The 54104-nt window shown below is 58.7% G+C and carries 59 protein-coding genes and 8 pseudogenes; 41 read left to right on the plus strand and 26 right to left on the minus strand.

Annotation, left to right across the window (positions count from 1 at the left end; all coding sequences use genetic code 11):
• Positions 1-134 precede the first annotated feature (134 nt).
• From AF71_RS21580 to AF71_RS31830, 5 genes are all read left to right on the plus strand, one after another.
• Entirely contained in the window at positions 135-1166 is a 1032-nt protein-coding gene (locus AF71_RS21580; protein WP_169681168.1) for an IS110 family transposase, read from the plus strand.
• 962 nt (positions 1167-2128) lie between these two features.
• Entirely contained in the window at positions 2129-2470 is a 342-nt protein-coding gene (locus tag AF71_RS21585; protein WP_169682972.1) for a DUF3302 domain-containing protein, read from the plus strand.
• Positions 2470-3627 (plus strand): HlyD family secretion protein, encoded by a 1158-nt coding sequence (locus AF71_RS21590; RefSeq protein ID WP_169682974.1) that lies wholly within the window; start codon positions 2470-2472, stop codon positions 3625-3627. The genes AF71_RS21585 and AF71_RS21590 overlap by 1 nt, the downstream gene beginning before the upstream one ends.
• A 460-nt stretch (positions 3628-4087) precedes the next feature.
• Positions 4088-4882: a DUF2092 domain-containing protein gene (locus tag AF71_RS21595; protein WP_192241084.1), complete on the plus strand. Its 795-nt coding sequence runs from the start codon at positions 4088-4090 to the stop codon at positions 4880-4882.
• A gap of 22 nt (positions 4883-4904) precedes the next feature.
• Positions 4905-5105 (plus strand): hypothetical protein, encoded by a 201-nt coding sequence (locus tag AF71_RS31830; protein WP_246733760.1) that lies wholly within the window; start codon positions 4905-4907, stop codon positions 5103-5105.
• A 95-nt stretch (positions 5106-5200) separates the two neighbouring features.
• Here AF71_RS31830 and AF71_RS21600 read toward each other — a convergent pair whose 3' ends face one another.
• The 4 genes and pseudogenes from AF71_RS21600 to AF71_RS21615 form a co-directional block, all read right to left on the minus strand.
• Positions 5201-5863 carry a hypothetical protein gene (locus AF71_RS21600; protein WP_169682976.1) on the minus strand — a complete coding sequence of 221 codons (663 nt, stop codon included), beginning with the start codon at positions 5861-5863 and terminating at the stop codon, positions 5201-5203.
• Positions 5864-6100: 237 nt separating this feature from the next.
• On the minus strand, positions 6101-6550 hold the full coding sequence (locus AF71_RS21605; protein ID WP_169682978.1) for an EF-hand domain-containing protein: 450 nt from the start codon (positions 6548-6550) through the stop codon (positions 6101-6103).
• Between the two features lie 115 nt (positions 6551-6665).
• Positions 6666-6846, minus strand: a pseudogene (locus AF71_RS32160) (hypothetical protein); the annotation flags it as partial.
• Between the two features lie 183 nt (positions 6847-7029).
• Entirely contained in the window at positions 7030-8013 is a 984-nt protein-coding gene (locus AF71_RS21615; protein ID WP_169682980.1) for a zinc-dependent alcohol dehydrogenase family protein, read from the minus strand.
• A gap of 155 nt (positions 8014-8168) precedes the next feature.
• On the opposite strand from AF71_RS21615, the gene AF71_RS21620 reads away from it, so the two are divergent.
• A complete protein-coding gene (locus AF71_RS21620; RefSeq protein ID WP_169682982.1) occupies positions 8169-8480 on the plus strand; it encodes a hypothetical protein in 312 nt (103 codons plus the stop codon).
• Positions 8481-8542: 62 nt separating this feature from the next.
• Here the strand turns inward: AF71_RS21620 and AF71_RS21625 are convergent, their stop codons facing one another.
• Complete coding sequence (locus AF71_RS21625) at positions 8543-8800, minus strand: hypothetical protein (protein WP_169682984.1); 258 nt, start codon at positions 8798-8800, stop codon at positions 8543-8545.
• Positions 8801-8949: 149 nt separating this feature from the next.
• Between AF71_RS21625 and AF71_RS21630 the strand changes: the two genes are divergently transcribed.
• Positions 8950-9783 carry a universal stress protein gene (locus AF71_RS21630; RefSeq protein ID WP_169682986.1) on the plus strand — a complete coding sequence of 278 codons (834 nt, stop codon included), beginning with the start codon at positions 8950-8952 and terminating at the stop codon, positions 9781-9783.
• Positions 9784-9859: 76 nt separating this feature from the next.
• Positions 9860-10672: a universal stress protein gene (locus AF71_RS21635; RefSeq protein ID WP_169682988.1), complete on the plus strand. Its 813-nt coding sequence runs from the start codon at positions 9860-9862 to the stop codon at positions 10670-10672.
• Here AF71_RS21635 and AF71_RS21640 read toward each other — a convergent pair.
• Positions 10669-10995: a hypothetical protein gene (locus tag AF71_RS21640; RefSeq protein ID WP_246733761.1), complete on the minus strand. Its 327-nt coding sequence runs from the start codon at positions 10993-10995 to the stop codon at positions 10669-10671. The two genes, AF71_RS21635 and AF71_RS21640, sit on opposite strands and share 4 nt — an antisense overlap.
• Before the next feature lie 242 nt (positions 10996-11237).
• On the opposite strand from AF71_RS21640, the gene AF71_RS31365 reads away from it, so the two are divergent.
• A complete protein-coding gene (locus AF71_RS31365) occupies positions 11238-11594 on the plus strand; it encodes a hypothetical protein (RefSeq protein WP_312867251.1) in 357 nt (118 codons plus the stop codon).
• A 104-nt stretch (positions 11595-11698) separates the two neighbouring features.
• Positions 11699-12637: an ABC transporter ATP-binding protein gene (locus AF71_RS21650; protein WP_113164021.1), complete on the plus strand. Its 939-nt coding sequence runs from the start codon at positions 11699-11701 to the stop codon at positions 12635-12637.
• Between the two features lie 59 nt (positions 12638-12696).
• Here the strand turns inward: AF71_RS21650 and AF71_RS21655 are convergent, their stop codons facing one another.
• Both AF71_RS21655 and AF71_RS21660 read right to left on the minus strand, forming a co-directional pair.
• A complete protein-coding gene (locus AF71_RS21655) occupies positions 12697-13080 on the minus strand; it encodes a phasin family protein (protein ID WP_113164022.1) in 384 nt (127 codons plus the stop codon).
• Positions 13081-13118: 38 nt separating this feature from the next.
• A complete protein-coding gene (locus AF71_RS21660; RefSeq protein WP_169682992.1) occupies positions 13119-13556 on the minus strand; it encodes a universal stress protein in 438 nt (145 codons plus the stop codon).
• Between the two features lie 350 nt (positions 13557-13906).
• Here AF71_RS21660 and AF71_RS21665 point away from each other — a divergent pair.
• Positions 13907-14293: pseudogene (locus AF71_RS21665) on the plus strand (DUF2254 family protein); the annotation flags it as partial.
• Positions 14294-14773: 480 nt separating this feature from the next.
• On the opposite strand, the gene AF71_RS21670 reads toward AF71_RS21665, so the two are convergent.
• Together AF71_RS21670 and AF71_RS21675 are read right to left on the minus strand one after the other, a co-directional pair.
• Entirely contained in the window at positions 14774-16138 is a 1365-nt protein-coding gene (locus tag AF71_RS21670; RefSeq protein ID WP_169682994.1) for an ATP-binding protein, read from the minus strand.
• Positions 16135-16794: a response regulator transcription factor gene (locus AF71_RS21675; protein WP_169682996.1), complete on the minus strand. Its 660-nt coding sequence runs from the start codon at positions 16792-16794 to the stop codon at positions 16135-16137. Before AF71_RS21675 ends, AF71_RS21670 begins: the two co-directional genes overlap by 4 nt.
• Positions 16795-16950: 156 nt before the next feature.
• On the opposite strand from AF71_RS21675, the gene AF71_RS21680 reads away from it, so the two are divergent.
• From AF71_RS21680 to AF71_RS21700, 5 genes are all read left to right on the plus strand, one after another.
• Entirely contained in the window at positions 16951-17265 is a 315-nt protein-coding gene (locus tag AF71_RS21680) for a hypothetical protein (protein WP_169682998.1), read from the plus strand.
• A gap of 35 nt (positions 17266-17300) precedes the next feature.
• Entirely contained in the window at positions 17301-17771 is a 471-nt protein-coding gene (locus AF71_RS21685) for a DUF2271 domain-containing protein (RefSeq protein WP_025662080.1), read from the plus strand.
• Between the two features lie 18 nt (positions 17772-17789).
• Positions 17790-19988, plus strand: coding sequence for a PepSY domain-containing protein (locus tag AF71_RS21690; RefSeq protein WP_169683000.1), 2199 nt, complete (start codon positions 17790-17792; stop codon positions 19986-19988).
• 1 nt (position 19989) lies between these two features.
• Positions 19990-20910 (plus strand): FAD:protein FMN transferase, encoded by a 921-nt coding sequence (locus AF71_RS21695; RefSeq protein WP_169683002.1) that lies wholly within the window; start codon positions 19990-19992, stop codon positions 20908-20910.
• Positions 20911-21179: 269 nt separating this feature from the next.
• Positions 21180-21569, plus strand: a complete 390-nt coding sequence (locus tag AF71_RS21700) for a DUF302 domain-containing protein (protein WP_169683004.1) — start codon at positions 21180-21182, stop codon at positions 21567-21569.
• Positions 21570-21753: 184 nt separating this feature from the next.
• On the opposite strand, the gene AF71_RS21705 is transcribed toward AF71_RS21700, so the two are convergent.
• Positions 21754-22449, minus strand: coding sequence for a VIT family protein (locus tag AF71_RS21705; RefSeq protein ID WP_113164025.1), 696 nt, complete (start codon positions 22447-22449; stop codon positions 21754-21756).
• Positions 22450-22823: 374 nt separating this feature from the next.
• On the opposite strand from AF71_RS21705, the gene AF71_RS21710 reads away from it, so the two are divergent.
• Complete coding sequence (locus tag AF71_RS21710) at positions 22824-23657, plus strand: universal stress protein (protein WP_169683006.1); 834 nt, start codon at positions 22824-22826, stop codon at positions 23655-23657.
• Positions 23658-24058: 401 nt separating this feature from the next.
• On the opposite strand, the gene AF71_RS21715 is transcribed toward AF71_RS21710, so the two are convergent.
• Both AF71_RS21715 and AF71_RS21720 read right to left on the minus strand, forming a co-directional pair.
• A complete protein-coding gene (locus AF71_RS21715) occupies positions 24059-24340 on the minus strand; it encodes a hypothetical protein (protein WP_169683008.1) in 282 nt (93 codons plus the stop codon).
• 131 nt (positions 24341-24471) lie between these two features.
• Positions 24472-24690, minus strand: a complete 219-nt coding sequence (locus tag AF71_RS21720; RefSeq protein WP_169683010.1) for a hypothetical protein — start codon at positions 24688-24690, stop codon at positions 24472-24474.
• Positions 24691-24713: 23 nt separating this feature from the next.
• On the opposite strand from AF71_RS21720, the pseudogene AF71_RS21725 reads away from it, so the two are divergent.
• Positions 24714-25853 (plus strand): annotated as a pseudogene (locus AF71_RS21725) (AarF/ABC1/UbiB kinase family protein).
• On the opposite strand, the gene AF71_RS21730 reads toward AF71_RS21725, so the two are convergent.
• From AF71_RS21730 to AF71_RS21740, 3 genes are all read right to left on the minus strand, one after another.
• A complete protein-coding gene (locus AF71_RS21730) occupies positions 25805-26716 on the minus strand; it encodes a phosphatase PAP2 family protein (protein WP_246733763.1) in 912 nt (303 codons plus the stop codon). The pseudogene AF71_RS21725 and the gene AF71_RS21730 overlap by 49 nt on opposite strands.
• 661 nt (positions 26717-27377) lie before the next feature.
• On the minus strand, positions 27378-27803 hold the full coding sequence (locus tag AF71_RS21735; RefSeq protein WP_169683012.1) for a metalloregulator ArsR/SmtB family transcription factor: 426 nt from the start codon (positions 27801-27803) through the stop codon (positions 27378-27380).
• A complete protein-coding gene (locus AF71_RS21740; protein ID WP_169683014.1) occupies positions 27800-28447 on the minus strand; it encodes a peroxiredoxin in 648 nt (215 codons plus the stop codon). Before AF71_RS21740 ends, AF71_RS21735 begins: the two co-directional genes overlap by 4 nt.
• Positions 28448-28554: 107 nt before the next feature.
• Here AF71_RS21740 and AF71_RS21745 point away from each other — a divergent pair, with 107 nt between their 5' ends.
• From AF71_RS21745 to AF71_RS21780, 8 genes and pseudogenes are all read left to right on the plus strand, one after another.
• Positions 28555-29493 (plus strand): MBL fold metallo-hydrolase, encoded by a 939-nt coding sequence (locus AF71_RS21745; RefSeq protein WP_169683017.1) that lies wholly within the window; start codon positions 28555-28557, stop codon positions 29491-29493.
• Between the two features lie 6 nt (positions 29494-29499).
• On the plus strand, positions 29500-29928 hold the full coding sequence (locus AF71_RS21750) for a YeeE/YedE thiosulfate transporter family protein (RefSeq protein ID WP_025662572.1): 429 nt from the start codon (positions 29500-29502) through the stop codon (positions 29926-29928).
• Positions 29928-30368 (plus strand): YeeE/YedE family protein, encoded by a 441-nt coding sequence (locus tag AF71_RS21755; protein WP_169683019.1) that lies wholly within the window; start codon positions 29928-29930, stop codon positions 30366-30368. The genes AF71_RS21750 and AF71_RS21755 overlap by 1 nt, the downstream gene beginning before the upstream one ends.
• A 38-nt stretch (positions 30369-30406) precedes the next feature.
• A complete protein-coding gene (locus AF71_RS21760) occupies positions 30407-31198 on the plus strand; it encodes a sulfite exporter TauE/SafE family protein (protein WP_169683021.1) in 792 nt (263 codons plus the stop codon).
• 217 nt (positions 31199-31415) lie between these two features.
• Positions 31416-31682 (plus strand): PepSY domain-containing protein, encoded by a 267-nt coding sequence (locus AF71_RS21765; protein ID WP_169683023.1) that lies wholly within the window; start codon positions 31416-31418, stop codon positions 31680-31682.
• A 1-nt stretch (position 31683) separates the two neighbouring features.
• A pseudogene (locus AF71_RS21770) lies at positions 31684-32251 on the plus strand (cytochrome b/b6 domain-containing protein).
• Positions 32248-32925: a response regulator transcription factor gene (locus AF71_RS21775; protein WP_169683025.1), complete on the plus strand. Its 678-nt coding sequence runs from the start codon at positions 32248-32250 to the stop codon at positions 32923-32925. The pseudogene AF71_RS21770 and the gene AF71_RS21775 overlap by 4 nt, the downstream one beginning before the upstream one ends.
• The gene (locus AF71_RS21780; protein ID WP_169683027.1) at positions 32922-34259 is read left to right on the plus strand and encodes an ATP-binding protein; all 1338 of its coding nucleotides are present in this window, start codon (positions 32922-32924) and stop codon (positions 34257-34259) included. Before AF71_RS21775 ends, AF71_RS21780 begins: the two co-directional genes overlap by 4 nt.
• A gap of 431 nt (positions 34260-34690) precedes the next feature.
• On the opposite strand, the gene AF71_RS21785 is transcribed toward AF71_RS21780, so the two are convergent.
• From AF71_RS21785 to AF71_RS21800, 5 genes are all read right to left on the minus strand, one after another.
• Positions 34691-34924 carry a transposase gene (locus AF71_RS21785; RefSeq protein ID WP_169683029.1) on the minus strand — a complete coding sequence of 78 codons (234 nt, stop codon included), beginning with the start codon at positions 34922-34924 and terminating at the stop codon, positions 34691-34693.
• A gap of 350 nt (positions 34925-35274) precedes the next feature.
• Entirely contained in the window at positions 35275-35556 is a 282-nt protein-coding gene (locus tag AF71_RS31835; protein ID WP_246733765.1) for a hypothetical protein, read from the minus strand.
• Between the two features lie 9 nt (positions 35557-35565).
• Positions 35566-35865, minus strand: a complete 300-nt coding sequence (locus tag AF71_RS21790; protein WP_169683031.1) for a DUF982 domain-containing protein — start codon at positions 35863-35865, stop codon at positions 35566-35568.
• Between the two features lie 70 nt (positions 35866-35935).
• Positions 35936-36412 carry an Hsp20 family protein gene (locus AF71_RS21795; protein ID WP_169683033.1) on the minus strand — a complete coding sequence of 159 codons (477 nt, stop codon included), beginning with the start codon at positions 36410-36412 and terminating at the stop codon, positions 35936-35938.
• Between the two features lie 641 nt (positions 36413-37053).
• Complete coding sequence (locus AF71_RS21800; protein WP_169683123.1) at positions 37054-37278, minus strand: hypothetical protein; 225 nt, start codon at positions 37276-37278, stop codon at positions 37054-37056.
• A gap of 233 nt (positions 37279-37511) precedes the next feature.
• On the opposite strand from AF71_RS21800, the pseudogene gatC reads away from it, so the two are divergent.
• The 4 genes and pseudogenes from gatC to AF71_RS21820 form a co-directional block, all read left to right on the plus strand.
• Positions 37512-37667: pseudogene (gene gatC / locus AF71_RS21805) on the plus strand (Asp-tRNA(Asn)/Glu-tRNA(Gln) amidotransferase subunit GatC); the annotation flags it as partial.
• A 243-nt stretch (positions 37668-37910) separates the two neighbouring features.
• Positions 37911-38213, plus strand: coding sequence for a DUF982 domain-containing protein (locus tag AF71_RS21810; protein WP_246733767.1), 303 nt, complete (start codon positions 37911-37913; stop codon positions 38211-38213).
• A gap of 98 nt (positions 38214-38311) precedes the next feature.
• A pseudogene (locus tag AF71_RS32285) lies at positions 38312-38494 on the plus strand (Tn3 family transposase); the annotation flags it as partial.
• A 1158-nt stretch (positions 38495-39652) separates the two neighbouring features.
• Positions 39653-39958, plus strand: coding sequence for a DUF982 domain-containing protein (locus AF71_RS21820; RefSeq protein ID WP_169683040.1), 306 nt, complete (start codon positions 39653-39655; stop codon positions 39956-39958).
• Between the two features lie 389 nt (positions 39959-40347).
• Here AF71_RS21820 and AF71_RS21825 read toward each other — a convergent pair.
• Positions 40348-40554 (minus strand): annotated as a pseudogene (locus tag AF71_RS21825) (aspartate-semialdehyde dehydrogenase).
• Positions 40555-40834: 280 nt separating this feature from the next.
• On the opposite strand from AF71_RS21825, the gene groES reads away from it, so the two are divergent.
• From groES to AF71_RS31840, 3 genes and pseudogenes are all read left to right on the plus strand, one after another.
• Positions 40835-41149, plus strand: a complete 315-nt coding sequence (gene groES / locus AF71_RS21830) for a co-chaperone GroES (RefSeq protein WP_169683042.1) — start codon at positions 40835-40837, stop codon at positions 41147-41149.
• A 47-nt stretch (positions 41150-41196) separates the two neighbouring features.
• Positions 41197-42825, plus strand: coding sequence for a chaperonin GroEL (gene groL / locus AF71_RS21835; protein ID WP_169683044.1), 1629 nt, complete (start codon positions 41197-41199; stop codon positions 42823-42825).
• Positions 42826-43527: 702 nt separating this feature from the next.
• Positions 43528-43707: pseudogene (locus AF71_RS31840) on the plus strand (arginine deiminase family protein); the annotation flags it as partial.
• A 42-nt stretch (positions 43708-43749) separates the two neighbouring features.
• Here AF71_RS31840 and AF71_RS21845 read toward each other — a convergent pair.
• From AF71_RS21845 to AF71_RS21855, 3 genes are all read right to left on the minus strand, one after another.
• On the minus strand, positions 43750-45231 hold the full coding sequence (locus tag AF71_RS21845; protein ID WP_246733769.1) for a deoxyribodipyrimidine photo-lyase: 1482 nt from the start codon (positions 45229-45231) through the stop codon (positions 43750-43752).
• Positions 45224-45706: a TspO/MBR family protein gene (locus AF71_RS21850; protein ID WP_169683046.1), complete on the minus strand. Its 483-nt coding sequence runs from the start codon at positions 45704-45706 to the stop codon at positions 45224-45226. The genes AF71_RS21845 and AF71_RS21850 overlap by 8 nt, the downstream gene beginning before the upstream one ends.
• Positions 45707-45793: 87 nt before the next feature.
• Positions 45794-47128, minus strand: coding sequence for an FAD-dependent oxidoreductase (locus AF71_RS21855; RefSeq protein WP_192241092.1), 1335 nt, complete (start codon positions 47126-47128; stop codon positions 45794-45796).
• Positions 47129-47287: 159 nt separating this feature from the next.
• Between AF71_RS21855 and AF71_RS21860 the strand changes: the two genes are divergently transcribed.
• Genes AF71_RS21860 through AF71_RS21880 form a run of 5 tightly spaced genes read left to right on the plus strand, consistent with a single transcriptional unit; the run spans position 47288 to position 50985 of the window.
• Complete coding sequence (locus AF71_RS21860) at positions 47288-47899, plus strand: sigma-70 family RNA polymerase sigma factor (RefSeq protein ID WP_246733770.1); 612 nt, start codon at positions 47288-47290, stop codon at positions 47897-47899.
• Positions 47896-48549: a ChrR family anti-sigma-E factor gene (locus tag AF71_RS21865; RefSeq protein ID WP_169683049.1), complete on the plus strand. Its 654-nt coding sequence runs from the start codon at positions 47896-47898 to the stop codon at positions 48547-48549. The genes AF71_RS21860 and AF71_RS21865 overlap by 4 nt, the downstream gene beginning before the upstream one ends.
• A gap of 3 nt (positions 48550-48552) precedes the next feature.
• Positions 48553-49362, plus strand: coding sequence for a DUF1295 domain-containing protein (locus AF71_RS21870; protein WP_169683051.1), 810 nt, complete (start codon positions 48553-48555; stop codon positions 49360-49362).
• A gap of 1 nt (position 49363) precedes the next feature.
• Complete coding sequence (locus AF71_RS21875; RefSeq protein WP_169683053.1) at positions 49364-50389, plus strand: cyclopropane-fatty-acyl-phospholipid synthase family protein; 1026 nt, start codon at positions 49364-49366, stop codon at positions 50387-50389.
• Positions 50386-50985 carry a hypothetical protein gene (locus AF71_RS21880; RefSeq protein WP_169683055.1) on the plus strand — a complete coding sequence of 200 codons (600 nt, stop codon included), beginning with the start codon at positions 50386-50388 and terminating at the stop codon, positions 50983-50985. The genes AF71_RS21875 and AF71_RS21880 overlap by 4 nt, the downstream gene beginning before the upstream one ends.
• Here AF71_RS21880 and AF71_RS21885 read toward each other — a convergent pair.
• Positions 50950-51351, minus strand: a complete 402-nt coding sequence (locus AF71_RS21885) for a DUF2177 family protein (protein WP_169683057.1) — start codon at positions 51349-51351, stop codon at positions 50950-50952. The two genes, AF71_RS21880 and AF71_RS21885, sit on opposite strands and share 36 nt — an antisense overlap.
• A 117-nt stretch (positions 51352-51468) precedes the next feature.
• On the opposite strand from AF71_RS21885, the gene AF71_RS21890 reads away from it, so the two are divergent.
• The 3 genes from AF71_RS21890 (at position 51469) to AF71_RS21900 (ending at position 54008) form a co-directional block, all read left to right on the plus strand.
• Complete coding sequence (locus AF71_RS21890; protein WP_018116541.1) at positions 51469-51846, plus strand: DUF2147 domain-containing protein; 378 nt, start codon at positions 51469-51471, stop codon at positions 51844-51846.
• Positions 51847-51868: 22 nt separating this feature from the next.
• Positions 51869-52693, plus strand: a complete 825-nt coding sequence (locus AF71_RS21895; RefSeq protein WP_169683059.1) for a DUF1365 domain-containing protein — start codon at positions 51869-51871, stop codon at positions 52691-52693.
• Positions 52694-52772: 79 nt separating this feature from the next.
• Entirely contained in the window at positions 52773-54008 is a 1236-nt protein-coding gene (locus AF71_RS21900; RefSeq protein ID WP_169683061.1) for a cyclopropane-fatty-acyl-phospholipid synthase family protein, read from the plus strand.
• Positions 54009-54104 lie beyond the last annotated feature (96 nt).

Raw genomic sequence — 54104 nt, forward strand, 5'->3', positions numbered from 1 at the left:
AACATGGGGTAATCGCGGCGCGATCGTCCCAGGCTATTTCTATAGATGATGGCTGGCTGGGGTGGTTGCCCCCGATAAGATGGAAAAACGGGCTCTCGATTCGAACCGGGCCCAACATCAAACGGAGAGCAACCATGAATCAATATATCGGGCTTGATGTTTCATTGAAAGATACCGCGATTTCGATCCGAGAGGACGGAAAGCGGATCTGGCGGGGAAAGTGTCCTTCGGACCCGAAGCTCCTGGCAGAGACGATCCGTAAGCATGCGCCGCATGCCAGGCGTGTCGTCTTCGAAACAGGGCCGTTGTCGACTTGGTTCTATCATGCGCTAACGAACGAGGGGATTCCGGCGATCTGCATAGAAGCGCGGCACGCGCAAAAGGTATTGAACGAGACGCTCAACAAGACTGACGCCAATGATGCGGATGGCTTGGCCCAGTTGGCCGAAGCCGGCTTCTACAAAGCGGTTCGCGTCAAGTCGTTCGACGCCATGACGACCCGCGCCTTGGTGGCGGCCCGCGATAAGCTCGTGCACATCTCAACGCAACTCGGCAATCAGATCCGGGGTGTCATGAAGACGTTCGGTTTCATTGTCCCCGAAGGAAAAGGTCGGATATTCGATGGCAATGTGAGAGAGCTTGTCGCTGGGAATGACAACCTTGCACGGATCATTTTGCCGCTGCTCGATGCGTGGCGCGACATCCGCAAGCGTGCTGCAATTCTTGATCGCCAACTGCTCGCAGCGGCGCGGCAGAGCCAGTCGGCGAAGCTGTTGACGACAATTCCCGGCATAGGTGCCATCACGGCGATCTCTTACGTCGCTGCCATCGAGCATCCGCAAAACTTCCGGACTTCGCGTTCAGTCGGCGCCTGGCTCGGGCTGACCACACGCCGCTATCAGTCGGGCGAGGTCGATTATGATGGTCATATCTCACGGAGAGGCGACAACCATTTGCGCGCGCTGCTTTACGAAGCCGCGACCGTGATGCTGACACGAACCGGCGCCAGGACTGAAAGCCGCCTCAAAGACTGGGGGCTCAAGTTGCGCGAACGGCTTGGCTTCAAGCGCGCCGCAGTGGCTGTCGCCAGGAAACTCGCGGTCATCATGCATACCATGCTCAAGACAGGGGAAATCTTCAACCCATCGGCCAGCGCCATCGTATAATGAAGCTCTGACAGCCGATGACTCTCTCAGCGCGTCATCCTTCTGACGCGACGAGGCGTCCCTGTCGTGGACGTAGGTCGGGTCATTCCGTTCACGTGGCGGCAGCTCCTAGAGACTGCGCATAAAACATAGGAAGACCTTGCCTGCGAGGACCATGATGCGGCGGGCTTGTACCGACCGCGGAGACAACCATGTTCCCGACATACGATTGCCTCACGTCAAAATGAAGCACTGAGCGAACACCGAGAACGCGCCATATGACCGCCCGCTACGCCGCCCGCTCCCTACGGCGCTTTTGGGGGCGCGCTCGCGAGCGGCTTCGCTACCACCGAGCTACACACCACCTGGCGGACACGATCGGACGATGTCGCTTGCCCAGGCCACCTTGACTAACGGGATGCGATTAGACAACCATGTGAAATATCACGCTTTCATGGAAGTGCAGTTTGCCATTGCTTTTCGCAACGGGTCCGGCAGGACATACCGTTGCGTGACTTCGCATCATAGCTAGCGCAACCAATCCGCTGATACCGGATCAGACTCGCCATTGGCTCCGTTCGGAACTGACTTGAGGGGCCGCAGCAGAAGACGACAAGCGACAACGTATCCGCTACCAAAGTCGCGCCAATCACGACGACGACCGGTTCAAATCCGAGAACTCCAAGACGCGCAACAATTGGTAGCGCGAGCAAAGTGTGCGATGACAACAGCGAGCCGATGACTGAACGATCGAGGTACTCGCTGGTCGTTGCGGAACGGTCAGCAACCTCTCCGTGCCGCGGACGAACACCCGCCGCTCCTAATGCAGCTACTCATCATACTACATCAACCGGTCTGGAGGCTACGTTCGAGATCCGTAACACCCTCTGGTGAGGTTGAGCTATAATGCCATTCCGACGGTATCCTTGAGGGCGCCGTCTAGGCCCCCAGGTGTGGCGTCTGAAGCCAAGGAGGGCAAGCTCATGTTTCTCGATTATTTCGCCCTGGGCGTCCTGATCTTCGTGGTGATAACCATTTTCTATGGGATCATCGCCATTCACGACATACCCCATCTCATCGCCAAGTCGCGCAATCACCCGCATCAGGATGCAATCCACATCGCAGGCTGGGTAAGCCTGTTCACACTCCACGCCATCTGGCCGTTCCTCTTTATATGGGCAACGCTCTATCGTGAGGATCGCGGCTGGGGCATCCGCCAAGATGGGAAGCTCCCATCTCAATTCGAAGCCAGTGCCCAGATCGCCCGTCTGCATGCTCGCATCGCCGAGCTTGAAGGACAAGGGACAGCGAGGGAGATAGTCTGATGGAACTCCTGCTTATGATGATCTACGCAGCGATCTGCATTGTAATCTTCAAGCTGTTCAGAATTCCGGTCAATCAATGGTCCCTCTCCACAGCGGTGCTTGGCGGCATCTTCATCATTTCCGCTCTGATCCTGGGGATGAGTTACAACCACCCGTTCTCAAGCGACGGCCGCATCTATTTCACCTCATCGCCGGTAATCCCGGCGGTCGGAGGGTTGGTGGTTGACGTGCCGGTCCAAGCGAACATGCCGTTGAAGAAGGGCGACGTACTGTTCCAGATTGATCGACGCCCCTACGAGTTCGCTGTCGATCAGAAGAAGGCGCAACTCGCCGAGGCCAAGCAGACGGTGCTGCAATTGAAGGCCGCGCTGGATGCAGCCCAGTCGGGGGTGGAGGGCGCCATCGCCACGCGCGACCGGACGCAGCAGAGCTACGATCGCATAGTACAGTCGAACGAGAAGGCCAAGGAGGTGGGGCGTGCCGCTGTCTATTCGGAACTCGAAGTCGACAACCGGCGCGGCCAGTATCTGACGGCCGAGGCTGCTGTAGCCACGGCACAAGCGCAGGCCACACAAGCGCGCCTTGCCTATGAATCTGAAGTCAACGGGGTAAACCCGACCGTTGCCCGTGTCACTGCCGAATTGAACAATGCTCAGTTCGAGCTCGACCAGACGACCGTTCGGGCGCCGAGCGATGGCTATGTGGCCCAGCTCTTTCTGCGTCCGGGCATGATGGCCAACCCGCTTCCCTTGAGGCCGGTCATGGTCTTCATCAACAGCGAAGACAGGCAACTTGCCGCGGCATTTATCCAGAATTCCCTCCAGCGCGTGCGGACGGATGATGAAGCGGAAGTCGCCTTCAAGGCAGTTCCCGGCAAGATCTTCAAGGCAAAGGTGGGGCAGATCATCGATGTCATGGCGCAGGGTCAACTTCAGCCAACTGGCGCCCTCATCGACCCGCAGTCGCCCGAGCGCCTTCAACCCGGCCTGACCTTGGCCCAGATCAACATCACCGAGGATTTGACCCCGTACCAACTCCCGGGTGGTGTCGTTGCCGAAGTCGCCATCTACACCGAGCACCTGCATCACCTTGCTCTGCTCCGCAAGGTTCTCCTGCGGATGAGCAGTTGGATGAACTACGTGTTCCTCGAGCACTGATGCGGGCGGGCGGCACGCCCGCTGGCTGGAAGGGCGATTCTCGCCGGTGTAGATGAGTGAGAGAGAACGAGGTTTTCCGATCTCGTGGGTCGTCTACAATTGCTCCTTCGCTCTCCCATCATGGGAGCAATCGAAGGCAAAGCAAGCCGCCTTGCCCTATTTGGTGGCGGCTTCCTTGCGCCGCTAGGTTGCTGTATATTAGGGAGAGCACCTGTGACATTGCGCGCACAACCAATCAATAGGCAAAGCCGGAGGTCTGCCGAACTTGGCCGCGCCGCTTGCGACAATCGCAATTCTTATGCAAGCCGTCATTTTGAAGGGTTAAGGTTGAGCCGAGAGTCGCAACCGGACCGTCCAAGCGAGAGCGGACCCAAGTGAGCGCTGTAGGGGCTATTCCATCCCGCGCCGTTGCTTAAGCCACGCGGAGTGTATTCTTACTGTGTCAGCGGAGGAAACACCCATGCGATATCGATCGGAATCCCCGTTTCAAAATGCCAGACTGCTTACCGTTACCTTGGCCCTCGCGGCGCTGGCCGGCGCGACGCCCGGCCACGCCGATGAAAAGCAGGCGAAGGACCTGCTGAAGACCATGTCGGACTATATGGCGGCGCAAGAGGCAATCTCGTTCGAGTATGACACGAGCCTGGAAGTCGTTACCAAGAAGCACCAAAAGCTGGCACTTGCGAGCTCCGGCGCCGTGACGCTCAAAAGGCCCGACAAGATACGCGTTACTCGTCAGGGCGGCTTCGCCAATGTCGAAATGGTATTTGACGGAAAAACGCTGTCGGTGCTCGGCAAGGACGCCAACCTCTTTGCTCAGACCGAAGTGCCGGGAACAATTGATCACCTCATCGACGCATTGCGGGACAAATTCCACAGGCCGTTGCCGGCCGGGGACATCTTGATGTCTCATCCCTACGACGAGCTCATGCCCCATGTCGTCGATGTGAAGGATCTCGGGAGCGGCGTCATTCGGGGTGAGGAATGCGACCACCTCGCCTTTCGCACCGATGATGGGGTGGATTGGCAAATCTGGATCGCCCAGGGTCAGAGCCCGTATCCTTGCCGTTATGTCGTCACCAGCACGAAAGTGGCGGGGTTTCCGCAATACACGATCGACATAAGGTCCTGGAAGGCGGGAGCGGACGGGGCAGCAGGCGACTTCAGCTTCAAAGTTCCCGATGGGGCCAAGGAGCGGAAGTTGAACGACCTTCCCGACACCGACGAACTGCCAGAAATATTCTCCGTAAAATGATCAAACTCGAAGGAGGAACGACATGCTCAGGCGAATCGCAATCATATTGCTGGCTTTGGCCGCCGGCGCTTCATGCATCGAAATTGGCGGCGGCCTACCGGTCGAATTCAACTTCGTGTCAAACGCCGAGGCCAGGGTCGGGCGTCCGCTGACACCTGTCAGCGTCGCCGGCGTTGCTCGCAGGAGCGCGCGCCGATGCGCGGCTGGGGTCTATAATTGTTAGCTAAGGTGGCGGCCGAAAGCGAACAGCATCCATCTCCTCCTCTTCGGGGAGCAACGACGGCAAGTTCGCCAGGAAAGCGTGCGTTGGTGAACCCCTCAAACTGCCTGCATGTAATCCGCCACACTGTAGCAATGGCTCGCCTGATAGGCGTTCCGCCCCCGGTTCATGTGCGTCAGGTTGAACGTGCGAATGGCGCTCAGTACGCGGCGGCTTCTGAGAAATTTGCGGATCGAGACAGAGCCGCGCACATTGATGCCGAGAATATCAGCACCACGCGGGAAGAAGTAACTGACGTGCTCTGGCATCGCGACACTTTGCTCGAGAAAGTGTTCGTCCACCCGGCTCGGTGTTGCTGAACCATCTGTAGTGAAATCCGACAGATGGACGATGAATCGGGCGCGGATATCGTCTCCGTGGGCATAAAGCGTGAAGAGCTCCATCCAGCTCGCATTGACGCGTATGAGCGGCTTGTCCGAGGTGGATGGCAGACAGGAAACCGACCAGTAGTAGCGCTCGGTCTTGCGCATGATCGGAATGCAGTTTGGACCGTATAGCCCGAGAATCTCCAGCAGTTCCCTCGCTTGCGGGCGACTGAGGAGCTTCTCAAATCGAGCGACATATTTGAAGCGCTGTTCAAGGGACTCCGGGCGCTCGCCCGCGTCCCACAAGTCGATCTTCCCCGCTATCCAATCGCGCTGCTGCTGAAGATCGAGGAATTGCCCCACACCGGTTGTTCTCGGGCGTGATGTCGCGCCCATGTCAGACGTCCTGCGAATTTCGTATGCTTGTCATCGTCCAGCTCCTGTCCCCGCTAGAATGTCAGCGTGTCTAAGCATCAATGCGCCTTCGAATGATACCTCGCCAATGGGAAATCTGGAAAGTCTGGACAACCAGGATCAGAAAGTCATATGAACCGTTCGTCGGATTGGCAACGGATCGCGGTCGCGCCAGCCGAATGGCGCGATCGTCGATCATCCCGGTCATCGTTCCGAAGCCTATTGCTGCCAGAACGTCTGCATCTCTTCGGGCGTGACCTTGCCGTCCTTGTTGGCGTCCACGCTGTCGAAGATTCGCCTGTGGATCGTCATCACCTCCTCGAAGGACAGCGCGCCATCCCCGTTCGTGTCGGCGATCGCAAACATAATCTTCATCATGGGTCCTCGGATACCCACCATAGGCATGCCGCCCACCATGCCGGACTGCATCATGTTCCCGGCCATCATACCACCAGCCATCATGCCTGGTCCGCCTGGCATAGCGCCGTGGCCCTGTCCCATCATGCCACCCCCCATCATGTCCGGCATTCCAGACTGTGGGGCGGCCTGCGCCAAATTCACAGGATGATGGAGATCCGCTCCGCTCGTCTGGCCGAAGACGGCACCGGCTCCGCCTATAGCAATCAGCGCGGTCAGCAGGACAGCATTTGCAGTTCGTATGGTTCTCATGTCGTTTCTCCTTTTGCTGGTCTGTATCCGCAGCTTCTTGCTGAACGAATTCGATTGTGGTTCCCGACGACCGCGCCGCCGGACATCTAGGCGATCGACGCGCGCCGCAGCCGCAGCCGATGACGCTGACCGAGGACAACGCCATTGCGGCCGCCGCAATGATCGGCGAGTGCAGCAGCCCGAAGATTGGATAGAGCACGCCTGCCCCTCCTGGCACACCCGCCGCATTGTAGTATGCGAGCGAAGAACAGGTTCTGGCGGATGTTGCTCATCATCGCCTGGCTAAGCTGTCGCGCACCGCAATGCCCTGCGGTTCGCCCTCCACCGGGCTGCATATGCAGCCACTTGGACATGCGCACAATGAACCTGCCGGCTGCGTGCTTCTTTGATATGAATCAACAAGGTGGAAACATCACCCTTCCGCTTCGGAACCCGGCATCAACCAAGCAAATGCCGCGGTGCATCGTCGAGCGGCCGGGTCACGGCACGAGCACCGCTGCCCCATTGATCCGCCCTGCCCGCAAGTCGGCCAGCGCGTCATTGGCACGCTCCAGCGGATAGGAGGTGGTGACTGTTCGGATGCTCGCCTGTCCCATGAGCCCGAAGAATTCTCGAGCATCGTCGCGTGTGAGATTGGCTACCGATACGATGCGACGCTCTCCCCACAGGAGCCGATAGGGCATGGCCGGAATGTCGCTCATGTGGATGCCCCCGCAAACGACGGTGCCGCCTTTGCGGACCGCCGCCAGAGCTTTGGGAACCAACTCTCCTGCTGGCGCAAATATGATAGCCGCGTCCAGTTGCACAGGTGGCATCTCGTCCGAGAAGCCCGCCCAGCTGGCGCCCAGCTCGAGCGCGAAGCGCCTTCCCGCCTCATCCCCCGGACGAACAAAAGCGTAGACCTCCTGCTTTCGCCACTGGCACACTTGCGCGAGAATGTGCGCCGCTGCACCGAAGCCATAGAGGCCGATCGCCTTGCCTTGTCCAGCCATTTTCAATGATCGCCATCCGATCAGACCCGCGCAAAGGAGAGGCGCGGTTGCGACAGGGTCTAAGCCCTCTGGTAAAGTGAACGCATAGTTCGCGTCGGCCACGACATGCGTCGCAAATCCGCCGTCGAGCGTATAGCCGGTAAAGCCGGGTGCGTCGCAAAGGTTTTCGGTTCCAGAGAGACAGAATGAGCAACATCCGCACGTGTGTCCGAGCCATGGCACGCCCACCCTCCATCCCTCAAGGTTTTTCGAGACACCGGGGCCAACGGCGACCACGCGACCAACGATCTCGTGTCCAAGCACCAAAGGCAGCTTCGGATTTGGAAGATCGCCATCGAAGACGTGAAGGTCCGTGCGGCAAACCCCGCAGGCTTCCACCGCTATCACAGCCTGACCCGCGGAAGGACACGGATCCGGCGTCTCCATAAGACGCAGCGGAACGCCGACTCTTTCCAGGACCATCGCCCTCATCTCTTTCTCCTTGTCGACACCCGATGGATCATTTCGATCAATCCGAAAGCCAAAGCTTGCCGCCTTGACCTGGATCAACAACCCTGACCCCGTCTCCGGATAAGCTTAAGTCGGTTCCCACGTCGTGGTGGCCGCAGCAACAGGAGGATAGCAGGATGAACCAGATGGTGACCGCCGCCAAGGACAAGGACGCATCGGCTTTCGCCGCGTGCACATCCGCCCCTCCTGCCAGAAAGAACGAAGGCGACATCCTGCTCGAGCGGGCGGACGACGACCATTGGGTCGTCACGATGATCTCACCGCGGGCTCTCGACTGGGCGACAAGGGAGCTCTGCTGTCCTCTTCGTTCCTGCTTCTCCGGAAGCATGCTGCTAGACATGATGAGCGCCGACCGTCTGTTGAAGCAAGCTCGCACCCAGGGATTCAGGACGGAGTTCGTCGGGCTTGGCGGAATGGACGTCTTTTAGCGCCCGACCGGCGCACGCCCACCAAATCGAGAGTCGACCGGGGTTAACCCGCGGCTTGCCGGCTATCCCGTACCCGCCTCGGGATGCGCATCGTAGAATCCGAGAAACCAATATACGTCCTGCTCGAGGTCGGCACATAGCTGACCGTACTCGCCGAGCAGCTTTTTATCTCCCGACGTCCGCAACCATTCGAGATAAAGAACCACCTCGCTGTAGGATTCGCATAGGTCCTTTACGCGATGCCGCTTGCCGCGAAAGGCCCGATACCGCATCTGCAGAAGCAGCCAGCCGTGAGCGAAAGGACCGAATGTTTGTCGCATTGCAGGCTGCCGGTACTGCGTTTCGATTGGACGTTTGAACGCAGAAGTCGTCCAGCGGTTCCCTGAGCTCAGCAATCGATTTTGACGAGCATCAAAGAAGCCTTCCAGGAAAGCGATATGATTGCAGCTATCAAGAAGGAGGCAGTGCAATGAGTATCAAAACCGTCATGTGCGTCTTCGACGTCGACCGCTGGGACCAGGACCTCAAGTCGGCAATGGAATTTTGCGAAACACAGGGCGCCCATATGACCGCCCTTGTGATCTGCATGGGGGCCGTTCCGGCGATCGCCACCTACGAAGCAATCTCAACAGCGTGGCTCGAAGGCCAACAGCAGGAAATAGACCGGCTCGCCGCGGAAACGAAAGCGGTACAGGAGATCCTGGAAAGGACGGAGCTGTCCTTCGACGTCCAGGAGGTCTACACAGAGTTTGCGTGGGCGGAAGGAGACATCGCTCAGCATGCGCTGTACGCCGATCTCGTTCTCGTGGGAGCCCAAGCTGCCGGCAACGAGGATCTTCAGAGACGTATCGTCGACGGTGCCCTGTTCGAGTCTCCGACGCCGATCCTGATCAACCCACGTACGCAGGCTGTCAGCTCGTTTCCAAAGTCGATCCTGCTCGCTTGGGATTCGAGCGACGAGGCAGCGCGTGCCACCCGCCAGTCGCTGGAATTCCTGAAGGGCTGTGGTGCCGTTCACATCACGATCGTAGACCCGGTCGCGAGAAGCTGGGAGAATGGCGAAGAGCCCGGATCCGACATCGCCATGTTCCTCACCCGTCACGGCGTGAAGGTCGAGGTCGATCGAGTTGCCAGCGGTGGACGCCGCGTGGACGAAACCTTGCGCCAACATGCCACGGACGTGGCAGCCGACATGGTGGTCATGGGTGCCTACAATCACCCGCGGATACAGCAACGCCTGTTTGGAGGCGTCACCCGTTCGATGCTGAAGGACAGCCGGGTTCCGCTTTTCCTGTCGCGGTAGTGGAAACGTCTAGCGGCCCTGCCGGTCGGCCCGGACGCTAGAAGCAATGGACCATGTAATGTCTTGGGAGGACGCCATGAAGCCACAGTTTCATCTGCCATTGACCACGCGTCCGGAAGCGAGTTCGTTTGCGATCATCGAGAACGCTATTCAGTTTTCGTTGCATCAGGGTGCCCATCTTGTCGCCAGCCTTGCTGCCGCGCGGCGCCATGGCGACGAAGCCGCCGAAGCATATTCAGACGATGACGAGTTCCAGGCAGACCGCTTTGATAGGGATGTCGCAGCTCAGCTCGTCAGGCATTTGCGGGAGGGGGCCGAACGGGTTGGCCTCGACGTGAGGCTTGTTCCCACTGAGGCCGAGGCGATGTCGGCGACAATCCGGCTGGCCGAACTTGCTCGCGCCTACGACGTTACGATCCTGGAAAACACCGAGCTGGCGAGGCCGATTGTAGAAAGCCTCGTCTTTGACAGCGGTCGCCCGCTGCTTCTCCTGCCGTCGGCCGATTTCTATGGCCGCATCGACAATATTGCGATCGCATGGGATGGGAGTGCAACGGCGGCCCGCGCCGTCGCCAACGCGTTCCCTATGATCCAATCGGCGACGAAAGCGACAGTAATATGTGTGGGCGCCGCGGCTCGGCGGAGTGAGGGTTTTCTTGATCGCTATACCGAAGCACTGAAGCATTCAGGGCTCGAAGTCGCGTTAGCTGTCGTGCACAGCGACGCAGAAGACGTCACCACCATCATCCAGGACAACGCCATAGAGGGCCATGCCGACCTTCTTATCGCTGGTGCCTATGGGCACACCAAGCTGCGCGAGGCCCTGGTCGGCGGTGTGACGCGCACCTTACTCGACAATCTCCGCATTCCGGCCCTGCTATCCCACTAAGCTAGCGCTCGAAGGGCGTTCACGACGACCGCGACATCGATCGCCTCCCGGATCAGAGCGCCCTGGACCGGCGGGAGAAGTCCGACTCCGGCGAATGCCATCGCGACCGCAGACAGACCAATACCAACTGCCACGCTTTGGAGTGCAATTCGCCACGACCGACGGGCGACCCCCAACGCGGCCACTATGCCGCTCAACCCGCTCTTGAGCAGCACGAGGTCCGCAGCCTCAGCCGCGGCGGCCAGCTTGCCGCGGGCGACCGATAGTCCGACGTCCGCTGCGGCCAGTGCCGGAGCGTCATTGACGCCGTCGCCCACCATCATCACGTTGCCCAGCGTCTTCGTCCTTAAAAGGACTTCTACCTTGTCTGCCGCACTGAGATCTGCCTAGACGGTGTCCATTCCAAGACGGTCAGCGATTACCTTAGCGACCTCGAGCCGATCGCCGCTTGCGAGCGAAATATGCTTTATGCCGAGCATGCGGAGATCTTCGATTGCCCGAACGGCATCCCCGCTTAGTGTTCAAGGCGTGGACGAACCCTGCCCTATTCCAAACGGGATGGTTCGTGGAGTCGCTGCTGACGCAGACTCTGGTCATACATATCATACGGACTTCCCGCATTCCGTTCGTCGAAAGCTCCGCCAACCCGGCCCTGGTGACAACGAGCCTCCTCATCGCGGGCGTCCGCGTTTTCCTACCCTTTACTGGCGTCGGAAGCGCGCTGGGCTTCGTGTCCCTGCCTCTTCTGTACTGGCCAATGCTGGCGGCAATCCTCTTTCTCTATGCAATCCTCGCACACTGGCGAAGGACTGGTTTGTCCGATGATGGGGCTTGTAGGAATAGGTGCTCGATCTCCGCGTGCCCTACCGACCGCCAGCGAAATTGCGGTGAGTCAATGAAGCGAGGGCCCGGATCTGGCTGAATGTCCCCTCAGGAGGACGCTCGATTGGATTTGAGGGGAGACGACACGAGGCGCCCGCACAGGCAGACACGGAGGCGAATATGCTATCTCGCAAGGAAGACGCCATGCCGCGGAGGCTTTCCGGGTTCATCTCGATGATGGGACGGGGCCATCAGGCAATGTTGGTTTTGCTGTCGGTTCTCTTGTTCGCCGTGGGAATTCTGCCGCTCGAGGTTCAACGACGCATCGTAAACGGCGCGACACAGGGAGCGACTCTGAACACGATCCTCGTACTCGTGCTCGCCTACCTGGCGCTCGTCCTGAGCGAAGGTGGGATCAAGCTTGTTTTGAACGTCTACCGCGGCTGGATCGGAGAAGTTTCCATTCGTTGGCTTCGCATGGCGGTCATCGATACGAGAGAACGCCATCCCGATGATCTTACCACCTTGGCCGAAGGCGTCGAAATGTCGATCGTGCTCGCGGAGGCGGAACCTGTGGGTGGGTTTGTCGGCACCAGCATCTCGGAGCCAATCCTACAGGCGGGCATCCTTTTGGCAGTCGGTAGCTACATGATCTACCTTCAGCCGCTCCTTGCTCTAGCCGTCATCGCCGTATTCGTCCCGCAGTCCGTCCTGGTTCCTGTTCTCCAAGGGCTAATCAATCAGCGGGTCAAGACGAAGATCACCGTCATGCGACACCTCAGTGAGGAGATGGTCGACCATACTTCGCCGAACTCGCCGAAGCACCAGGCAGCCCGCGTCCAACGACTATTTTCGACCAACATGAGCATCTACAAGCTCAAGTACGCGCTCAACTTCCTGATGAACCTGATGTTTCAGCTCGGTTTTGCCGGAATATTCGCGCTTGGGGGCTATTATGTCATAACTGGCAAGATCGAGATTGGGACTGTCGTCGCCTTCATTGCGGGCCTCAACAAAGTGTCGGACCCTTGGGGAGCGCTCGTCGACTGGTATCGCGACTTGAAGGTAACCCAGGTGAAATACGAGCTTATCCGTGACGCGAGCACGGCCAATGCCAGTCAGGCAAACATGCAGGCGAATTAGGTCTGCGATATCGTTGCATGGGCCTCCTGACATTGTCGCCAGGAAGGAGGAAAGGAAGGCTAGGCGACAGTTCGAGCGGCCATGTCTTCCAATCCCGAAGCGGCTTCCTCCTCTATGCGATGTGCTGCCTCCGAGGCCAGCTTCGAACCAATCATGAGCATATTGCTGATTTCGCTAGCGTAATCGGTTTTAGCAACTCGAACGAAATCGCCGATGACATCGAGCGCGTCGTTTCTTCCTGCACTGCCGACAAGATCACCAACGAGCCTCACATGCTGCTGGTAACGGCGCATCAGAAAACTAAAGGACTCGATCTGGAGGCGCGAGGCAGTGCTCAAGGCCTGGATCTGAAAGCCTACACCTGCTTCCAGAAACTTCTCCGCCGCTGCAACAGCCGGGAGATTCGAGGGAATGGGATAGATCTTGTCGGTGTTTTGGATCATTTCGGTTCTCCCGTTAGCGGATAAAATCCCCGATCCCTTCATCGATATACAAGCACGGGGATACGCGAATGACTGAGGACTTTGTTCGTAACGCTGCCAAGGATCAACGCAGCGACACCTCCGCGGCCATGCGATGCCATTGCGATCAGATCGCATCCATGAAGATCGGCTGTCTCGATGATGGCTTGGTGCACCTCATCGCTCCGGAGCTTGACAGTATAGCAGGTAACTCCCTGATGACGAGCGCGCAACTCGACCTCGTCTAGGAATTGAACGGCTTGTTCATCCGACAACCGATCGTAGTCTTCCCGGCTGGCCGCCAGCTTATCGCTGTCCGTTGTGAAGATGCGAAATGGTTCGATGACGCAGACGAATACGACCGATGCGTTCGCGTCTCTGGCAAACGCCACCGCGTTCTCCGCGGCCGTGACCGCAAGTCTGGATCCATCCGTTGGAACGAGAATCTTTGCAAACATGACACACTTCCTCCTCGCATAAATACTACGGCCGGTCGCTCGCCCGTCTTTGATCCGTGTCAATATTCGGCGAGGAAACTGCGGTCGTCACCTATCGCCAATTGCTCGCAAGGCGGCCCTACCTTGACCAAGATCAAGGAATTCATGGAGCGGATATGCAAAGAGGCCGTGAGGAATCAGCTAGGCGGAATCGCGATGAAACGCGAGAGGGTCATACGGATCGGACATCTGGTCACAGCTCTGGCGATCGGGGGGATCGGTCGCATTCTGGCTGGCGGCCTCGCGCGACATCGCACATATCCCTTACAGCGATGTGATGCGGATGGTCGCCGAAGGCAACGACAGCCGTCCTTGCGATCGACCAGCTTCAACGTCTCCTATGCTTCGTCAGTGGAAGGCACCTGCTCGGCGATGAGATGAGGAGCAAGTCCGGCAAGTTGCGGCTGATCTGCAGAACGACGAACTGGGAGGATTTCGTGCAGTTAACCTTCAGCGAGATCGGCCTCTACGGCGCTGAAAACTTCCAGATCGCCCGTCGATTTCGCGCGGTGATCGAATTTGCATCACAGGTTCTGCCTGACGATCGTCGCCCAGCCCTCCTCAGCGAACTGGATCTGCGCGACCGAATGCTCGAGAGGATCTATGTTTTTCCGGAGGATTTGAACCTGGCTCAGACGCCCGACTCGCAGGGGCTGGGCGGCTCGGAGAGACGGTCGAGACAGGCTAATTCGGATTGAGCTTCAGACGTGGATCCGAAGCCAGTCGATTCAGCAACTTTGCAAACGCAAGACCCAGCCAGCATCATACGGGTGCCGTTTCTGGAACGCTGTCCTCAAAGGCGCGATCTCCGAGCGGCAATGATGATCACGGTTTTCCGGAAGGACGAAACGGGGCAGTTCGTCGCCTCATTTGGACTGCCCGTAATGGGATGGTTGGCCACCAGCTGCATGGCGGCCGTGGGCATCACGATGTTCAGCCTGAGCTAGAATGCGATCATAGAAACGTGTTAACGGATATCATACTCGGGAAAATCGTCCACGTCGCAGATGCCGTCGCATGTCTGCAGTCGTAAGGAGAAATAATCTTCGGCGATTTCTTGGCCACACCTCGACAGAGCGCTTAGCGCCGCTAGTTCAGGCGCTCAATCCCGGAGGTCAAAACTCGATCAGGGATCGGCAGCTCCTTTGTTCGTCTCTTTTTGTCGGTTCCCGCGAAAGTCAGGCGAGAGGCAGCGTTACCTGGATCTGTACGCCTTCATGCTTGAGCGGCCTCGGGGAAACGACTTTCAAACTCATGCCTGTGCGGTCGGCGATTGCCTTTACGATGGAGAATCCCAAGCCGCTACCGCCGACCTTTCCCCCACCGCGCGCGAACCGCTTCCCCAGCCTCTCCGTGGCATCGGCGGACAGGACCGCGCCGTCATTGGCGACGCAAAGTAAGCCGTCTGTCTGCAACGCGACCTCGACTAAACCATTCTGAGCCCCGTGTTTCAGCGCATTTTCAATCAGGTTTCGAAACAGAATGCCAACGGCGTCGGGGTCTAACCTGGAAAGAACCGGTTCTTCCGGAAGGGTCAGCAGGATCCGTCCCTCTCCAGTCCGCGTGAAACCCTCGACGATCATCTCCAGGACAGGTCTCAGATCGGAGGGCTCGTCTGTTTGCAGCCGTCCTCCTTCGGCGCGGGCGAGTTGCATCAACTTTTCCGACGTGCGCATCAGTCGCTTCAGCGTGGTCTCTATCTCTGTTGCCCGCTGTCCCGTTAATTCCTCGCCGGTTTCAGTCCGAATGCGCTGAGCCTGCGCGATCGCGCCTGCAACCGGCGTGCGCAGCTCGTGCGCCGCGTTCGCTGCAAAGGCGCGCTCGGCATTGAACGCCGCCGTCAGACGGTCCAGCAATTGATTGACGCCTGCCGAGATCGGGCGAAGCTCGCTCGGCAGACCGCCATCTGGTAGGGGCGACAGGTCCTGCGCACCGCGGCGGGCAAGCTCTTGTCGAAGCAAGCGTACAGGGCGCAAGGAACGGCGCACCGCCAGAACGATTGCGAGAAGACTGAATGGGATCATCACGATCAACGGCAGCAGAAGCCCCAGCAGCATCTTGCGGGAAAGCTCCGTGCGACGATCCAGCGGTTCGGCAACGGCAATCGTCAGGCCGCCATCGACGCTAGCATCGTAATAGAGTTGGTGCGTTTCGGTGCGCAGAAAACCAGGCTTGACAAACGGCGGAAAGATGGAGGCATCCGCGCCTGCGGAGGCGAGAAGAACCCTCCCGTTGCGGTCACGCACGACAAAAGTTACGTCCTCGCCATACCGCGCCTCGCGGCCGATGCGCCTCTCGCCATGGTCGCCTTCCTCGTTACCATCATGTTCTACAGGATCGCCACGTTCGTCGCCTTCACGCAAGTCGTGCCGGGCAATCGGCAAAACGCGCAGCGCCGTGGCCTTCAGCCCGTCGTCGAACACCTCTTGCATTTCCCCGCCAAGGCGGTGCGCCGTGAGCGCCGCCGCCGCCAACCACAGAAGCGTCACTGAAAGCCCGATGGCAAGTGCCAGGCGCGTCTGAAGCGAAGCGCCGATCTTCACGGTTGCCCCAGCCGATAACCGAGGCCGCGCTCGGTCTCGATCACATGAGCGCCGAGTTTCTTGCGCAACCGGCTGACATGGACCTCGATGGCGTTGCTGTCGATTTCCGTATCGAAGGAATAGAGCCGCTCCTCGAGCTGTGCCTTTGATAGGAGCTGGGAGGGACGTTGCAGAAAGGCCTCAAACAGGACCCATTCTCGCGCCGTAAGAGCAACGGGCTTGCCATTCAACGCGACGCTTCTGGCCGCGAGATCGATGGCGAGCGGACCGAGCGTGATGTTCGGATTTGGGTTGCCGGCATAACGGCGCGCCACCGATCCGATGCGGGCCGATAGTTCTGCAAGATCGAAGGGCTTCACCATGTAATCATCAGCGCCGGCGTTCAGTCCGGCAATACGGTCAGAGACCTGATCGAGCGCTGTCAGGATCATAACCGGCGTCACGTCGCCCCGCCCGCGCAATCCCTTCAGGAAGGGAACGCCGAGCCCATCGGGCAGCATCAGATCGAGCAGCACCAGATCATAGGCAGCCGCAACGATCGCATCGCCTGCCTGGTCGAGCCGGTTGACCCAATCGACGGAATGCCCATCGGCGGCGATCTGGTCGCGAATGGCCGCACCAAGCGCCGTATCGTCCTCGATCAGCAGAACCCGCATCGCAATCTTTCCTCTCTGCCTCTCTTTGGCCCCGTAGTCCACCCGCCAGCTTACGGGAACCTGAAGCGCTGTCGCGCCAATTGTCAGGTGGCGGTCAGCTTAGGACGCAATTGATCAGCCCGAAATCCCCGTCAGATGCCCAACTGGAGATCACTTATGACATACCGCAAACTTCTTCTGGCCGCGTGCGCCGGCATAGGCTTTCTCGCCCCCCTGGGCAGTCTCGCGATGCCGTTCCCCGCAGCGAAGACCACTGGGGCCATATTGGCCGGGTATCAAGAGAACGAGGACGATGATCACCAGGAACATCGCCTCCGTCATGACGACAATGGCCGCTACGCCGCCGACGACTGCGAAGACGAGGATGAAAATTCCTGCGGTCGAGGCGGCGTCTTGCAGCAGCAGAACGCCACCCCGCCAAGCAACGGCCTGTTCACGCCTGGCTCCAAGCCGCGCGCCCAGACGAACTGAACCGCCAAGTCCGACCAAGGAGACGATAAATGAGAATGAAGTCCTTCATTGCCCTGCTTGCTGTCACTACGGCCCTTACCGTTCCCGGCCTTGCCATGGCCCGCGAGGTGACCTTCACCACCAACATGCGCAGCTACGGCGGTGATGGCGCCTACGTTGCCTATTACGTCACCGATGCGCAAGGCAAGTATGTCGGCAGTCTCTGGATGGCGGGCGGCAAGACTAGATACTACGAGCATCTCGGCGGCTGGTACCGTGCCACCGGCGGTGACATCGGCGAGATCAACGGCATTACGGGCGCCAGCGTTGGGGCGGGTCGTTCGCTTAAGGTCACGGTCGACCTTGCCGATACGCTGTTCGATGCCGGCTATCAGCTTCACATCGATTCCGCCGTGGAGGACATGCGCGACAGTCCGAATGAGATCGTGGTGCCGCTGACGTCGGGCGGCTCGGGCCAGAACGTGAAAGGTACGCGCTACATCGCCGCCTTCACCTACGTGCGTTGAGGAGAAGGGACACCTGTCATGAGTCGCTCGCTCCACCGCTGCTTCGGACTGATCGCTACCGTCCTTCTCACCGTCGTCGCGCTGAGCGGCGCCGCACTCTCGATCTTCCCAGCCGCAGAGGCGCTCACCACACCTGCGGCGCAGCGTATCAGCGTCGCGGAACTCGCCACGCGAGTCCAGGCGTCAGAACCTACGGTCGAACAGATCAGGCGCGCGCCGTCTGGGCGGATCACCGCCTATTACTACGAAGGCGACCAACCCGCCTCCGCTGTCATCGACCCTGCCACTGGCCAGCCGGTCGGCAGCGCCGGCACCTCGGAGCTGGAGCGTTGGTTGACCAATCTTCATCGTTCGCTTTTCTTGGACGATCCCGGACGCTTCATAACTGCTGGCAGTGCAGCGGTTGTGCTTGCCCTTGCAATCTCCGGGCTATTCCTGATGGCGCGGCGCGCCGGCGGCTGGCGGTCCGTCCTGACATCCGTTCGCGGCTACGGCGATGGACGCTTACACGCCGTCGTCTCACGCCTTGCCCTGCCCGGCCTCTTCCTCTCCGCGCTCACCGCGTTCTGGATGACGGCTGCTGTTTTCGGGCTATTGCCGGAAGGCGCGAATGCGCCGGCCTTCCCGGCCAACGTCAGCGGCAAGACCGGCGTGGCCCTTACCTCTGTCGCCCTGCTTCAAGAGACTATGGTCGATGACCTGCTCTCGCTTAACTTCCCTGCCACCGGCGACTCAACGGACGTTTTCACACTCAAGAAAACAGGAGGAGAAGCTTACATCGACCAGGGCAACGGTGCGCTGCTGGCTTGGTCTGACGCCGGCTGGGTCGACAAGGTCACACGCCTCATGACCATGCTGCACACCGGGCGCGGCGTGGCGTGGCTTGGGCTCGTCCTCGGGTTCTCTGCGCTTGCGGTACCCGTCCTTGGCTGGACTGGCATGATTGTCTGGCTGAGGGGGCGCCGCAACCCCAAGGCAGCCTCGGTTGCCGCCGACGAGGCCGATACGATCCTGCTAGTCGGCAGTGAGAACGGAACGACCTGGGGCTTCGCCAATACGCTGCAGACTGCTCTTTCCGCACAGGGTCTTTGCGTTCATGTCGGCCCGATGTCCAATTTCGAGCCGGCCCACTGGCCAAAGGCGCGGCGTGTCATTCTGTTCGCCGCCACCTATGGCGATGGCACGGCGCCTGCAGCCTCCAAGGAATTCGTCGAACGCTTCGAGCGTGTGCCGGCAATGCCCGGCCTGCCGCTCGCCGTGCTCGGTTTCGGCGATCGCAGCTTCCCGGCCTTCTGCGGTTTCGCCACCGAGATCGCGAGGATCGCTGAGGACAAGGGCTGGGCCGTCCTTAGCCCCTTCGACACGGTAGATCGACAATCGCCACAGGATTTCGCCCGTTGGGGGCGGCGCCTGGCTGAAACGCTTGGCCTCGTTTTCGAGCTGAACCACCAACCGACCGCTCCGAAGACCTGGAGATTGCCGGTCATATCTCGCCGCGATTATGGAGCAAGCGTACAGGCGACAACCGCCATCCTGCGCTTTGCCCTTCCGAAGATATCGCTTTGGCAGCGTCTAACGGGCAAGGGCTTCTCGCGGTTTGAGGCCGGAGACCTGATCGGCATCGTGCCACAAGGCTCGGATCTGCCGCGATTCTACTCGCTTGCTTCCGGTATGAAAGATGGCTTTCTCGAAATCTGTGTCCGCAAGCAAGTCGGAGGGCTTTGCTCCAACCAACTCACCGCGCTGGAACCGGGCGAGACTATTGCGGCCTTCGTGCGTCCAAACCCGGCGTTCCGTCCGGCGCGCGGACGCAAGCCCGTCATCCTCATCGGCGCTGGCGCGGGGATCGGTCCGCTAGCCGGCTTTGCCCGCGGAAACCGGGGATGCCGTCCCATGCATCTCTATTTCGGAACCCGCCATCCAGCTAGCGATGCGCTCTACGCGGAGGAACTTTCCAACTGGAACAAGGACGGCCGGCTGACCTCGGTCTCGACCGCTTTCTCGCGAACCGCCAACCCGGTCTATGTGCAGGATATCCTGTGCAAGGATGCCGAGCGAATCGGCAAGCTTATCGCTGCGGGCGGTCAGGTTCTCATCTGCGGGAGTCGGGACATGGCGGCGGCTGTTGCAACCGTGCTCGCCGACATTCTCGCGCCACAGGGTTTCAACCTCGCGGTCCTGAAAGCCAATGGTCGCTATGCCGAGGACGTGTACTGACATGACGCGCTACGCGATGAACGGTCCGACTATGGGCACGCGCTGGTCAGCCCTCTTTCACATGCCATCGGATTTCGATGTCCACCGCGCCCGCAAGGCGATGGCCGACGCCGTGACGGAAGTCGACGAACAAATGTCCACCTGGCGGCCTGAAAGCGACCTTAGCCGCTTGAGTGCCGCAAAGCCCGGTGAATGGGTTTCTCTGCCCGACAGCCTGCTTACTGTGCTGGGAACGGGTCTTAAAATCGGCCAGGCCTCGGGCGGCGCTTTCGATATCGGCATGGGTGACGCCGTCTCCGCCTGGGGTTTCGGCCCGGCGGACGCAAGCGAGGGCCGGATCAAGACCGCCCGTCTAGCGAGACGCAGCCCCGCCTATGATGTTCTGGAGCTAGACAAGGCCGCCGGACGCGCCCGCAAGCACTCAGAGATGTGCTTCGATCTCAATGGCATCGCTAAGGGTTATGGCGTCGATCAACTGACCCGGGCTGCGCGCCAGCTCGGTATCGAAGCCGGCCTGTTCGCCATCGACGGCGAACTGCGAGCGCTTGGCACACAGCCCGACGGTCGCGGCTGGACCGTCGCCGTCGAAATGCCAAACGTGGAAACGCGTGCCGCGCATTCCGTCCTCGTGCTAGAAGATGCCGCCGTTGCGACGTCAGGCGACTATCGGCACTGGATCGATGTCGGCGGCCGCCGTCTGTCGCACACCATAGACCCGCACCTCGGCATGCCGCTCAGGCATCCGCCCGCGTCCGCTACCGTGATCGCCTGCGATTGTATGAGCGCCGACGCCTGGGCGACGGCGATGATGGTTCTCGGCGAAGCACGTGGTCTTGCGCTCGCCGAAACGTTTGGGCTGCCGGTTCTCTTCATCGAGCACGACCAGTCGAAAGGGATCGGATGCGGCCTGTTTGCGCGCTGATCGGCGCCGCGAAACAGCCAGCTCAAAAGCTCAACGGTTATGAGCCCTGAAATGAGCCAATCGTACTGAAAGAACCCTTGCTCTCGGGTCGGGCGGCTCGATCCTCAGCATTTCATCGGCATTGCGGCTTGTGGTTTGATCCATCGCAACGTTTGAACCCGGCATTCATCGTATCCTAAAAAACAGTTCCATGCTCGGCGATGATAACGGCTCAAGGAGAGATGCGGAAAGTCTATGTTGAGACGTCCAACTGCCAAAGGAGATATCGTATGACCTACACGCTGGATAGAACCTTGTCGGCAACCAGTTTCGACGATGCCGTCCGCAGGACGAAATCCGCTCTTTCAAGGCACGGTTTCGGTGTTCTGACGGAGATCGATGTCAAGGCAACCATGAAGAAGAAGATCGAGGTCGACATCGACGACTACCTCATCCTCGGAGCCTGCAATCCGCACATGGCGTTCGAGGCGATGAAACTGGAACCGAAGATCGGAGCCATGCTGCCGTGCAATGTCATCGTGCGCGACGTCGGTGGCGGCGAGGTCGTGGTGAGCGCCATCGATCCGGTCGCGTCGATGCATTCGATCGACAATGAAAGGCTGAGCCTTCTGGCAGGCAAGGTCCGCTCGATGCTCGCCGACGCGGTGGCGGAGGTTTGACATCGGATATTGCGAGAGCCGGCTTCCCAAGCCGTTCTGATTGTGGATCCAAACAGCCTGCGCCGACCAGAGAACTTGGATCGGCTTCTCGTTCATTGCGCGACGCGAACCGCAGCATCGGAAGAAGCTCACTTCGTCCGACAAGCCAGGCGTGTAGAAAGGTAGAGTGGGTTGAGGCCGCCTCTCAGACCGCAGTGCCAACCAGCGCACCGATTCCAGCCGTCAATGCCATGGCGAAGGCACCCCAGAAAGTGACCCGGGTGGTGGCTCGCCAGACGTTCGCGCCGCCCGCTTTCGCACCGATTGCGCCCAGCAGCGCGAGGAAGGCCAAAGAAGCGGCTGCAACGGTGTAGATGAGCATCGAGGTGGGTGAAAGGACGACCGTAAGAAGGGGCAATGCGGCCCCTACGGCGAACGTGGCAGCCGACGTCAGCGCTGCCTGAACGGGCCGGGCCGCCGTGTGATCAACAATACCGAGTTCATCGCGCGAATGCGCGTCGAGAGCATCATCACGGGTCAGTTGGGTCGCGACTTGCCTGGCCAGCTCTTGGGTGAGACCGCGTTTGACATAGATTTGCGTCAGTTCCTCGAGCTCCGCTTCGGGCTGCGTCTCCAACTCCATCCGCTCCCGCGCAAGATCGGCTTCCTCAGTATCCGCCTGCGAACTCACCGACACATATTCGCCGGCCGCCATCGACATCGCGCCCGCGGCCAGACCCGCGACGCCCGCCACCAGGATCTGTGACGGTTCCGCCGACGCGGTGGCGACGCCCATGATCAGGCTCGCCGTCGAGACGATTCCGTCGTTTGCGCCGAGGACGGCTGCCCGGAGCCAGCCGATGCGGGAGATCAGGTGATGTTCGGAATGCAGTCTGCCCATGAGTGTCTCCAAGACAAAACCGATTTGACGTGATGAGTGCGAGATTAACAGAAGAGCATAATGTCGATCACGAGCACGGCGTGCGCCAAGCTTGGCGTGCGTGCGAGTCTGGGCTGCATCCCCGCGGTTTCGGCCGTGGTTGATTCACTTCGCGCTCCCATTGTCAAAGGCTCGTCCTCCCGAATTCAATACTGGACCTCGGCCATCAAGGATTTGACTACGATCAACTTACGAAGACTTCCAGTCAAAAGGCAGCCTGTGCGAACTTCCTGTCGGCTTCTTCGGCATTCGCGCAATTGCGTTACATCAATGCCGAGCTGCCAAAACAGATAGATAATTATAATAGTTGCGGTCTCCGAGAGGTGCAGTAGGACATGAAGGCACAGTATTTTCTTCCGCTAGCGACCTATCCCTATTCAAGTTCTGAATTGATCATTTCCAACGCTGTAGCCTTTGCGGGGTACTGTGGCGCAAATCTTCACGTATGCGCATTAAGAGTCGTGATCCCGCACATTCCCAAGGAATGGTCGTCGTTGCTGCTGGATACCCCGAAGATGATCGAGCAGGCCGAAGCTTTGAGCGCAAATCGCGCCGCAAAACTGGTTGAAGCGGCGACCAATCTCGGAGCGAATGCCAAGATCGGATTATTTTGCCGAACAGTCAAAATCAGCTTGCCTCTATTGCACGAGACGGCGGCCGCCGAAGCACGGTTTTTCGATCTGACTATTCTCGAATGTATCCCGGACGTTCCGGATACCCGTACCATTGCCGAAGCGGTGATATTCGGCTCCGGCCGGCCGGCCATCATCTTTCCCAACAAGACCCTTGCAGGCCCAATCGACCATTTGGTTATTGCCTGGGACGGAAGCCGAGCAGCCGCTCGGGCGGTCAACGATGCAAGGCCGCTCATTCGCATGGCCCGGCGTGTCTCGGTGTTGTCTCTGACGGGCGAAAAGCCGCTGCCGGAGACGACCGGGGCACATCTTGCTGAGATCTTGGTTTCGGGCGGTGTCAATGCCAGCGCCACGGTAGCTCGGTTCACCTCGTCATCCATCGGCCTCAGCATTCAGCAGGCCGCGTTGGAACTTGGCGCCGATATTCTGGTGATGGGAGGATTTGGGCACTCGAGGTTGCGAGATTTTGTCCTTGGAGGAGCAACCGATGGCGTCTTGCACGTACCTCTTTTACCTGTCCTCATGTCACATTGACGAACTGTGAAGATTTCTTCTCCGCCATCGCAGCCAACGCATCTGCGCCTGAATGGGCGGTCCGAATGATCGGAGTGGTCCCAAACCTAGCCTCATATGACCTCGCGTATGGAAAGTCGCGATCGGGAACCGGCTTGAACCCACCGCATGTCTCGACAGCCCTCTCGCAAAATAGTTCGTCGAGATTTGCGCGGACGCCTGTACAACGCCGGGGTCAAGTCCCCCCTCAAGCGAAATCAATCGCGGGGGTGAGGCGGCTGCGATAGGTCGTGCCGAATTCCGCCATAGGCGGCAACGGCCAGAGGTATGAATATTTGGACTTCCTCGGGCACCGTCTCGCCGTCCTGTTGGCACGGGCAAACATGCGCCCATAACATCTGCGAAAGATAGGCGTTGGGATGTCAGCGCAAATGGTGCCGCCGCTTCCAATCAGTCACGTCGGCCTCACTAATCCGGATGGACCGCCCCATAGCGACCGGGTGCAGAAGCTTCGCCTCCGCGATATCGCACAATGTCTGCACGTTTTCCTGGAGACGTGTTTCATCCGCGCGTGGCGGCGATCCAAGCGCCATCAGAGCCTTTCGATCGACCAGCACCGTCTTTTGTTCGCCCCCGCTTTCGAGCATCACGATGCCGTTTTCGCCGGAGGATTTGAGAAACGCGGTGAGAAATCTGACGGACATGTTAACAACCTCCTCCCGCCGACTGCCCCGTCTAACTTGGACGAGCCAAGCGCTCTTGTGACATCCAGCAACTGCGCTGATCCAGAACGATTGAATTCTAGGCGAACAATGACAGAGTTCTTTGATCAGGATCAAAGTCTGTGGGCCACGCCGTCGGATCCATGTTTTTGGGCCTTCCGCTGCCTGCCTTGCCATGACATTCCTTGAATTCCGGAAGGTGGCGTCGCCCAGGCGAGCGTCGGATTGGGATGATGCGGATCGACCGCGGTCGTTTGTGCGGCGGCGCCGACGGTGCTGGCGACAGCGACAAAAGTGGCAAGCGTGGCCGGACGCAGCAATGCAGTGATCATCAGGGCATTCTCCTCTCGTCGCCGTGCTAGAAATCGAGCACGGCCTCGGCAAATCCCTAGCGGAGTTGTTTGCGGACTTCGAGGAAACGCCACTTGCAGCGGCGTCCGTCGCGCAGGTGCACGCCGCACACTTGCACGACGGACGAAGCGTCATCGTCAAGGTTCGCCGGCCTGGCCTGAAACGCCAGGTCAATCAGGACATGCGTTCACTCTTCTGGCTGGCGCGCGTGGCTACGGTGATCATGCCGCGCCTGCGCCACTACCAGCCGCTGCGCATCATCACGGAGATATGGACAAACCTCCTGAAGGAGATAGATTTTTGCCGCGAGGCAAGAAGCGTCAGGCACTTCGTGGCGGCCTTCGCCGATTGGCCGGCGCTCGAAATTCCAGATGTGGTCGACGACCTGGTCGCAGAGACCGTGATCGTACAGCAGCGGAGCAGCGGGCTGCGGATCGACGACGCATCTTTGAAATCCGCCGGTCCTCGCCTCGCAGCAAACTTCGTCGACGCCTATCTGCATCAAATTTTCGTATAGGGCGTCTTTCACGGCGACCCTCATCCGGGAAACATCCTTATCACTGAAGACGGGCGGCTCTGCCTCCACGATTTCGGGATCGTCGGATTTCTTGACAAGGCCATGCGCCGCAAGCTTGCCGCCTTTGCTTTGGCCTTCGTTCGCCAGGACGCCGACTGGCTCCTTGAGGCCGCAATAGATCTTGGCATCCTGGGGGGAGACCTGGACCGAAGCGAGTTTCGCCGCGGCCTTGTGGAGATCATTGGCGACTATGCCGCACTGCCGCTCAAGGACTGGTCCCTGGCCGAAGCTTTCCTGCGAGTGACGCGGCTCGGACAGGCGCAGAATGTCTTTGTCCCGCTTGACCTTCTCATTCTAATGCGGGCGATGTTTCTCGCCGAACACACCGTGCGCATCCTCGATCCTAATCTGTTCGTCTGGGAGACGGTTGCTGTCCTCTCAATGGGCCAGAGCTCAGAATGGACTATTTCAACGGCACAAGGTGAAGACCGGCGCCCCTCTGCTGGTCATCGGGCCACCGCACTCACTGGAATCTTGCAAAATCAGTCGGACACGTCGTATATCGAACTCACTTCTGCCTATCCTCCCGAAGTGATGTCCCCGCCCCCTCTTAGGGAACGGGTCTGAAATAGTCCACCAACTTCTTGGGGCTTGCAGGATCCTTCAGAGCGGGCTGTTTGCGACCCATCAACGGAGGTTCGACGCCACCGGCCCCGCAAAGAACGCTCGCTCGCCTTTTTTGAACTTCTATCCCAACCGGCAAGGATCTTACTTTCCAAAATAAGCATCCCCATGAATACGATTACCGCCAGAAGCCACCCGAGAAGCGCGTCGGAAGCGTAGTGAGATCCAACCGCGACACGCAAAGCCGCCATGGTTGTGGAAGCAATAATCAACGGCGGTGCAATCCACACGCGAGCATTAGCCGGAACCAAGAAAAGAAGGCACAACAGCCAGCCCGCTCCCGACGCTTCTCCGGACACGAATGAGCAGTTTCGGGTGCACTCGCCGACGAACGTTCCGGCGGCAGTAAAATCCAGATTTCCGCCAAAGAGATTCGTTTGGAAGGGCCTCGGTCTACCGGAAAAAGTCTTCAGGAACGAATTCACCAATAGGCCAGGTCCGACACCAAGACTGATCAACGCCACCAAAAGGCGCGTCATCGGTAGATGTTCCCGCAGCTGTCTCGAGAAGGCGCCGATCAATCCCATCACAACGATGAGCATCGCGGCGACGTATGGAAGGAGGTAGAGCATCCAACGAATACCCTTGAACACTTCCATTCGACGAAGCGGGAAATATCCGCATTCGACCCCGGAAAGAGCCCCAGCGCAAAGTGGCCCTCTGAAGAACGCCGAGGACACGCTGATATCGATAGTGGGATGAGTGTAGAATGTCGCAAGCAAGGTAAACCAAGCCACGATCAAGGCGAAGAACATCGTTACCGATGGTGTTGCGCAGTACGACTGGTGGCGTGCCTGGGATATCATTGTCTTAGCGCTCGAAGCCGATGGTTGCCCCTTTATCCAACGCCACCATAGCCTGACAGCTACCCGAAACCGCTTAAGAACGGCAATTTTGTTCTCGGAAACCAGTCTGTTGCTCTCTTTCTTCGCCCCTAGTCTGTGACAGCGTCCTGCACTGAAAGGCAGGAAGCTTTGGGCCCAGAATAGGAGGCTGTGTAGATAGATCCCAATCCAAGCGCCATATCTTCCTGTCGTGACAACAGATCGCTGAGCGACGCCTCCATTTGCGGCGTGAAGATGTTGGCAAGCCATTAGGGCGGCGATCGTCAAAACTCAACGTCTTCGCGATCAAATCGAGAGTGGGCCGTGGTGACTGCAATTGGTTCTGCATATCTTCCTTGAAACTACCGCCTGGAGTGGCACCCAAGCGGACACGGGAGACGCATGGGGCGCTGCCGCCCAGGTATGAGCTGGATTTTCGCCTCTGTTTGATTTGCATTTCGTCCGGATACCCCATCCCCATCATCACTTTTGGATCACTGCAGAAGAACGAGTCCCTTGGATCAGGCGCAGAATGCCTTGGCGGTCCTGTTGGTCACCTGATCGCCTACGGCTGCTAGCGCCCTACCGAGCATGGTCGAGCGACGCTTCGAAACCGAGCATCTCCATCCGGCACCCTCCAAATTCAGTCCATCTTCTCCAGTCGCGCCCAGTGCGCCATTTCTCCCGGAATAGCAGCCCCGGCCCCCGCACGGGATTGTCGTTTGGCGGGACTAACCGGCGCGATCTGCGCGTCACTTGTCGGTCCAACCTCACAGAACATCTGCGTGAGCATACTCATGACGGCCGCGACGCGCCCATCGGAGATCGAGTAGTAGACTTGGCGCGAGTGGCGACGGGTCTCGACCACGCCCGCCTGGCGAAGTTCCGCGAGTTGCTGCGAAAGCGCCGGCTGCTTAAAACCGAGTTCTTCCTGGATCTCGCCGACAGAACGCTCTCTTTGCGCAATGCAGCAAAGAAGCATCAGCCGGCTTGGTGTGCTGAACAGTCGCATGAACTCGGCAGCCTCAACGGCCTTCTCCTGCATTTCTTCCAGAGCAGCGCCGCTCATCCGCGTCGCTCCCGGTAGTACCAGGACTCGCCTTTGCGAAGGTCGTTGCCTTCATCCATTGAAGCCGCAGCAGGCTCAAGCAGTGCTTCCCCATGCTTCCAGCCCTCGGGCGTCAGAGCCCCTTCCCTTTCCGAGGTCTGCAATGCCTCGACAAGACGGAGGAGCTCGCCTACCGATCTCCCGACATTCATCGGATACCAGACGATGGCCCGGATGATCCCCTTCGGATCGACCACGTAGGTGGCACGCACGGCCCCGCTATTTTCGGAAGAACTATCCAACATGCCATAGGCTCTGGCGATCACCATCGCCGAATCTTCGATCAACGGAAATTTAACCTTCACTCCAAAGCTGTGCTCGATGTCGCGCAGCCAAGCGACGTGAGAATAGAGGCTGTCGATGGACAGGCCGAGAAGGTCGCAGTTTAGTTTGGAAAAGCTCTCATGGGCACGAGCGAATGCGATTAGCTCGCTGGTGCACACTGAGGTGAAGTCGGCCGGGTGAGAGAAAAACAAGAGCCATCGTCCCCGATAGCTCGAGAGCGACACTTCCCCGCCTGTGGAGCGCGCAACAAAGCCCGGCGCCCTGTCATTGATCCGCAAAGCCCCTGACGCGGCCTCCATATTTTCAGTCGTCGTGTCCATTCCTACCCCTGTCTATCGGACAGTATCGCAAAGCCGTTCGACATCAAAGTACATGCTTGCATGTTTAATGTAAATATGTATTTTAGCTTTACCAAATGGAGTAGGCCATGCCCAGCTCGGCTATAGACACCCCTCTTTCACATGCGTCCGGGATCGTCCGGGAAGCTCTTCAAAATCATTCGAAGCGGCCTGACGTTCGATCATTCTTCGATCCTTCGACCTTCACCGTCAGCCATGTCGTCCGCGATCCGAACTCGAACGCCTGCGCTATCATCGACAGTGTGCTCGACTACGACCCAGCATCCGGGCGAACGACAAACGTGTCCGCTCGTGCCCTTATCGATTACGTGAAATCCGAAAGTCTCGAAGTTCAATGGCTTCTCGAGACGCATGCGCATGCCGACCACTTGTCGGCCGCGCCGCTCCTTCAAGTTGAACTCGGCGGCCAGCTCGCCATCGGCCGCGAGATCGTTCGCGTCCAGGAGGTCTTCGGTAAGATCTTCAATGCCGGCACGGAGTTTCAAAGAGACGGCAGCCAGTTCGACCAGCTCTTCCAGGACGGCGACCGCTTTAAGATCGGCGATCTGAATGCGACGGTTCTTCACGTTCCCGGCCACACGCCCGCCTGCCTGGCCTACGTCGTCGGCGATGCCGTCTTTCCCGGCGACACCCTGTTCATGCCCGATTACGGCACGGCGCGCTGCGACTTTCCGGGTGGTGACGCCCGCACGCTTTACCGGTCCATCAGGCGCCTGACCCAACTTCCCGACGAGACGCGCATGTTCATGTGCCATGATTACAAGGCATCGAAGCGCGACGACTACGCCTGGGAGACGACCATCGGCGCCGAACGCACAGGCAACATCCACGTGCATGAGGGAGTGACCGAAGACGACTTCGTCAAGATGCGCAACGATCGCGATGCCACGCTAGCGATGCCGAAGCTGATCCTCCCCTCCGTGCAGGTGAACATGCGTGGGGGCAAACTACCCCCGGCCGAGGACAACGGCATTCACTATCTGAAGATTCCAATCAACGCACTGTAGGCACTCATGTCTCACTTGAACTACATCTGGCCGCTTTCCGGCGGCCTTCTGATCGGCCTGTCAGCAGCACTTTACCTGCTACTCGACGGCCGCATCGCAGGCATATCCGGCTTGACTGCCTCTGCCTTCGGCTGGACGGGTGCTGGCGTCAGTCCCCTGGGCATCGGCTTCATTGGCGGGATCGTCGGCGGCGCTGGCATCGCGTTCACCTATATTCGGCATGCCGAGTTGATGATCGTATCGTCGCCAATCCTTCTCATTGCCGGGGGCCTGCTCGTAGGCTTCGGCACACGACTGGGCTCGGGCTGTACCAGCGGTCACGGCGTCTGCGGTCTGGCAAGATTGTCGCCGCGTTCGCTCGTTGCCACAGCGACTTTCATGGCGGTTGCGGCAGTGACTGTCTACATGATGCGCCATCTGATTGGAGGGCTGTGATGACCAGCCGTATCCTTGCTTCGATCTTCTGCGGCATTCTTTTCGGCATTGGCCTGGTCGTGTCGGACATGGTCAACCCGGCTCGCGTGCTTGCCTTCCTCGACGTCGCCGGAGACTGGGATCCGTCTCTCGCCTTTGTCATGGGCGGCGCGTTGATCCCCTCGTCCGTAGCCTATGCGATTAAGCAATATCGATCACGCCCGGCCTTCGATACAGAATTTCACGTTCCGACTAGCCGCTCTATAGACGCCAGGCTCGTCTTGGGCTCGGTTCTCTTCGGCCTGGGATGGGGCCTAGTCGGTTTCTGCCCCGGCCCGGCGATCGCATCACTCGTCACCGGGCGCTGGGAGACCGTTCTGTTCGCTATGGCCATGATTGCGGGCATGTTCGCCTACCGCATCGCCAAATCAAGGCTAAGCGCGCCACTTCGCTTTAGTTGAGTATGAGGAGGCCGCGCGGCGGCCCAAAAACCATCGCCATGTACCTCGATGCAATGCAATATATTCTTGGGACCGTTTCCGGCGGACTTGTAGGCTTCACCCTTGGGATGTTCGGCGGTGGCGGTTCAATCCTTGCCGTTCCACTCATGGTCTACTTCGTCGGCGTTCCGAGCGCTCACCTCGCAATCGGGACGAGCGCCTTTGCAGTTGCCGCCAATGCATTTGCAAATCTCCTCGGGCATGCGAGGCTTGGCAATGTCAAATGGCGATGCGCTGGCGTCTACAGTGTCGCGGGCATCATCGGAGCCTTCATCGGGTCGACCGTCGGCAAGATGATCGACGGACAGAAGCTGCTTGTCTTTTTCGCACTTCTCATGCTTGCGGTCGGTTTCCTGATGCTCCGCAAGCGCGGAGCGGAAGGCGATCCAGGTGCGCAATGCTCACGAGGAAACGCGCACAAGGTGGTCGGTTTTGGCGGACTGACAGGTGTGTTCTCCGGCTTCTTCGGTATTGGTGGCGGCTTTCTCATCGTTCCAGGTCTGATCGCCTCGACCGGAATGCCGATCCTCTTCGCAATCGGATCGTCACTCGTCGCCGTCGCTGCATTCGGATTGACGACGGCGCTCAACTACGCCCTGTCCGGATATGTTGACTGGTTGCTCGCAGCGGTTTTCATCGCCGGCGGCGTGGTCGGAGGATTGGTTGGTGCCAATCTCGCCCGACATCTTTCGGCGCGTAAGGGGCTTTTGAACAGCCTTTTTGCGGCCCTAATCTTCGTCGTTGCCGCCTACATGCTTTATCGAAGCGCCGGGCAGACATTGGGTGCGTAGTATCGGATACGAAAATCGACCCTTGCCTGTCGGTCAGATTGTCCGCACGCTGCCGCGGCCTATTGTGATGCTTGGGCTACCGACCGGAACGCCGCGCCGGCGCGAGCGGCAAAACAACGCTCGGCGGATCATCGCGCATCGCACAGGAAATCGACAGCTTCGCAGCCTTAACGATGTGCCTGTCGCCCGCAACGGGTATCAACAGAGGACATTGTTCATGACGCTGAAACTTATCACCGCAATCGCCATCGCATCCGCAACGCCCGCCCTGGCGCTCGCAAGCCCGAGCTGCACCGGTGAACCGAAGTCCAACTGGATGTCCGAAGGAACCATGAAGGCGAAGATCGACGCCATGGGCTACAAGGTGAAGACGTTCGAGGTTACGGGCAACTGCTACGAAATCTACGGCAAGGATAAGAGCGGCAACCGTGCCGAGGTCTATTTCAATCCCGTTTCCGGTGCCATTGTCCAGAAGGGGGACTGAGATGACGATGGTCTCACCGCAGAAGGAGGGCTTAGCGCCCTCCAACACTGCCCAGCGCATGATCAAGGTGTGGGATCCTGTTGTGCGGTTGTTTCATTGGACGGTGGTTGCGGCATGCATCCTCAATCTCGTTGTGCTCGAGGAGGGAAAGTACTGGCACCGCGTCACAGGATACGTCGTTGCCACCGCCATCGCCGTCCGCGTCGTTTGGGGGGTTCATTGGCACGAAGCACTCCCGTTTCGTTGATTTCTTGCCGACGCCTTCGAAGGTGATGGGGCACATCCTGGACATCCTCGATCGGAACGAAAAGCGCTACGTTGGCCATAATCCGTTAGCTTCAGTGATGATGCTTTGCCTGATGGCATTGCTGGCCGCAACGACGCTGACGGGCTGGATGACGACGCTCGACGCCTTCTGGGGAGAAAAGTGGCTGGAGGAATTGCACAGCGCAATCGCCAACAGCATCATGGTCCTCGCTTTCATCCATGCCGGCGCCGCTGTCATCGAAAGCTGGAGACACAGGGAAAATCTGGTCTGGTCGATGGTTACAGGTCGAAAGAAGGCATGAGAATTCTGCTGATCGAGGACAGCTTACGGCTTCGCGACCTACTTTGCGAAGCTATCAGGAGCGTCGGTTGGAAAATCGACGCCTTCGCGACGGCGCAGGAAGGACGTCTCGCTCTCAACGGAGCGGAGTACGATCTTCTCCTTCTTGATCTCGGCCTGCCCGATGAAGACGGAATCGATGTTCTGAAATCACTGCGAAGTGCAAAGGTTCAGACGCCCGTTCTCGCGTTGACGGCCCGCGGCGCGATCGACGAGCGCATCGTTGGCCTGGATGCAGGCGCGGATGACTATCTTGCGAAGCCTTTCCACAATGGCGAACTGATCGCGCGCATTCGTGCTCTCATGCGGCGAGCTCCCCTCACCACCATGCCAATATTGGAGTTTGCTGAACTTCGACTCGATGTCGCTTCGCGATGCCTAACCTGCGCCGGCGCCGAGATCGCACTGGCCCCATCGGAAAAGGATCTGCTCGAACTTCTGATGCGCAATGGCGGCAAGGTCGTCTCCAAGGCTAAGATAGAGCATGCGTTTTCAGAATTCGGCGACGAAAGAAGCAGCAATGCGGTCGAGCTCGCGATATCGAGGCTGCGCAAGAAGCTCGAAGGGCATCCGACCGGCTCTTCGATCGAGACCGTCCGAGGTGTCGGCTACATGATGCGAGAGGAAAGCGCATGAGCCGCTCGCATCCTACCCTGGGTGTGATTCTGACGAGACGGATTGCGTTCTTTGCCGTACTTGCCGTGGTCCTGCAGCTTGCCGTGATCTTCTCCGACTACTACTGGAATGTCGGCGAGCTATCGCGTCTGTTTGTCGAACAGGAAACTGAGCGGCTTGCCTCGGGCATCACCATCGATGGCCAAGGCGTGCAGTATCGGCTCCCCGAGAACCTCAGGCAGCGCTACCAGGAGCGGTCGACCGGCTACGTTGCTCGAATTCGCGACGCCGGCGGCGCGCTGGTATTCGAGTCTTGCGACGATGCCTGCGAAAACCGCTTTCTTCCTGCCGATGTCAATCCTCCCGATTTCTGGCTAAGGTCTCTGCGGCCCGGCAAGCCGTTGGCGCTGGTGGGAGGTCGTGCATTCGTGGTTGGTAATCAACGGTTCGTCGTCGACGTCGCAACAATCGACGATCCGCAAAACGTCGTCACCTCGGTCTTCTGGAAGGAAGTCATCGAACATATGCTGGTGCCGATGAGCATCTTGCTGGTCCTGGTTCTCGGCGCCACCTTGCTCTCCGTACGACAGGCATTGAAGCCCGTGCGAGCCGCAGCCGACGCGGCTGATAACATTGATCCCATAGATGCAAATTCGCATCTGAATTTCGATGCGATGCCGCGCGAGGTCGCCCATCTCGCTATCGCCGTCAATCGCGCTTTTGAGCGCGTAGGCGAACTGATGACGTCACAGAAGGTTCTTACATCAGGCATAGCTCACGAAATCCGCACGCCACTTGCGGCCATAAAGCTTGAACTGGCAAACATCGACCATCCGCGTGCTCGCAAAGCGGAAGCCGATCTGGATGACCTCGTACGCTTCGTCGCAGAACTGACGACCCTCGCCCGGCTTGATAGCTTCGATCATGGCATGTTTGAGACCATCGATCTCGTAGCGCTTTCGTCCTCCGTCGTCGAGCAACTCGCTCCGTGGGTCTATGGGCAAGTTCATTCCCTCGAGTTTTACCCTCAAGTCGAAACCGCCCTCGTTCAAGGGGCGCCGGCGCTGCTGAAGGACGCGTTGCGCAATCTCATCGAAAACGCCGTGCGCCATACGCCGACCGGAACTGATATTCTTGTGTACGTGGGGAGCAATACGGTTCGTGTCGAGGATCGGCATCGAGGTGGTATGCGGCGAGAAACCAGCGCGTCCCGCTGCAGTGACAGCCTGGGCATCGGTTTGAAGATCGTCAGACGAATAGCTGAACTGCACCGAGGCTCGCTTCGCCAGTCTACTTCCAAGCTGGGGCACGTCTTCGAGATAACTTTCGGCAACCCCGACCCGAAACATGCCTAAGAGGCGGGTCTGTTCTCGGCGCAAAATGCCGAGTCATTTCTCAGTGCAAACCTATGGCCCGCCCTGTTCGCGAGTAGAATTTTAGATCCCTGCAGTCTGCTTCAACGTTTTCGGTCTCACGGTCACGCCGCGGCCAAGATGGATATTCGCACGTCCGGAGCCTCAATAATCAACGCGGCTTCAACGAGCCATTTGCACTGCTGGGCTTTCCGCACGCCGGTCGACAGTCGGGCCATCTATAGTCCTTCTCGCAAACATCATGGGCCGTGAGGACGCGCAGCCAATCCTCCCTACTAAGCTGGCGCCATGCCATAAGTTCGCTCGAACGGTCGGTCCTTACGGAGAACTGCCCAAGCGATACGGGCGAGCTTGTTTGCGAGCGCGACGATCGCCACGTTGCGATGGATGCCTCGAGAAAGTAACGCGCGAAGCTAATGTCCGATGGGTGTATTGCTTTGACTGAGTGCAGGCATTGCCGCTCGCGCGCCGTGCACGACTAGGGTTCTGAGGTAGACGTTGCCGCGCTTCGGGATACCGAGCAGACGGGGCTTGCCTCCGGTCGTAAACTGCCACGGAACGCGGCCTAGCCATGCACTGAGATCGTGAGCACGATCGAAGCTGGTGGCATTGCCTATTGCAGCAACCAGGGTCGAGGCGTTCAGCACTCCAATACCCAAGTGTGGCCCGTTGGGCGGCCAGGTCGTTTGCCAGGCTGCGCTTTATGGAACTGGCTCGCGGAGCAATCTCATTATCGTCCGCTTTGTCGGCCAGACGACGCACCAAGCGCCACCAATTTCCCCTAACCACCGCTTTTGCCTCGCCCCATATGGCCATGCCCTCGCACACGACACCGAGGCGATCGCCGCTGCTAGTAGAGCCTTCGCGACTAACGCCCGTTCGCGAGCCGGAGTCATTAAACTCCGTAGAGCCTGGCGGCGACGAACAACGCTCGCTTGTTGGTGCACCGTCAAGCAGCTGCGGAAGTCGCCGAGATAGACGGCCTGACAGCCTGATCTCAGGTATCGTAGCGCCGATCGAGTTCTCTGAGGGCAGACTGAACCTCATCGATCGAAACTGGCTCCGGTGTTCCTGGAACGTGACGGAGAGACGGTTTCGAATCGATCGCGTAAAAGTCCGAAGCCCATGCCGCGAGGATAGTTCGCTTATCATCGACAGAAAGTACTGGCGCCCTTACCACATCGATTGGCCGTCGAAACAGCAGACCTTGCGGCGCTAGAACTGTTGGCCCGATCGCCATGGCATTGCTGGCAGCCAGCTCCAACATCTTGTCCATCATCGATTTACCTCAGCGTATGTGCGGATCCCTGTCCCGGCGCAGGCGAGACGCAACGAGGACGTTGGTTTCCGGCGCCAGCAGATCGTGCTTTTCAGCAAAGGCGGCAAATAGGCCGCGGGCGGTCTCCGCTTCGATTTCACCGCGCAGCGCAGCTCCGCATGCCTTAAGCGCAACGGAGTGCGCGCTATCTCTGAGCGCCTCAGGCCACTCGACGAGATGCCTGTAGGCATCCATCGCGCTGCGAACTTCGGCCGGAAAGCCCAGGCCGACCAGAATAGAAACAGGCTCTTTGAACATATCGGGTTTCATTACGCTCTCCTTTCCAACCCGCGATGTTGACGGGCGCCGCCGCAGCGACGCCCTCCTTGAGGGGTTCTACTTAGGCGGCCTTCTGCGCTTCGATCTGCGTGGGAGAAGCCGACGGCTCAACACTTGAAGCGGTCTCGATGGCGATTTTCCGCGGCTTCATTTCCTCCGGAACCTCACGAACGAGATCCACGGACAGGAGACCGTTCTTTAAATCCGCTCCGTTCACCCTGACATGGTCGGCCAGCTCGAACCGGTGTTCGAACGGCCGGCCGGCTATGCCGCGATGAAGGTAGGCTTCGGCAGCCGCCTCCTGCTTCGTGCCGGTCACGGTCAGAAGGTTGGACTGGAATGTTATGTCGAGATCGTCCAAGGCGAAACCTGCCACCGCTATTGAGATCCGATAGCTGTCATCGCCAGTCTTGACAATGTCATAGGGCGGCCAGTCGTTGATCGAGCGGGCGCGCTGAGCATTTTCGAGAAGATTGAAGACCCGATCGAAACCGACGCTGGATCGGAACAGCGGTGCATAGTCGTAGGATGTTGCCATAGCCATATCCTCCTTGAAGCAACATGGGTACGGAGCGCCGAAAGATGGCGCTTCCAGCAAGGCCAGCCCTATCCTCAGCGGCTGGCGGATATCGATTTGGTTTTTGAAAACTTCGGATTCAAGAGCTGCGCTTGAGAAAAATTAGCGTGTTTCAGTCCTGGCGAAGCATACAATCGAGCTCATAGCTTGGAGCTATATTCTGTATATCGCGCAAGCCTTCACATAAGGCGGGCGCAGATTGCCGCCGTCGGTCCCACCACGGAATTCAAACCCGACAATCACAGGCGCAGAACGACATTAAAGGCACATCGTCACGCCATCTCTGGTGCTCCGATGTAACAGCGATTGAAATCCTCCTCGATGGCGACTGTTCACTATCGTACACCCCAGCGAAACCCAGACCGGGGGGATTTGTCCGCATCCGATCACGGGACGTGCTTGTTTCCTCCTCGAGCGGAGTGCCCTTATCGACGACGCGTGGGTTCGGATATATTTGAAACCTGACCGCCCGCCATTCATCTAGCAGCCATAGCCATCTTTACGATCTCCGTCCTCCGCTGGCCAGTCGTGGTGGAGGTGATCGATCGCAAGGGCTATATGACCGGTCGGGTCGATCGCGCCGGGGGGCAGTGGCCAGAACGCTATTCATCCTGCTCTTCCTCGTCGGCGGACAGCAGATCAACGAGCACAGCAACCCTCCCCGTCGGCAGATGCCGGCCTTCACCCAACAAGACTTCGTCGTTGCTGGCCCACGCAAATGCCTCGGCAAGTTCAGCCTGCGTAGCGCCTGTCGCGATGACCTCGGCCACCAGCGTTTCGTCGACAGGTCCCAGGACGGCAATGACGTCGTCCGAAGTCATTGTCATAGCCATTTACTCCTCCCTCTACCTCGGCCAAAATATGGTCGCGCCTCGGTTTTCCACCTGAGATAATCCACTCTCCTTGAAACATTAACGCACTGAATTATATTGATATTAGTCGATTTCCCGATGAGAGTCGACACAAGTCCAGGAGACGCCGGCCGCTCTTGGCGTCGCGATCCTCGCCGCAGCCAGCATCTGGTTCAGTCATTCGTTGTCGACTGCCACATGGGACGCAGATCACGTCGATAGATATCGCTACCGTCAGGTATGTTGCGCGCCTTGCCAGCCTAGCACTCACTGAAGACGAGGCTGAAAAAATGTGCGGCGAGCTTAAGGAGATTCTGACCTTTATCGAGCAACTTTCGGAGGTTGATGTCCAAGGCGTCCCCCCAAATCGCAGGAATTGGAGAACTTAGCATCGGCGGGCCACCGGCGTAGCGCGATCCTTAGTGCCTTTGCCAGGCGCGCGCCTCCGCTGTCATTGTGTATGGAAGGGGTGAGGTGACGATCTGTTCGCTACGATGGTCAGTCGGCGTCGACGATGTGGCAGGTTCTGAGGCCTTGAAATTCACTCGCTCGGCACCGATATTTTTTTTCTTCTTTTTCATCCGGTTTGAATGCGAAAGGAGGACATCATGCTTCACCCGGAATTGGTTTGGATGACGCCCGTCGCCGTCCGCATGAAGGACGAGAGCTCCCAGGTCTTCGCTTCTGTCAACGACGCGCTCGACTTTCTGGAAGGCGATTGGGCCATCTATCGAGGCAGAAATTACAATCGGGCGGTTCAAACGTGCCGCCGTGCTCTAAACCGAATGACGCCAGTCACCATCGCGCGCGAAGCGTTCATTGACGCCTGCCGCGATGCGGGATTGTCAACGGGCGTAGATGGACCGTTCGGGACGAAGACCGGCGCTGGCGGTCAACACTCGCTTGCCTAGAATGGCTGGGTTGGGGCACCTCTTAGTGCCCCAACCTTCGAACGTTCATCGCGCGGGGCACCTTAGGCAATTCGGCTGCATTATGTTTACGCTGCCTTGATCTCCTGCGACTGGCGGCCTCGATCACGACGCGCACCGTTGCGCCATCGACGATCCTCAAAGTCGTCAGCTTATCGAAATCCAGCCCCTTGCCGAAGCGCCGAGCGAACTCGGCCGCATTGAGCCAACCAGGTTGAAAATCGCATGGAATACAAAAGTCGTTGCGTCGGCGCTGTCCGGCTGCGCCCAACGCGGGCCGGTATAGCGATACGCGGATTGGGTCCAGGTCAAATCTGCGAGCTTTGAGCTCGTTGCACATCCCTGGCTATCATAACCCCAATCATGTCGATCACTTGCCTATTCTGTTCGTTGACCCCCTCATACCCATGCTCCGGCGGTGTTCAATTGAGCTCAGGCAACCACCGCCGAATTCCTATACCGACGGTTCGAGCCGTTGACTTGCGGCGGCAACTTCATTGATGCGGTCTCGTGATCCATCTGCCACCTAAGCATACAAGGGGGACAAGAATCGCTATGGCCCCTGCCGCGAGGTGTGAGGTGGTAGGGTCGGCTTTGTTCGGAAAGTCCAGGATCCATGGGGCTGCGAAGATCCAGACGCCTATCGACAGACATACCAGATTTAGCTTTGGCCAGATGTCCGTTGCAGCAGCACCGGCGAGAACCATCAACGCCAGCCCACCGATCCACGCGTTGATTGATGCGAGCAAAGCCCCTTCGTAGCTCAGAACCCATGGGCAGAAAAACAATACCGCTCCTGCGACAGCATTCACTGTGTTGAGTTTTGATAAAGGAGAAACCCGTTCTTCGACCTTCCGCATCCTGAGACCTTTCGACCTGGCGGTGGCGCTAGAAGATCTGGTGTGGCGGGTTTCCCAAGACAAGACGGCTGATGACACCTATTTCGTACGATCGCGCGTATGGCTTGCAACTATGTGCCACTTCTTCCGCCGACCGCTCCAACATCCATAGACATCCTATCTCGGCAAGGCTTACGGGGGGCTCGGGCGCATCGGAACGCCTCGCGGCGAGGAGAGGCCATACGAAACCCGGTCATGGATCCTATCGCTCTGCTGCCGCGCCATGCCCGTTCGAGCAGCTCCCCGGCAGCGTTCCGGAGACCTCTCGCCAAAAATGTGTTGGGCCGCCTTTTTGGAATTCGCCCTGGTCGACCAGCCGGAACCGCATGAGGGTATAATCGGCCTCCGAGCCACATCGGCTGCTGATCCGAGGCATTGCGCTGAGGGCTGGCTCTGAGACCCTCGCGTATGGCCGGCCGGGGGTCTTGAACCGCCTAGCGGCGCTCACCCGCTGGCCCTTGCACGCGCCCGTCTCCAATACTAACTTTTGGTTATTGTCGTTGGTAGGAAAAGGAGGAAAAAATGCCGACGTCAGATATCCTTTGGAATAGTCCCGTAAATGTTCGGCTTCCGAATGGCACTGAGAAGTCGTTCCAAAGTATCCACGACACCTTGGACTTTCTTGAGAACGATTGGCCCAAGGTACACGGTGCGTATCACGACGCAGCAGTAGCGAGCTGCCGAAATGCCCTCAATCGACAAACTCCTCCCGCGGTAAGTAAAGAACTCTTTCTCGCGGCATGCCTAGAGGCGGGCTTTACGGCTCGAAGCGTTATCAGGCGAGCGAGCGGCCACGGCTTATCGGAAACCGCTCACCGACATTTCTGATCCGACAACGCCGGAACGAATGACCGGCAACCGCCTTTATCGGCCAGAGGCATTTGCCTCAACCCTTCAGTCCCAACGCTTGCCCCGCTCTTCTAGCGGGGCCTCCAAAGCGATCGAAACAGAGACGTTCTTCATGGAGGATGTTGTGATGTCTCGAAAACAGTTCAGTCACAAGATGAGCCCCTAAATTCCGACGACCTACGCAAGCAGTCTGGAGCAACTGGCTTCCGCGACCCATCATCACACGGAGACCGGTGACGTGCGATAGGCCGGGCTCATCAAACCTGCGTCACGAAAAAAGCCAAGAACCGAAGAATCCGGAAATTCAAGTCTCAGTGCAGCTTGAACTCGCCTTCGACGCGGCACCATTCGTTCTGTCCGGTCAGGCGCTAATGCGTATAGCGGATGGAACGCAGCACCCATCGAGATTGGCCCGCCAGTAATCAAGGAACTTCTGCATCGCAGGAAAATCGGGAGCAATCTTGCCAAACGAAGGGTTGCAGCACGGATTCAAAATCAGGAATGCGGTAGAGTTTATGGGCAGTGGTGAGGCCGAAGCCATTGAGCTGACACTCCAGATCCGATGAAAATCCCATGCTTCATCTCCGTTTAGTGACACTGGCGAATGTGGCGCAAAATTTTGAGGCCAGCAACGGATTTTCAAACGTAAAGACCCCTGTTGTTGTTTTTTTCCAGCGTGTTAGCAGCCGCCTCTGAAGAGAGCCATTTTTTTGTTTTGACCTCTTGAAATCGAAAAATCGCAAAACCAGATCATTTCGCGCAAAACGCTCGACTGAGGTTTTGCTCCCGCCCGGACTGGTCATCCGGTTCGGCCAGGGGAACAACGTCATCATTGTTTGTCCATCGGAGGAAAACATGTCGTTCCGACCGCTTCATGATCGCATTCTTGTCCGCCGGGTTGAGTCCGAAGAAAAAACCAAGGGTGGCATCATCATTCCCGATACCGCCAAAGAAAAACCACAGGAAGGCGAGGTCATCGCCGTCGGACCCGGCGCGCGTAACGATGCCGGCCAGGTCCAGCCGCTCGACGTCAAGGCTGGCGATCGCATCCTGTTCGGCAAATGGTCCGGCACTGAGATCAAGATCAACGGCGAAGACCTGCTGATCATGAAGGAAAGCGATGCCTTGGGCATCATCGAAGCCCCGGCAGAGCAGAAGCAGGCCGCCTGAAGGCCGACCGATCAGTTAAATTAGCTGCCTATTGAGGAGTTAAAGAAATGGCTGCGAAAGAAGTCAAGTTCCACACCGATGCCCGTGAACGAATGCTGCGTGGGGTGGATGTGCTTGCCAATGCTGTGAAGGTGACACTTGGCCCGAAGGGTCGTAACGTCGTTATCGACAAGTCCTCCGGCGCGCCGCGCATAACCAAGGATGGCGTAACGGTCGCCAAAGAAATCGAGCTTGAGGACAAGTTCGAGAACATGGGCGCGCAGATGCTGCGCGAGGTGGCTTCGAAGACCAACGATCTCGCTGGCGACGGCACAACGACCGCGACGGTGCTTGCCCAGGCAATCGTCAGGGAAGGTGCCAAGGCGGTGGCGTCCGGCATGAACCCAATGGACCTGAAGCGCGGCATCGACCTTGCCGTCGACGCTGTCGTCAAGGAACTGAAGACCAACGCGCGCAAGATCTCCAACAATTCCGAGATCGCCCAAGTCGGCACGATCTCCGCTAACGGTGATTCCGAGATTGGCCGTTACCTTGCTGAAGCAATGGAGAAGGTCGGCAACGAAGGCGTCATCACCGTGGAGGAAGCCAAAGCCGCCGAAACCGAGCTCGAAGTCGTCGAAGGCATGCAGTTCGATCGCGGCTATCTCAGCCCCTACTTCGTCACCAATGCTGACAAGATGCGGGTCGAGTTCGAAGATCCTTGTATCCTCATCCACGAGAAGAAGCTCTCGAACCTGCAATCGATGCTCCCGCTTCTCGAAGCCGTCGTGCAGTCCGGCAAGGCGCTTCTCATCATCGCCGAGGACGTCGAAGGCGAGGCACTCGCTACGCTGGTCGTCAACAAGCTGCGTGGTGGCCTGAAGATTGCTGCCGTCAAGGCTCCGGGCTTCGGCGATCGGCGCAAGGCTATGCTGGAAGATATTGCCATCCTGACCGGCGGCACGGTCATTTCCGAAGACCTCGGCATCAAACTGGAGAACGTGACGCTGAACATGCTTGGGCGTGCCAAGAGGGTCGCGATCGAGAAAGAGAACACGACGATCATCGATGGCGTCGGTTCCAGGGCCGAGATCGACAGCCGCGTTGCGCAGATCCGCGCGCAGATCGAGGAAACCACCTCCGACTATGACCGGGAGAAACTGCAAGAACGTCTTGCCAAGCTCGCTGGCGGCGTGGCTGTCATTCGCGTCGGCGGTTCGACCGAAGTCGAAGTCAAGGAAAAGAAGGACCGTGTCGACGACGCGTTGCATGCGACCCGCGCGGCGGTTGAGGAAGGCATTCTGCCGGGCGGTGGCGTGGCACTGCTGCGGGCCATTAAGGCGCTCGACAATCTTGATGTGGCAAACCCGGACCAGCGTGTCGGAGTCGACATCGTCCGACGTGCGATCGAGGCCCCTGTCCGTCAGATCGCCGAGAATGCCGGCGCAGAAGGTTCGATCATCGTCGGCAAGCTGCGCGAGAAGTCCGACTTCTCCTACGGCTGGAACGCCCAGACCGGCGAGTATGGTGATCTCTACGCACAGGGCGTCATTGACCCGGCCAAGGTCGTGCGCACCGCGCTTCAGGACGCAGCCTCCGTTGCCGGCCTGCTGGTGACGACGGAAGCCATGATCGCCGAAAAACCCAAGAAGGAAGCCGCTCCGGCGATCCCCGCTGGCGCCGGCATGGACTTCTAGGTGGATCAGCCAGGCCCGCCCGTCGGGCGGGCCGTTCCCGGAGTGAGAAATGAATCCGACGTCTTTGCCAACAAAGGAGGAGGCGCGTTTGTGCGCGAGTGTCGTCAAGGAAATCTCCCAGACAAGGGGAGTTTCCAGAGACCCGGTCGCTATCGGAAAGCTAACCGTGCTGGTGGCGCGGCTCTTCAACAGCGGGCTCCGAGAACGCGATGATCTCACGTCAGCCGCTATGCGATCAGCCCATTCGCAGAGCGATCTGATGCAGACCCACACTGGAATGCGCACATCGTCAAATAGTAAAGAGTGAAAGGCGAGGGTCGCTTGCGGTCTGCAAACGGGCATTTTTCGAGGCGACCCGACGCCGGAGCGTGCAGTTGATCAGGATGGCTACGGACTCGACGAGATCGTCCAAATGCCGCCAAAGGTACACCAGATCGTGAAACCGGCATTGATTTGCATCAGGCCGACGAGGCAGCCACTCGACAACGTGAACTCGGCGAGATCGAACTTCGACGCGCGATTTATCTCGACGACCGGGCGCCGAAGGGATGCGTGCCATCATTGTCGATAATGGTCTGGCGACGGGAGGGACCGCAATAGCGGCACTAATTGCTATGAGAAGCCAGGGCGCCTCAAAACTTGATCGTCGCCATTCCAGTTGCGCCGGAAGAAACGCTTGCGGAGATGCGAACATATGCCGATGACGTCATGCCAATCGGCAAAGGCAACGTGCTAATCGGCATGAGCGAGCGGACCTCGCGCCAGGCGATCAGAGCCAGGTTGCCCAGGCGCTGTTCGAAAAAAGTGCGGCCGAGCGCGCTATTGTCGCAACCAAAGCTACGCGCTGCCATGCATCTTGACACGATCTTCACATTCGCCGACGGTGACGTTGGCGCAACCGGCGTCGGAAGGGATCAGAGAGATTCAGCTCAATTCGGACCAAGCTTGTAGCGCCCGTTTGCGTGCCTTGCCATGATCGACGATTCGATCGGGATATACATCAACTACACGCCGTCGAAGCAGGTCGGGCGCATCCCATGGACGGTGAATGAATTTCGCGGACAGGTGCGCCAGCTCCGGCAACCACCGACGCACATAGTCGCCATCGGGGTCGAACTTCTCACCCTGCAACACGGGATTGAAGACACGGAAGAACGGGGCGGCATCCGCTCCCGAGCCGGCCACCCATTGCCAGCTTGCGGGGTTGTTGGCGGCATCCGCATCGATCAGCGTGTCCCAGAACCAGGATTCGCCCTCACGCCAGTCGATCAAAAGATCCTTCACGAGGAAAGATGCAACCACCATGCGCACGCGATTATGCATGTAGCCGGTGTTCCATAACTCCCGCATGCCGGCATCCACGAGTGGATATCCCGTCCTGCCCTGCTGCCATGCCACTAGCGCCTCGGGGTCGGTGCGCCAGGCAAAGCGATCGAATTTCTTCTGCAGGTTTCGTTTTGCAATATCGGGATTGTGATAGAGTAGATGATATGAGAATTCGCGCCAGCCAAGCTCTGACTGGAATTTCTTGAGACTACGCGTAGTCTGCGCTGGACCTCGCGCGTTGGGGGCAATGCTCGCTTGGTGCCAGATCTGACGAGCTGAAATGTTGCCAAAGCGCAGATAGGGTGAAAGGCGCGACGTCGCCAGCCGATCGGGCCGGTCGCGCGAGTCTTCGTAATGTGCAAGGCCACCGCCGATAAAGTTGTTCAAGCGTGTGTGGGCGCCACGCTCACCGCGCCGCCATGCTGTGCGTAAACCGCGCGCCCAGTCGGGTGCGGCAGGCTCCAGGCGCAGATCTTCAAGCCGCAGGCTTTGTACCTCGACCTCGTGTGGAATGGCATAAAAATGCGGTCGTTCCGGGACGGGCAATGGTGGGTCCGGTTCACCAGAAGCTTGCGCCTCACGCCAAAATGCCGAAAACACCCTAAACGGTGCCTTGGCACTCGTCGACAGTGTCCAGGGCTCGTATAACAGATTGCCATTGAAGCTTCTGGCGTCAATGCATTGCTGTCTGAAGGACTTTTTCAGATCTTCGTCAATCCGGCGCGTTGCTTCGGTATATCGACGGTTCCAGAAAACTGCGATGGCCCGACAAGCAGCAACGACTAGGGGCACGATCTCTCCGGCAACGCCGCGAAACAAAAGCAGGCGTCCGCTACGTTCGCGCAATGATTTGTCCAACTCCAACAGCGAGCCATGCAACCACCATCGCGCAGCACCGCCCAATGGCCGCACATCTGGTCCCGCGACTTCGTCTATAAAGAGGCACACCAGCGGCCGCCCCGTTGCTGCAGCGTGATAAAATGCTGGATTATCTCCAAGACGAAGGTCCTCGCGGAACCAGACCACAATAGGCGCCATGTCGCTCGAGCCGGCACGATCGAGAGGTTGAGAATTAGCCATTTAGCCGCCAGATCTCGAAGTTTAACAAGGTCGCGAAACAAACCCATGCGGCAAGCGGCACGAGGCTCATTCCCGCAACTCGGTCCAGCCGAAAGAAGAATGTAAGCGTTAGCACGATCACCAGCAGTTGCGGCACGATATTGATCAAACCTGCCAGGGGGCAGCGCAGTCCGAAAAACATCCAGGACCATCCAGCGTTCATAGCAAGCTGGGTGAAGAAGAAGACAAGCGCAGTGCTACGGCCAAGGCGATCTGAAGGCATCGTCAATACACGCCATGCCGCCCAAGCCATCAGAATATACAGTGCGGTCCAAACAGGCGCAAAAATCCAAGCCGGTGGATTAAAGGCTGGCTTGAGCAGTCCAGAATACCAACCAGCAATATTTGGGTAGGTGGCCAATTGGCCGAGCAGCGAAACCATAACTACGGGAATTATCGCCATTGCTGTGTTTATCAGAACGGACTGTTTACTCATGTCGGACACGTTTCTCGCTTCAGCATTCTCGGTTAAGAGGGTCGCTTGTGGGTGGCTCTTCGACGAGACACACACTCACACGGAAACTCATGATCGCGCACCGACCGTTCGAAATATGCGATCCGATTCCCCGTCGACAGACCACGGCCTAGCGATACCGCCCAGGTTTTCGCCGACTGCAAGGCCGACCTGGATCGCATCCTCATGGAAACCGGATCCGAAGTAGGAGCCGCAAAACCAGGTGTTGGCTTCACCCTGGAGCGACCAAAGCTGTTTCTGCGCTGCAAGCGTGGCTGCGTTGAACAAGGGATGCTTGTAGCGGCCGCGCCAGATCACCTTGTCTGCGGCCGGGTCATGCAGCGGGCTGAGCGTCACGAAGAAGGAGCGCGGTTCGGCGATACCCTGCAGTCGGTTCATCCAGTAGGTGACACAGGGCTTTTGCCGCGCGGCGCCATCACGCCCCGAACATGCCAGATAGTTCCAACTCGCCCAGACGCGTCGGCGGCGGGGCAACAGGCTTTCATCCCCATGGAGTACGGTTTCGTTATCGCCATAGGCAAAAACGCTCAGCAGTTCCGCCTCGCGCTGCGACCGGTCGGCCAGCATAGCGAGTGCTTCATCGGCATGAGTACCAATCACGACATGGTCGAACCACTCTGGTTGTACGCCGGGCACGAAAACCTCCACCGCACCATTCACACGACGAATCGACCTCACCGGGGCATTGGTACGAATGCGATCGCGGAAGGGCGCGGACAGCCGCTCGACATAGGCGCTGCTTCCGCCGACCACCGTGCGCCAGATCGGCCGACGCACGAATTTCAGAAGGCCGTGGTTCTCGCAGAAGCTTACGAAGGAATGCGCCGGATAATTGCCGATCTCCAGCGCCGGTGTTGACCAGATTGCAGCCGCCATCGGATATAGATGATCCTCTCGAAAGGCTCGGCCAAAGCCTGCGCTATCAAGATAGTCGTTGAGGCTCGCGGATGGATCGAGATTTCGCACGCCGCTCGGCGCCTCGCGGTAAAAGCGCACGAGGTCGCGCAGCATCGACCAGAACCGTGGGTTTGCAAGATTACGGCGCTGGGCAAATAGACCGGCAAGGTTCGTTCCTGCATATTCAAGTTGTCCTCCGTCAATCGAAACGGCAAAGGACATGTCCGAGGCCTTGGTCGAGACATCAAGATGCGCAAATAGTGCCGTCAGGTTTGGATAAGTCGTTTCATTATAGACGATAAAGCCCGTATCGACCGGGACACCGCCTGCATTGACGGTGTGACAATGACCGCCGACGCGATTGTCAGCCTCAAAGACCGTCACCTCATGACGTTTCGAAAGAAGCCAAGCAGCGGAAAGACCGGCGATGCCCGTGCCAACAACAGCAATCTTCATCGGCCGGTCCGATTGAGGAAAATGGCGCATGTCGATCCTTCTGCAGCTGTCGATATTGTCGAAACCTTATAGTAACGTGTACGAAGAGCGGCTTCTGGCGGATCACTACAAGCGATTTCTGCACGTGTGATCCGCTTTGGAGACCGCCGCGTAAAAGGATGCATGAATGAAGTTTCGAGCTCCATTGAGATGGATCGCAGACCAGGCGTGCCGAGAGGCCGGCGACTTGCCGTGGTGAGTTCGAGGGATGTACAGCAGGCGCCTTCACCCGATGCGCTCGCAGAGATGATGGTTCAGATTGCTCAAGACCGCGACCGACAGGCCTTTGCGCGGCTTTTCCGCCATTTCGGGCCGAAGCTGAAAACCTTCTTTCTGCGCTGGACGCCCTCGTCGGGCATGGCCGAGGAGCTCATGCAGGAGACGATGCTGACGGTGTGGCGCAAGGCTTCGTATTTTGACCCTGCGCGGGCGGGTGTTGCCACATGGATCTTTACGATAGCCCGCAACATGCGCATCGACCACGTGCGCCGCCAGCGCAATCCCTCAGCTCTGCCGCCCGATCCCGAGAATACACCGGAAACGCTTGAGGAGGGATTGATTGGGGCCGAGCGGGACGCGTTGGTGCGCCGGGCGCTAACCACGCTCTCACCGGAGCAGCAAACGATCATCCGCCTTTCCTATTTCAACGAGAAATCGCAAGCCGAAATCGCCGATGAACTGGGCATCCCGCTTGGCACGGTAAAATCTAGAACACGCCTGGCAATGAACCGCCTGCGCGCGCTGCTGGAAGACAAATCATGACGATCACACACCACGCAACCGACGAAACCTTGATGCGCATTGCGGCCGGCACGCTTGCCGCAGGTCCGGCCATCGCGGTCGAGGCGCATCTGGCATCTTGCCCGGCCTGCCGCTCTCGCGTTCGCGAACATGAGGCGCTCGGCGGTGCCCTGCTGGAAGAAATAGAACCAACGACGCTTTCGCCCACCGCGCTGAGTGATGTGCTTGCAATGCTCGATGATGAGGACGCGGGACACTCTCTCGTTCTGCCGCCACTTGTGCCGGTGGAGATCGAGGGCATTCCCCTGCCAAAGGCCCTGCGCGGCTGCGCAATCGGGCGCTGGCGCTGGATCGGCCCCGGCATGAGGATGAGCCGGGTCGGCGTGCCGCACGATCCGGATGCCAATCTCATCCTGCTCAAGGTTAGCCCGGGCCGCGCCCTCCCCGATCACGGACATGTCGGCACGGAATTCACCTATGTCGTCTCGGGCTCGTTCTCAGATCGGTTCGGCACTTTCCGCCCTGGTGATCTTGCGGAAATGAATGAAGATGCCGAGCATCAACCTATTGTCGACAAGAATGGCGAGTGCATCTGCCTTGCCGCCATGGAGGGAAAGATGCGGTTCAAAAGCTTTATCGGCCGCATGCTGCAGCCGATCTTCGGGATCTGAGCCGTGGCGGCGACCGCGCTTTTCATCCTGCTGGCAGCCGCTGTTTCTCTTGCGATGACTGCTGTCTGGTTTGCCGTGGTAAGAAGCGCGGCATCCGGCTGGATCGACGTAGTCTGGTCGTTTCTCGTCGGAGCTACCGGCCTGTCAGCATCGCTCGTCCCGGTCGATGGCTGGGAGGGAGAATGGCAGCGGCGGCTCGTTGTCGCCGCCCCCGCCGGGTTATGGTCCTGCCGCCTAGGCCTCCATATCCTGCAGCGCACCCTACAGGGCGGAGAGGATCCACGATATGTCAAACTGCGTGAGGAATGGGGCAAAAGCTGGCGTTTACGTTTGTACCTGTTCCTGCAGATACAGGCAGGAGCCGCGCTACTCTTAACTGCAACCATCTTCATCGCCGCACGAAACCCTTCAACGGGCCTGCAATGGAGTGATTTCGCCGGCATTGCCATCCTTGTTATAGCCATAGTCGGAGAAGGCTTCGCCGATGCGCAGTTGGCGCGATTTCGCGGTAAGTCCGCGAACCGCGGAGGGATCTGTGACGAGGGCTTGTGGAGCCTCTCGCGCCATCCGAACTACTTCTTCCAGTGGCTCGGATGGACCGGATATGCAGTCATCGCTATCGGCCCCGCAGGGGTATGGGGCTGGGGTTGGCTGGCGCTTGTCGGTCCCGCCTTCATGTATTTGCTGCTCGTGCATGTCTCGGGAATTCCGCCGCTCGAAGCGCATATGATGCGCTCACGCGGCGCGGCCTTCTCCGCCTACGCCAATCGCGTCAATGCTTTCTGGCCTGGCTTGCAAAACGGGGAAAGCTGACATGAATCTTGTCGCTGCCGCCGAGCAGCTGCCGCTTCCTGATGACGCCTTGCGCTTCGTCATCAGCCGGTTCGTCGGTCGCAGGCGCAAGCTTCTGGCGGACGGAGGCGGTGTGACGGATCGCGAGTTTGCGCAATCGATGACCGGATGGCCGATCGCCGTTCACACCGATGAAGCCAACGCGCAGCATTACGACCTACCGACGGCGTTCTTTGCGCTGACGCTCGGTCCGCGCCGCAAATATTCCTCGTGCCTTTATACCTCACCCAACAGCACGCTAGCGGAAGCTGAGATTGCGGCGCTGGATGAAACCCGCATTCATGCAGACCTTGCGGACGGACAGGATATTCTGGATCTCGGTTGCGGCTGGGGCTCCCTCTCGCTGTTCATTGCCGAGCGTTACCCGTCGGCCCGCATCGTCTCCGTTTCGAATTCTTCATCGCAACGCAGCTATATCGAGACTGAAGCCAAACGGCGCGGTCTTCTGAACCTGACGGTCATCACCGCTGACATGAATAGCTTTGCTCCCGACAATACCTTTGACCGGATCGTCTCCGTCGAGATGTTCGAGCATATGTCCAACTGGAAGTCGCTGCTTGAACGGGTGCGCGTCTGGATCCGTGACGACGGCCGGCTCTTCCTGCATATCTTTTCCCATCGCAAGACCGCTTACCGTTTCGACCATGCCGACAAGGCGGATTGGATCGCCCAGTATTTCTTCACCGGCGGCATCATGCCGAGCCACGAGCTGGTCCGAGAATTTAGCGACAGCTTCATTGTCGAAAGGGACTGGCGCTGGAGCGGAAAACATTACGAACGCACGGCGATTGACTGGCTAGATAATTTCGACCGGAACCGCCACATCATCCGCGCCATTTTTGAGGCGACCTACGGGCAAGATGCGGCGCTCTGGATGAGGCGCTGGCGGATATTCTTTCTCGCAACGGCCGGGCTTTTCGGCCATGCCAATGGCGAGGAATGGGGTGTCAGCCACTATCGCCTGCGACCCGCCAGCGCACGGCCGTGACCTCCCTTTTCAGAACACTTACAAAGATCGTGCGAGCCTACGCTCGCCACCCAGACCCACGTGTCGCTGCAGGGAACGTCATTTCACTTCTGATTGCCTCGAACCAGCCGTTTTATCCGCTTTACCTTTTCTGGCTGGTTAGCGCCGACATAACGCCCGCCTGGTTCACTTTCCTTTCAACGCCGTTCTTTCTCGTCGTGCCCGCCGTTGCACGTTGGAACTGCGTCGCCGCCCGGGCGCTCCTGCCGCTGGCGGGTATCGGTAATACGGTACTTTCGGCTTGGCTCTTCGGCACGGCATCCGGGGTCGAGATCTTCCTCGTTCCCTGCGCGGTGATCGCCCTCTTGCTGTTTCGCCCGCACGAACGCCTTATCGGGTTGGCGCTGACCGCAGTCGCCTTCGGCGTCTTTCTAGTGTGGCACGATGCCTATGGGCCGCCGCTAGCGTGGTATGACGCGGCCGAATATTACGCTCTGGCGCGGCTTAATCTCATCAGCGGCTGCACCCTTACAGCTTTCGTCGCCCTTATTTTCTCCAACCTCCTTGCGCAGGCCGAGCAATCATCCGAGCCGGCTGGCGGCCCAAAAGCCGCTTGATGCGCCAACGGCAGTTACGAAGGCGCCCCAGAGAATATCGGCAAGCGTGATGGCCAGTGGCCAGTCCTTCAACGTAGCCTGATTGGTGAGGTCATAGGTCCCATAGGCCATAAGACCAAGCACGGCGCCGTTCAGTGCAGCCCTGCAAAGACCGCCTTTCCCGAGAGCCGGAAGCACGGCGAAGAATACAATGCCGGCGACATAGGTCAAATAGAAGAAGATTGCCGGGGCCAGGTGGAACTGCGGCGCAAGCTTATCGCCCAGACGCGGTCGGTAGAGCATATCTGCCATCGTCGTAAGCCAGATGGCGTCGACAGTCAGGAAAGCGACGCCTGTCGCCAGATAGGCCGTGATCATGGTTTTCATATGGTGTCCCCCCGATGGTGTCGACATTCTCTACGGCATCACCGCCTCGGCGGATCACCTCGAGTGAACCGATCGACTTGCCCGTGCGTATGTCACGAAAAGAAGGAGAATGGACCGATGAGGATAGCGGTTCTGACTACGTATGCCGCCTTGATATCGACAGCCGCCGTGCAGGCGCAGCAATCCGCCGATCCGAGCGGTATCTGGCTACGCGACGACGGAAACGCGCGTGTGCGCATAGCACCCTGCGGCAGCAATATCTGCGCGACCAATCTGTGGATCCGCGATACCACCAAGGGTGAAGAGGCCGGCGATCGCCTGGTCATGTCCCTTCAGCCGAAATCGTCCGATACACTAGCAGGGACTGCTTATGACCCGAAACGAGACCGCACATTTTCGGTCACCGTGCGGGTCTCCGACAAATCGCTTCTCACCCGCGGCTGCATTCTGGGTGGGCTATTGTGCAAGAATGTGCGCTGGCAGCCTTCCCGGTGACGGACTCGGCAAGGGGTAAAGAATGAGGGAAAACCGCATCACGAGCATGGCCAACAACGGCCCGCCGCCCGCGGCGGCCGGCACGCTCTTTCCAGGTAAGGTCATGCACCAGCGGCTCAGTCCCTTCGGCCATCGCTTCAGCTACAGCGTCTTTTCCTTGTTAGTGGATATCGACCGCCTTGGCGATCTTGCCGAGCTCTCCAGCCTGCTGTCGGTCAATCGGCCTGGCATCATTTCCTTTCACGAGCGTGATCACGTCGACGAGAAGGACGAGATGCTGCGCCAGTTTGTCGATCGCCTGCTGGCACACGCCGGACTCGAGAAGCCGGCGGCACGGATCCTGCTGCTCGCCTATCCGCGTATGTTCGGATACGCCTTCAACCCGCTCGCGACCTACTTCGCCTATGATGAGAACGAGCGATTGATCGCGATCATCTACGCCGTGCGCAACACTTTCGGCGAGCGGCATAACTATGTGGCGCCGGTGCTTCCGGGCGAGGAAAGTCCAGCCGGTATCCGCCAGAGGAGGACGAAAATCTTTCACGTGTCGCCCTTCATGGGCATGGGGCTGCGCTACCACTTCCGTATCTTGCCGCCCGGCAAAACCGTGCGGGTGCGCATCCACGAGACTGCTGGCGGGCAACCGGTGCTGGCCGCCACGTTCAACGCCGACGCGGCACCGCTGACCGACGCCAACCTCGCTCGCTGCCTCCTGCGGTTCCCTTTCATGACGTTGAAGGTGATGGCCTGTATCCACTGGGAGGCACTCAGGCTATGGCTGAAGGGCGCAAGCTTCCGAACCAGCCCGCCCCCACCCAAGACATCAAGCTACCGGGACACCACCTGACCTGCTTTTGGCGTATCAGTGGTCGAGGCATAGACGCACAAGTCCTCGCAAGCAACAATGAGATTTTCGGGAAATAATCGTGGTAGCCCTGGCAAGAATACTTAAGAGAGCCATCAACAGGACTTTAACCAAGGACGGGCTTCTCGCGAAGGCAATAGTTGCCGCCGTTTCTTCGATAGATACCGGTAAAATTACAGTGGTTCTTCCATCCTTAGAACGGGTTGAGAAAACCGGCACCCGGCCGGGACCGTCCGCGACGATCGTCATTCGCAAGTGGCGCACCATCAAGCGGCTTGCGACACGCGGTGATCTGGGCTTCGCCGAGGCCTACATTGATGGGGATTGGACGACGCCGGATTTGGAAGCCTTCCTGGAGCTGACCGCCCGTAACATCGATCTCCTTGATAGAAGGATTTCGGGTAATGCAATCGCTAGGCTGTTAAATCGGCTTCGTCACACGCTGCATGCAAACAGTAAGGCCGGAAGCCGAAAGAACATCGCCTACCACTACGATCTCGGCAACGCGTTTTACAGACAGTGGCTCGATCCGAGCATGACCTACTCGTCCGCACTCTATTTGGAGCCGAACCTAGGCCTGGAAGGCGCGCAAACAGCAAAACTCGAGCGGGTAGAAGAGCTGCTGAAGCTCAAGGGCGGGGAGCGTGTTCTGGAGATTGGCTGCGGCTGGGGATCGCTGGCCCAAAGGCTTGGCCGTGCCGGTGCGATGGTAAGCGGCGTCACGCTTTCCTCTGAGCAATTGGCATTTGCGACAGGGCGCATTCGAGCCGAAGGGCTCCACGAAACTGTTAGGATTGAACTGAAAGACTACAGGGATGTGACCGGAACCTACGACCGGATTGTTTCGATTGAAATGCTAGAAGCGGTAGGCGAGGCTTACTGGCCCGTATTCTTCAAAACGCTGCATAAACGGCTTCGCCCAGGCGGACATGCTGTACTCCAAGTCATTACCATCGACGAGAACCGGTTTGCCGCCTATCGTCGCACGTCAGACTTCATTCAGCGCCATGTGTTCCCCGGTGGCATGCTGCCGACAAAAGCGGTCATCCGGACACAGGCCGCGCGCACCGGCCTTCGGTTGGCACAATCCGAATATTTCGGCATGGATTATGCGAGGACGCTCCTCGAATGGCGAGAGCGATTCCTGGCTGCTTGGCCCAATATCAAAGCAATGGGCTATTCCGAGAAGTTCTACCGCTTGTGGGACTATTACATGTGTTACTGCGCTGCGGGCTTTAAGGCGGGGACCATCGACGTGGGCCTCTACGTCCTAGAAAAGCAACCGGAAGACAAATAGCGGGTCGATTTGCCGGCGGCTCGCTATTACGCTGTGACTGCTGGTTGACGACAAAGCCTGTCGGCCCGCATGGCCGAGCGATGACCGGAGGTTAAG

Source organism: Rhizobium sp. 57MFTsu3.2 (assembly GCF_012932765.1).
GTDB classification, from domain to species: domain Bacteria; phylum Pseudomonadota; class Alphaproteobacteria; order Rhizobiales; family Rhizobiaceae; genus Rhizobium; species Rhizobium altiplani.

What these genes read in the sequence shown, in the direction of transcription:
- AF71_RS21735 (WP_169683012.1), bottom strand. Translation starts at nt 27,803, where the DNA reads ATGAGCGGCGCTGCTCTGGAAGAAATGCAGGAGAAGGCCGTTGAGGCT.
- AF71_RS21690 (WP_169683000.1), top strand. Translation starts at nt 17,790, where the DNA reads ATGAGTCGCTCGCTCCACCGCTGCTTCGGACTGATCGCTACCGTCCTT.
- AF71_RS21855 (WP_192241092.1), bottom strand. Translation starts at nt 47,128, where the DNA reads ATGCGCCATTTTCCTCAATCGGACCGGCCGATGAAGATTGCTGTTGTT.
- AF71_RS21635 (WP_169682988.1), top strand. Translation starts at nt 9,860, where the DNA reads ATGAAGCCACAGTTTCATCTGCCATTGACCACGCGTCCGGAAGCGAGT.
- AF71_RS21895 (WP_169683059.1), top strand. Translation starts at nt 51,869, where the DNA reads ATGAGGGAAAACCGCATCACGAGCATGGCCAACAACGGCCCGCCGCCC.
- AF71_RS21740 (WP_169683014.1), bottom strand. Translation starts at nt 28,447, where the DNA reads ATGGACACGACGACTGAAAATATGGAGGCCGCGTCAGGGGCTTTGCGG.
- AF71_RS21715 (WP_169683008.1), bottom strand. Translation starts at nt 24,340, where the DNA reads ATGTCCGTCAGATTTCTCACCGCGTTTCTCAAATCCTCCGGCGAAAAC.
- AF71_RS21865 (WP_169683049.1), top strand. Translation starts at nt 47,896, where the DNA reads ATGACGATCACACACCACGCAACCGACGAAACCTTGATGCGCATTGCG.
- AF71_RS21595 (WP_192241084.1), top strand. Translation starts at nt 4,088, where the DNA reads ATGCGATATCGATCGGAATCCCCGTTTCAAAATGCCAGACTGCTTACC.
- AF71_RS21615 (WP_169682980.1), bottom strand. Translation starts at nt 8,013, where the DNA reads ATGAGGGCGATGGTCCTGGAAAGAGTCGGCGTTCCGCTGCGTCTTATG.
- AF71_RS21810 (WP_246733767.1), top strand. Translation starts at nt 37,911, where the DNA reads ATGCTTCACCCGGAATTGGTTTGGATGACGCCCGTCGCCGTCCGCATG.
- AF71_RS21600 (WP_169682976.1), bottom strand. Translation starts at nt 5,863, where the DNA reads ATGGGCGCGACATCACGCCCGAGAACAACCGGTGTGGGGCAATTCCTC.
- AF71_RS21590 (WP_169682974.1), top strand. Translation starts at nt 2,470, where the DNA reads ATGGAACTCCTGCTTATGATGATCTACGCAGCGATCTGCATTGTAATC.
- AF71_RS21695 (WP_169683002.1), top strand. Translation starts at nt 19,990, where the DNA reads ATGACGCGCTACGCGATGAACGGTCCGACTATGGGCACGCGCTGGTCA.
- AF71_RS21585 (WP_169682972.1), top strand. Translation starts at nt 2,129, where the DNA reads ATGTTTCTCGATTATTTCGCCCTGGGCGTCCTGATCTTCGTGGTGATA.
- AF71_RS21660 (WP_169682992.1), bottom strand. Translation starts at nt 13,556, where the DNA reads ATGTTTGCAAAGATTCTCGTTCCAACGGATGGATCCAGACTTGCGGTC.
- AF71_RS21755 (WP_169683019.1), top strand. Translation starts at nt 29,928, where the DNA reads ATGACCAGCCGTATCCTTGCTTCGATCTTCTGCGGCATTCTTTTCGGC.
- AF71_RS31835 (WP_246733765.1), bottom strand. Translation starts at nt 35,556, where the DNA reads ATGATGGACAAGATGTTGGAGCTGGCTGCCAGCAATGCCATGGCGATC.
- AF71_RS21710 (WP_169683006.1), top strand. Translation starts at nt 22,824, where the DNA reads ATGAAGGCACAGTATTTTCTTCCGCTAGCGACCTATCCCTATTCAAGT.
- AF71_RS21675 (WP_169682996.1), bottom strand. Translation starts at nt 16,794, where the DNA reads ATGCGGGTTCTGCTGATCGAGGACGATACGGCGCTTGGTGCGGCCATT.
- AF71_RS21845 (WP_246733769.1), bottom strand. Translation starts at nt 45,231, where the DNA reads ATGGCTAATTCTCAACCTCTCGATCGTGCCGGCTCGAGCGACATGGCG.
- AF71_RS21890 (WP_018116541.1), top strand. Translation starts at nt 51,469, where the DNA reads ATGAGGATAGCGGTTCTGACTACGTATGCCGCCTTGATATCGACAGCC.
- AF71_RS21760 (WP_169683021.1), top strand. Translation starts at nt 30,407, where the DNA reads ATGTACCTCGATGCAATGCAATATATTCTTGGGACCGTTTCCGGCGGA.
- AF71_RS21875 (WP_169683053.1), top strand. Translation starts at nt 49,364, where the DNA reads ATGAATCTTGTCGCTGCCGCCGAGCAGCTGCCGCTTCCTGATGACGCC.
- AF71_RS21655 (WP_113164022.1), bottom strand. Translation starts at nt 13,080, where the DNA reads ATGATCCAAAACACCGACAAGATCTATCCCATTCCCTCGAATCTCCCG.
- AF71_RS21860 (WP_246733770.1), top strand. Translation starts at nt 47,288, where the DNA reads ATGGATCGCAGACCAGGCGTGCCGAGAGGCCGGCGACTTGCCGTGGTG.
- groL (WP_169683044.1), top strand. Translation starts at nt 41,197, where the DNA reads ATGGCTGCGAAAGAAGTCAAGTTCCACACCGATGCCCGTGAACGAATG.
- AF71_RS21680 (WP_169682998.1), top strand. Translation starts at nt 16,951, where the DNA reads ATGACATACCGCAAACTTCTTCTGGCCGCGTGCGCCGGCATAGGCTTT.
- AF71_RS21820 (WP_169683040.1), top strand. Translation starts at nt 39,653, where the DNA reads ATGCCGACGTCAGATATCCTTTGGAATAGTCCCGTAAATGTTCGGCTT.
- AF71_RS21720 (WP_169683010.1), bottom strand. Translation starts at nt 24,690, where the DNA reads ATGATCACTGCATTGCTGCGTCCGGCCACGCTTGCCACTTTTGTCGCT.
- AF71_RS21730 (WP_246733763.1), bottom strand. Translation starts at nt 26,716, where the DNA reads ATGATATCCCAGGCACGCCACCAGTCGTACTGCGCAACACCATCGGTA.
- AF71_RS21850 (WP_169683046.1), bottom strand. Translation starts at nt 45,706, where the DNA reads ATGAGTAAACAGTCCGTTCTGATAAACACAGCAATGGCGATAATTCCC.
- AF71_RS21765 (WP_169683023.1), top strand. Translation starts at nt 31,416, where the DNA reads ATGACGCTGAAACTTATCACCGCAATCGCCATCGCATCCGCAACGCCC.
- AF71_RS21705 (WP_113164025.1), bottom strand. Translation starts at nt 22,449, where the DNA reads ATGGGCAGACTGCATTCCGAACATCACCTGATCTCCCGCATCGGCTGG.
- AF71_RS21630 (WP_169682986.1), top strand. Translation starts at nt 8,950, where the DNA reads ATGAGTATCAAAACCGTCATGTGCGTCTTCGACGTCGACCGCTGGGAC.
- AF71_RS21885 (WP_169683057.1), bottom strand. Translation starts at nt 51,351, where the DNA reads ATGAAAACCATGATCACGGCCTATCTGGCGACAGGCGTCGCTTTCCTG.
- AF71_RS21685 (WP_025662080.1), top strand. Translation starts at nt 17,301, where the DNA reads ATGAAGTCCTTCATTGCCCTGCTTGCTGTCACTACGGCCCTTACCGTT.
- AF71_RS21790 (WP_169683031.1), bottom strand. Translation starts at nt 35,865, where the DNA reads ATGAAACCCGATATGTTCAAAGAGCCTGTTTCTATTCTGGTCGGCCTG.
- AF71_RS21750 (WP_025662572.1), top strand. Translation starts at nt 29,500, where the DNA reads ATGTCTCACTTGAACTACATCTGGCCGCTTTCCGGCGGCCTTCTGATC.
- AF71_RS21745 (WP_169683017.1), top strand. Translation starts at nt 28,555, where the DNA reads ATGCCCAGCTCGGCTATAGACACCCCTCTTTCACATGCGTCCGGGATC.
- AF71_RS21780 (WP_169683027.1), top strand. Translation starts at nt 32,922, where the DNA reads ATGAGCCGCTCGCATCCTACCCTGGGTGTGATTCTGACGAGACGGATT.
- AF71_RS21795 (WP_169683033.1), bottom strand. Translation starts at nt 36,412, where the DNA reads ATGGCAACATCCTACGACTATGCACCGCTGTTCCGATCCAGCGTCGGT.
- AF71_RS21580 (WP_169681168.1), top strand. Translation starts at nt 135, where the DNA reads ATGAATCAATATATCGGGCTTGATGTTTCATTGAAAGATACCGCGATT.
- AF71_RS21620 (WP_169682982.1), top strand. Translation starts at nt 8,169, where the DNA reads ATGAACCAGATGGTGACCGCCGCCAAGGACAAGGACGCATCGGCTTTC.
- AF71_RS21700 (WP_169683004.1), top strand. Translation starts at nt 21,180, where the DNA reads ATGACCTACACGCTGGATAGAACCTTGTCGGCAACCAGTTTCGACGAT.
- AF71_RS21605 (WP_169682978.1), bottom strand. Translation starts at nt 6,550, where the DNA reads ATGAGAACCATACGAACTGCAAATGCTGTCCTGCTGACCGCGCTGATT.
- AF71_RS21640 (WP_246733761.1), bottom strand. Translation starts at nt 10,995, where the DNA reads ATGATGGTGGGCGACGGCGTCAATGACGCTCCGGCACTGGCCGCAGCG.
- AF71_RS31830 (WP_246733760.1), top strand. Translation starts at nt 4,905, where the DNA reads ATGCTCAGGCGAATCGCAATCATATTGCTGGCTTTGGCCGCCGGCGCT.
- AF71_RS21775 (WP_169683025.1), top strand. Translation starts at nt 32,248, where the DNA reads ATGAGAATTCTGCTGATCGAGGACAGCTTACGGCTTCGCGACCTACTT.
- AF71_RS21650 (WP_113164021.1), top strand. Translation starts at nt 11,699, where the DNA reads ATGCCGCGGAGGCTTTCCGGGTTCATCTCGATGATGGGACGGGGCCAT.
- AF71_RS21625 (WP_169682984.1), bottom strand. Translation starts at nt 8,800, where the DNA reads ATGCGACAAACATTCGGTCCTTTCGCTCACGGCTGGCTGCTTCTGCAG.
- groES (WP_169683042.1), top strand. Translation starts at nt 40,835, where the DNA reads ATGTCGTTCCGACCGCTTCATGATCGCATTCTTGTCCGCCGGGTTGAG.
- AF71_RS21800 (WP_169683123.1), bottom strand. Translation starts at nt 37,278, where the DNA reads ATGACAATGACTTCGGACGACGTCATTGCCGTCCTGGGACCTGTCGAC.